Raw genomic sequence first — 57,671 nt, forward strand, 5'->3', positions numbered from 1 at the left:
TGCCTATTGTTCATAAAACACTGGAACGGCTACACGAAGCATTAAGTGGCAATCTTCATCCTGAGGTAATCCTTCATTCAGATCAGGGCTTTCACTATACACATCCAGACTTTCAACTTTCCTTAAAAGACTTACATATCAAGCAGTCTATGTCCCGAAAGGGAAACTGTTTAGACAATGCATCCATGGAATCTTTCTTTGGTCATATGAAGGATGAAGTCGATATTAAAAGCTGTCAAACTTTTAACGACCTTAAAGAAACCATTTATAATTATATTGAATACTATAACTGTCATCGCTATCAATGGGGATTAAAAAAAATGACCCCGATTCAATATCGGGATCATCTCATTGTGGCTTAATTTAGGCTTTTTTCTATAATGTCCTATTTCTAGGTACCAGTTCAGAATACCAAAAATCATGCTTTTTTATCCAAATGCTTTTCACTGCAATAAAATTTTATAATAATTTATTAATTTTAATACGTCATAATAAATCATCATAGCAACAAGAAGAACTCGGAGCAAAGATCAATAAAAGATCCGCACTTCAAGTTCTTTTAAAAGAAGCCCTTTATTGTTAACATTCATCTGCTATAAGGAAAACACCCAAAGAATTTTCTTTGGGCGCATGCTACTAACCAATTTTCAATTCACATTCTTTATTTCCAGAAATCAACGTAGCAATCATAGAACATAAGTCAATAATATCAAAAGGTTTGGTAATATATGCATAGGCTCCTAACTCCTTGGCGATATTAACCAATTCTAATTCACCATATGCAGTCATCATAATTACTTTATTTGCTTGATTTAATCGTTTGAGCTCACGTAATGTTTCTATTCCGTCCATCCCTGGCATCTTCATGTCCATCAAAATCAAGACAGGTTTGAGATCTTTCACTTTTTGTATGCCTTCATAGCCATTAGCTGCGGTATGAACTGCATACCCTTCTTCGCTTAGAACTTCCATCAGTAATCTTCTAATGCCTGGCTGATCATCAATAACCAATACTGTGTGTTTGATATTAGACATTCTTAGCCTCTCCTTATTTACTTTATATCCGTTTATGTTCTATGTTATATATTTATTCGCACAAATCCAAAAATATCCTCCTATATAATGGGAAAAATTACTTTTTGTCACTTTTTTTTGAATATTTTTTCATTTAAGGAACGAATTTGCGTTATAAACTTGGCGGCAAGTTCATTATGATATATTTTTACAGTATATACAGCTGTTTTATCATCTACTGTAAATAATATATCATTAAAAGGAGTCGGCAGACCCCAAGTACTATAGATAGTCTTTCCATTCTTTAAAATACTGATTCGATAGGCACTATCGCGTAAATACAGCGGATATTTCATACTTACGCTATGAATATGATTTTCATCAACCGGAATATCTCTTCCTAAAATTCGAATATTATACTCAGCCACACCGAAATTATCGGATCGTCTTGCACCATATATCGCCAATAACTGAGGTGTATAATAATCCAAATAATCTGCAACCAATTCACTAGCAGTCCCAAATGTTAATAATCCTTTATTGACATAAGATTCTTTTAAATAGGCTAAATGATCATCTAAAGCCTTAAATTGACCGCCCTCAAGACTTTGCCAATCTCCCTGCCCCATAATAAACATAGCATGTGTGAAACCCACAATAGCGTGTACTCCCGGTTTTATATTGGAGTCGCCCTCAGTAAAATATTTCATGCCCTGATCTGCTTTACCATTCATGACGGCTGCACTTTGACTATCATATGCAATGGGTTCTTTTGGCGTGGGACGAAACTCAACTACACCTGTCTTTTGAAGCTCCTTAGCAGGAATATTTATATCATCATCTGCGGCAAGATAAATTTCTTTTCCGTATTCACCAGAAGTGATGCCGCCTGCATTTCCATCAGCATCACTCGATCCCCATAAACCAACTTTCTTATATGCATTCGTACTCATCGCTTCATCAGTACTGCCATTGCCAAAATCAAAAGAACCAGCCCGAGCGGTTAATAGTTGCCCTTGGGAAGAATTGGAGGACAATTGATCTAAGATTGCCTGATACTGATATAAGATACCAGTTCGGCTGTTGTAATCACTAAAATTTCCTTCATGTTCTATCGAATGAGCCCAGCCATGTTTTAAATGATTGGCCCAGAAGCCGTCATCTGCATCATTATAAGACAGTGTATTGCCAGGCAGATACGGATCATAATCGGAATGCATATGAATTCCATATTCATGCCCCTTTGCTGCTTCTTGAATAACAGAATTTGTGATTGCAGCAATTACTTTAGACCAGTCTTCCAAGGCTGACTGCCCTGCAGCCCATTGAGCTGCTTTAACAGCCGGCCAAGCAATATAATGGGTCCACTTTGCCCCATGCTTTTCGGCTATTTCATTGATTCTTTCCGCTTTAAAAACCATTTGTCCCAAAAATTCTTGTGGATCGAGCCACCCATTAGCATTCCCCCACGCTTTAGCATAACCAGCACCATCAATGGGTTCTAAATCCTCAGTCATTACATAAAATACTTTTCCCGGCCTTGTATCTGCTACTGCAACTTGGATTTTTGAAGATAGCAGCACGTCATTTACACGAAAGCCAATGGACCAAGGTTTATTTAAGTTTACGCTGTCAGGTCTTTGCGCTTGAACTTGCCAGCTCACGTGCTGCTTTTCCCATGGAGCTAATCGCTCAATCGTCTTTGTCATCTGCTCTACTGCAACCAGACCGTAGCCAAAAGGCTCCTGTAGACGCACGGACACATTTTCTAGAAGCTCTTGACTTCTATTTTCCACATCCGCTTCAATTGTAACCATCTCTCCCTGCTTGACTGCATATTGCAGCGTACGAGGAGTCACAGCTACTGCTTTTGCATGATCGTAACCAGTAGTAAGCTGAGAAATAAGAACATGCTGTCCCTCACTTACTTGTACACTGACACGATAGGCTGCTGCCTCGGGGAAAGCAGCTAGCACTTGGGCAAAATAATGATTTTCCTCAATCCAGCCACCTTGATAATTCGTATAATACCGCCTATCCTGCCACTTATCGTGAGCAGTATCAGGCGACAGCTTTCCTGTAAAAATAGAACCTGTTTCTCCAAGAAGATTCCCTTTATTATCAAAGGCAGAAAATACAATCCGCCCTCCACCTTGCGTTGACAAAAATTTTAGTCTTAGATTCGCAAAAATTGCTGCATCAGCTTTCGCTTCCACAAAGTATACTATTTTTCCTTGATTTCCAGCTGCCAACTCCAGCATTGTCCCTTGCCCTTGAGCTGTCATCACTCGGTAAGAGTTTCCTGCACCTTCTTGCTGTAATTGCTGAGAAAGTCCCCACTTCATGCTTTCCTCCGGCCCAGCTATGCTAAGAGCAGCAGTTGGTGCTGGTCTCTGGCTAGCGCATCCTCCAAGCAGGAATGCCAGAACGAGTACTAGAATTGTACTTTTTCCTCTCATTTTATCCTACCCTTTTCTATCTATATATCAAAATTAATCTCTGCATGCCAAATGCCAGGAATGAAGTCTCTCACATTTCATTCCTGACAACTTTATACCAATTTACAACCACATAGGCATTTGCGTCATCGCACTGCCAATAAAAGTAAAAGCAATTGCACCTACCACTAAGATGGCTAATACAGGGGCTATTATGACCAACATCGCTTTTGCCGTGGAAAATTCATACACTTCTTTAATCGCTGTTATTGTCAAGAAAAATGTCCAAGCAAAAATTATCAAAGCAGCGGCCGCCATCATTATACTTTTCAAACTAGCTGGCAATAATGCAGCAATTACCCATAATGGAACGATCAATATTTGTGGAAACTGGGCAAATCCCAGTGTAATAAATAACCCTAATCCTGTGCCTCTGCCACCAAGAAATTCAGCAATCAAATGCCATACAGCAGCTCCCATAAACCACATGAGCATGCTGCTAATAATTTTAAAGCCGATGATGAAGGGAACCATAGCAGACATGCCAACATCCTGCAGACCAAAATACAAGGCCCATAAGGGTATCACAAGGCTAAGAAAAAAGACAATGACTCCTTGTGATATATTTTTCTGCTCGGCAATCATCTTCATTGCTATTTTAGGTTGAAATAGCACATCATACAAAGCATCGAAGACATTCCCCATTTATTTCACCTGCCATTTTTCTGGCGTCGCTTCCAATGGAACACCTAGATTCATCTGATTTGAAGCCTTTTGAAGTAAAAATTGTTCTAACAGCGTACTAATTTTTTCGCTGGGTCCAAATAACATGTTCCAAGGAGATGTTTTGCCAAATTCTTTTATGGTTGGCTTTCCTTCAATACCTGCCAATTGGCTGGCACCGTCAATCGCATCATACATATTCCCCAATTCATCTACCAATCCAAGCTGCTTGGCCTGATTTCCTGTATAAATACGTCCATCGGCCAGTTTTTTCACTTGCTCTTTATCCATTTTGCGTCCTTGTGCTACTACGTCTACAAATTGGTTATAGATATCATCCACCATAACTTGAATAATCTCTCGTTCTTCATCTGTCATTTGCCGCTCAGGAGACAATATATCCTTGTGGGGTCCACTTTTAATTTTCTCTTGATAGATACCAACTTTTTTGTATAATTCCTCCCAATTGGCATAAGGCATGTAGACTCCAATACTCCCTGTCATCGTAGTTGGATTTGCATAAATTTTATCCGTACATGCTGCCAGCCAATATCCTCCTGAAGCCGCAACATCTCCCATCGAAGTTACTACTACTTTACCTTGAGCCCGCAGCTTCTTTAATTCTTCTCCTACTTCTTGAGAAGCTGCCGCACTACCGCCTGGACTATTGATTCGCAAAACCACGGCCTTTACCGATCCATCATCTCTAGCCTGATGAATTTGTTTAATAATTTGATCGGTACCGCCTTGTTCCATCAGCACACTGCTTTGGCCTCGCCCGCCGATAATAACACCATCTACATAGATGATAGCAATCTTATCTGCTTGGCTGACTTTCCCTTTATTCTTAGCACCGAATCCTTGAAAAGCCAACCCAATTAACGAAAGTGCGATCACAACTCCAATCACAATGATTACTGATTTTTTATACATAGACAAACCTCCTTATTATACGAAACCAACAACAAACCTACCTATGCAAAAAGCAACTGCCGGAAATAAGTCCAACAGTTGCTTTTTTACTACTTGCCGTTCAGCGCAGCCTTAATAAATTCTCTGAATAATGGATGGGGGTTGGTCGGACGTGATTTAAGTTCTGGATGAAATTGAGTACCAACAAACCATGGATGATCTTTAACTTCTATAATTTCTATTAATCGACCATTTGGCAAAGTACCACCGATCACAAGACCAGCCTGAGTGAGCTGCTCACGGTAGGCATTATTAAATTCCCAGCGATGACGATGACGTTCATAAATGATCTCATCTTGATAAGCCTGACAGGTTAACGTATCTTCCGACACCTTACATGGATAAACCCCTAAACGCATAGTACCGCCTTTTTCTTCTACGGCTACTTGTTCAGACATGAGATCGATTACCGGATACTTTGTTTCAGGATTAAATTCTGTACTGTGAGCACCTTTCAAATTACATACATGACGGGCAAATTCAACAACAGCACATTGCATACCTAAGCACAAACCAAAAAATGGTACTTTGTTTTCCCGAGCATACTGAATGGCTTTGATCTTGCCTTCCACGCCTCGATCACCAAAACCTCCTGGCACCAAAATACCATCAACATCTGCAAAACACTTTTGAAGATCTACAGATGCATCCTCAATTTCTTCCGCATTTACCCAATGAATTTGAATAGCAGTGTCATTGGCAATACCTGCATGTCTTAACGCTTCTGCCACACTCAAATATGCATCAGGCAAAGCCACGTACTTACCGACAATTGCAATTTTTACTGATTTTGAAGGATTAATGATTTTATGAACCATTTTGCGCCAATCTGCCATATCGGCATCACCAGCATCAATTTTCAATTTTTCTAAGACAATACGATCAAGGCCTTCCTCTTGCATCATCAAAGGCACTTCATATATGCTCGCTGCCGTTTTATTTTGTATTACAGCATCAGAATCAATATCACAGAAAAGAGCTAACTTGTCGCGCATATCAGATGAAATATCATATTCCGTACGGCAAACAATAATGTCAGGAGTAATACCAATACCTCTCAATTCTTTTACGCTATGCTGGGTCGGCTTGGTTTTAAGCTCTCCCGCAGCGGCAATATAAGGAAGCAAGGTTACGTGAAGATATAGGACATCATTGCGCCCTACTTCTTTTTTCACTTGGCGGATCGCTTCTAAAAAGGGAAGACTTTCAATATCCCCGACAGTACCGCCAATTTCAGTAATTACCACATCCGCATTATCTTCTTTGCCCACACGATACACACGCTCTTTTATTTCATTGGTAATATGAGGGATGACCTGTACCGTACTCCCCAAATAATCACCTTTACGTTCTTTATTAATAACAGACAAATATATTTTTCCTGCTGTTACATTGGAGCTTTTACTTAAATTAATATCAATAAAACGCTCATAATGCCCTAAATCCAGATCAGTTTCGGCTCCATCATCGGTAACAAATACTTCACCATGCTGATAAGGACTCATGGTACCTGGATCAATATTTATGTATGGATCAAACTTCTGGATCGTTACCTTTAACCCGCGATTCTTTAACAACCGCCCCAACGAAGCAGCAGTAATACCTTTACCAAGTGAAGAGACAACCCCCCCGGTAACAAATATATATTTTGTCATAGTCCTATTTCCTCCTAAAAATGCCTTTAACAGTATCTGTCATTTAGTACGCTACATTTAGTTCAAGTACGCCAATCATTTTATACTTTACTAAAGGGCAGTGTCAAGTACTTATTCTCGTTCACCAGGCTCTGCCGCAGACGCAACATATTCTTGCTGAATTTCCTCAAAAAGTTTTTCACGGCGGGAAGAAAAAGAACTCGGTACACTATCAGCATCATCGCCAACAGAATGAGCACTCAGCTGTTGCGGCGACCATTCAACAAGACCCCACATGCCTTTTCCCATATGAACGAAACGACTATCCATATTGATTTGTGTATGTACTTCCGACATAGCATGAGCTAAGGAATGAATCCTGCGACCTTTCAGTTCTAATACTTCTGTAATTAACTCTCTAAAATACATAGAGTGCCCTGTTTTTTGCAAAATTTTATAAGCTAATTCTACTTCTGAAACTTGTTTCATCATATCTGTCATATTATTTTATTCCTTCCGCACGCAGCGTTTAATTTCTCTTACTTCTTAAGCACTAGCTTGAAATCATTTTTGCTGGTAATGATTCACCATATTTAGGAAAATTCCTTTTTTTAGGTATGAATTTTTCAGAAAATCCCTACATTTTTTCTGGTACACTAATCCCCAGAATACCTAATGCATGCCTAATGGTTGTTTGCACAGCTTTTGCCAGCGCCATGCGCGCCAATTGCAAATCCTGTTCAACCCCTTTAATGCGGCATTGGTTATAAAAAGTGTGAAACTGCCCTGCCAAATCATGAGCATAGCGGGCAATGCGATGAGGTGCTCGTTCCTTCGCAGCATCTGCGATTTCTTCTTGATATTCACCCAGCTTCTTAATTAAATCCACCTCACATTCGCTGGTAAGCAGACTTAATTTCACAGCATCAAGATCTTCGAGTAAAATCCCATCTTCTGCAGCTTGACGAAAAATACTGGCGATGCGCGCATAAGCATATTGTATATAATACACGGGATTCTCATTAGATTTTGACTTTGCTAAATCAAGATCAAAATCTAATTGACTATCAAGAGACCGCATAATGAAGAAAAATCTCGCAGCATCTGTACCAACTTCTTCTATCAATTCTGACAATGTTACACTTTGCCCTGTACGTTTTGACATTTTTACCAATTGGCCGCTTCTATATAAGCTTACCATTTGTACAATCAAAACTTCTAGTTGTTCAGGGGAATACCCCAAGGAACCAATGGCTGCTTTCACACGGCAAATATACCCATGATGGTCAGCACCCCAAATATTAATTAATTGATCAAATCCTCTTTCCAGCTTATTTCGATGATACGCAATATCGGCAGCTAAATAAGTAGGAATTCCATTGTCACGAATCACTACCCGGTCCTTATCATCTCCATAGGCTGTGGATTTTAACCAAAGAGCTCCTTCTTGTTCATAGATCGATCCATTGTTTTTGAGTACCTGACAGGTCTCCTGCAGCGCACCGCTTTGATGTAATGTACACTCGCTAAACCAAACGTCAAATTGCACATTAAATGCAGCAAGATCCTCTTTTAACGCAGCTAGTTTTTCCTGAAGAGCAATTTCTTTAAAAACTGCCAATCGCTCAGAAACAGGCATAGAAAGGTAACTGTCTCCAGCCTTATCAAGGATACGCTGAGCCGTATCAATAATATCTTGTCCGTGATAGCCATCTTCAGGAAACTCTATCTTTTGGCCAAGAAGTTCTAAGTAACGGGCATGGACTGATGCTGCCAAGTTATCGATTTGATTGCCCGCATCATTGATATAATATTCACTAGCCACGTCATAGCCTGCTGCTTTTAATAGATTTACCAAAGCACTTCCTACGGCAGCACCGCGACCGTGACCTACGTGAAGAGGTCCAGTAGGATTGGCACTAACATATTCCACCTGTACACGCTCTTTTGCGTCCGTTTTGCTATTGCCATAATTTTCACCTTGAGACAATATATCATTTAACATGGTATATAACCAGTCAGATTTTAAATAAAAATTAATAAATCCCGGTCCTGCAATCACAGCTTTTTCCAACCATGTTTCTTGCATCCGAGCAACAATTGCTTCAGCAATCACTCTAGGATTGGTTTTCGCAGCTCTGGCAGCCTGCATCGAAAAGTTCGTAGCAAAATCTCCAAACTCTTTTTTAGGTGGTACTTCTAAGATCACCTGCGGCAACTCATGAATGGCAAATACACCCTCAGCAACGGCTGCCTGAGCTGCTTGATAAATTGCTTTATGTAATAACTCTTTAATATCCACTTATACTTTCCTCCTGTATACTGATCGACAAGGTATTGGCACTTTGCCATTGTCCGTTTATTTCTAATTCATACTCAATCGCAACGGTTCCAGTTGCACTGGTTAAATCTATCCTTAAGCTGTTTGTCTGAATGTTCATTTGCATAGTACCATAAGGTGTATGGTACGCGCTACAGCTTTTTTGGCCTAAAAGAAATTCTTGTTTATGATCTACGCTGCCCGTCCGGACCAATGCCACATGCCTATCATGCACTTTCAACATTGTAGTAACGCCATCAAGACCAGAAATTTCACTATCCTTATATACGATATATCGAATGTTATTTTTTTCATAATAACGACCTTTGGTAGTGCATTCAATATAGGATTCTTCACCTTTTTCATCTTTTTGAGTACCGACGATTGTAATTACAATATCTATCATATTATCTCCTCTATCAACCTGAAATATATTATAGCGTACTCAGCAAATATTGCAAGAAAAGGAAGAAAAATTTGTACATAAAAAAACATAACGCCTCATGCCTGTGCATAGCAGACAAGCGGCGCATAACAGATCATTCATTATTTATAATATATGAAAAATTTCCAAAAATATATATTTATTTCATTTATTTTTGATCTCAATCCTCAGTTACTGATTCTTATTATTAAATGCTGCTACCAAATCAGCGGATGAGGTCTGAACATCTTGAATCACTTTAATTATATCTTGCATCGTCCCGGCTTGTTTATTGGATATTAGCGCGGACTGATTGATGCCATCGATTACTTTTTGTATCGATTCTTGAATTTCTTGTAATATCTTATTAATATTTTCTGTAGCATCTGCACTATTTTGTGCTAAATTCTGCATTTCTTGTGCAACTACTGCAAAACCTCTGCCATAATTTCCAGCTCTTGCCGCCTCAATGGAAGCATTCAGGCTCAACAACTTAGTTTGAGTAGCAATTTTACGACTCATGTCAAGAATTTTACCTGTATCTTTAACGCGTCTTACAGAATCATGCGATACATTCACGACACTTTCCGTATTGGCAGCCAATTCTTGGGAAGAAGCAGAAATTCCCTCTATTGCAGCAACTGCCTGACTTACATTTTGCGAAACTGCATGGGCTACCTCTTGAACGATTTCAATTTGTTTAGCCTGTTTTAATCGTGTACTTAATAAGGCTACTACGACCTTAGCAATGGGGCGAACATAATCTAATTGACCTGCAATAGCAAAAGTACCTACTCTTTGCCCATCTACTTCAATTGGATAATTCTGTCCTTCTTTTAGGGTTGGGTTCTTTGCCACATCAGCTGTTGTTACTACATATTCATCTAAGTGGCCACTCAAAATATTTTGTGAACCAAGATGTTTGGTGTTTAGACGCTTACCGCCATCTGAATCTCCTACAATCACAGCGTCTTGGTTACAGACAATAATATGATAACCAGTATTTTGATAGATAAATCGCGCCAACGAGCCTGCCATTTCTGTAGTAATTGCATACTCTGCCATATTCGCCATCTCCCTTTTGCTGTCGGACTCCATTTGCTCTCAACCTTTTAGTATCCGATTCTTATGCTATATATAAGTTCAATAGCAATACAGTAAATCCTGCAAGAATATAACAATAACACCAATACTTTTATTCCATAATCCAACCTTTTATTAATTTTTCTTCTCTTGGCGTATTCAGTAATATCTTTTAAAAAAAACCGTAGCGCCGCAGTCTTATCTTTATACAAAGAGAAAACCACGGCGCCTATATGGATGAGGCGTCAAATGACTGCCTCTCCACTACTAGTATATGCAAAATCATCTTAAAAAATTACTTCGTGCTCTTACTGCCAGAGCTTTGTTACCTCAGTACCTACATAATAGGTTTTCACAATATCCTCTGCTTTCTTTCCTTCCTGAGCAAAGGTATAAGCCCCCCACTGGCATAATCCTACACCATTGCCCCAACCCATTCCTTTAAAAGTAAAGTTTTCTCCATCATAATTCATCTCTGTAATTAATGTAGACTTTAGACGATCATAACCAACTTTTTTTCGAAAATCAGAACCATATATTTTTTTATCTCCTGCACCAATATATAGAATCCGACCTGAAGGACCTTTTTCCAAGATCCGAATATCTTTCGGGTTACCAGAATAACCAACAGCGGCAGCAACCTCTGCCCCTGGTATTTTAACCGCCCAGGACTGCTCTTTCTCTGGTGCATATTGAAAACATCGGTCTGTTATTGGTTGAAAATATGGTGTTGAAGTAGGTATCTCTTCTGGAAAGCTCTCTTCCTTTGTTGCGGCAATTTGCCCGTTGCAAGAGCTGTAGATCGCATTAATCAACCCTCCCGCATATGTCAGTACTTCTCCTCTGGTACGGCGCACCGCTTCTCTAACATTGTCATTTACCAACTCCGGTGCATAAGCTTGCAGCTCTTCTTTAGCCGTACTTACGTCAGCATGATGCAGCCTCATAATTGTACCGGCTTCCATCGCATGAAGAGTTAACGTGCGTGAAGTAATCGCTTGAGCTGCCAAAGCCTCAAGCGGCCAATCGTTATGCATTTCTCTTGCGACAACACCTTCTAAATACTTTTCTAACAACATTCTATCGATATAGCCTTTATCTGCAATCCATACTGTAATCGTAGGTTCATTTTTGTATTTATTGGTATCCAATGTTTCTACTCCAGGAATAGGCTGAACCGATTCTGGCTCCGGTACTTCTGAACTAGGTGACTCCACGACCTCAGGATCTGGTTTGGGAGCAGGCGACTGCAAAAAAGAACAAGCTCCTGCCACTGTCAGAATTCCAATTAAAAGCGTCAAAATTATATATTTATATTTTTTAGCCATTACTCCACCTCAATCATAGTATGGAGTAATAGTTGCCACACTATACTTAAAATACAACAAACAGCAGATGCAAAAAACGAGCCTCCATAAAATGGAGACTCGTAGTCTTATTTGGCAACATAAGGGACAACAAGTGGTCCTAATGGCAGTACAGCAACACGTGCATCAGAGCCATACTTTTCGATTAACTTTGCTAATGTTTGTTCTATGTTTTCAACAGATTGCAGCATGCAGTCTGCCACTGTTTCTTTATCTAAAGTCGAATATAAATAACAATCCGCTTTTACCTGGATCATTGCCAACGCCTGGGCTTCCCACTGATCAAACATAGAGAAGGATGGTTCATTAATCATATCCAACAGCGCTTGAGGAGTATTGCGCATTTTTAAAATTGGACCAAAATTTCCATGGCTTGGCAGTCCATCTGAACATTCTGCAACGCTGATAATACTGCCCCCCTCTTTTACTATTTGCGCACCAGCACTCATACCTTTAACTGTTTGGTACAGATTCTGATCTAACGGATAGCCTGCATTAGTTGTAATGACGATATCAAAAGGATGATCTACTGCCACCATCGCATGATGTTTTACAAATTCGCAGCCTACTCGATGAGCTTGAATTACATCTCCTGCAAAAACATTCGTTATTTCTTTATCTCCATTTAATGTCACATTTAACATAAACTGCGGCTTAGCCATTAAACAATTTTGAGTAGCTGCATCTTGGACACCATTGCCTTCAATTACGCCCCAAGTACTTTTAGGATTACCGATCATCTCAGCATTATGAAAGTCCTGAATCGTTTTTATGCCGACAATTCCTGGATTTATACCTTTTGGTCCACCAGAAAATCCAGCAAAAAAGTGTGGCTCGATAAATCCTGTAACAATTTTAAAATCAGCTTCTACATAGGTTTTATTTAAATACACTTCAGATCCATAACTATTTCGACCAACGTGTACTAATTCATTATCATCAAAGGCTTCATGATTGATAACTCGAATGGTATCAACTACTTCCTGACCTAACATGCTAATTAATTCTTCTCTCGTATTGTGACGATGACTCCCTAACCCATTAATCACCACAAAATTTTCTTTAGGAACATGAGACAGCTCTTCAATGATCCATGGAACTAATTTGTGGTTAGGAGTTGGTCTAGTTATATCAGAAATTACAATAGCAACCGTATCTGATGCTTTTACCATTTCCTTTAAAGGAGGAGTGCCAGTAGGATGGCGCAGAGCCTGAACAACAGCCCCCTTCTCATCTGCCAAGCTTTCTATATGCGGCGGTTCTACTATTACTGCGTTATCAGGAACTTCAATACTAATATTTCCTTTGCCATATGCTAATTGTACTTTTTTCATAGAATCATCTCCTTATTTCTCTTTGCTACCTACTTGTACAAATAGTTGCAATCTTCCTGCTTTTTTAATTATAAATTTTTATACTACTTTTAATTCCTTTTTACTATAATACCCTGAAAAAGAACCTAGTAGTCCGCCAAAACTAAAGCTATGGGATGAATTGCGCGAGATTTTTCGTCCAGCAAGACGGAGGCAAAAAGTCCCTGCCACTTACAATCTCTTTGACTGTAAGCAGCAGGGACTTTTGATATAGTAAGTACGGCTACGATTTAGATGGGCCTCACTGTCGACCTAAATCATAGTCGTACTTACTATAGTTTTAATCCTACGTTATATTTTTCTATCATCTTTATCGGCTGGTAAGATTCTTTTGCTTTTCGTAAACCTTCAATTCCCATATCTTCCTCCCGATTAATGTAGATTGCCTCTGAGAACGTATGGGAACAGAATTCCTGATTGATAATACTATATACACCATTGATTCCCATGCGGCCTTTTTCCACGTGAATCACTGCGGTATTGTCATTACCCATTTCTCCATAACTAAAAGCTACCATTTTACCATCAATAAAAATGGCTCCTCCTTGAAAGCCAAGAACCGTAAAGTTGTTCATCGCTTCTACAATTGCATTTCTTTCACAGTCCAGATCATCACCTTTTACACAGCCTCGTTCATCACACCACTCCTGCATAAACTCAATACAGTCTTTCGTCATTTCTTCCGTCATAGGTATATACTCATAATCACTGTATTTTTTTCTAAAACTATTTACATGATTTTTCTTAGTATGAAATTTACGCCCTTTTAGTTCAATTAAGTCTTTGGCTAAATACACATAATCAAAATTATCACGTACAGCTTTAGATGTAAAGTAACCTGGCTTTGCCTCCTCCAGCCACTCTATCATAAAAGCTTCTACTCCTTGCAGCGAAAAAGTAAAATTATTCTCTTTCGCATGCTCTATCATTTTGTCCAATACCTCTGGTAGGCCTTCCTTTGGACCAAAAGGTGGTAAAAAGAATGTTACCCCTTCCCAGCAAGCTTTCACACATAGATAATTACCTTCAACCGTCCACTGTATCTTATAGGCTTTACGCCACATAAATAAATTAGTGAAATTATAGTGGGCATTTTCATATCGCCGCTCACGAAAGAATCGATCAAATAGCGGCTTATCTTCTAGGGTAAGCTGTTGAAACTTAATATTAAACCCTCCTCAAACACAACTTTATTCTTCATTATACATGATTAGAAGAAAAAATATAATGGTATTGGTATAAAAAGCATCTGCTATTTCGACAGGAATCCTCCTGTTTAAAGACGAACTAAGCATTAAGGATAAAAAGTATCGGCTCCTCTGCAATCTACGAAAGAAGTCGGAACTATAACAAAAATAATTTTCAGGAGATAATTACATGTTAACTGCCGCCCTAAATATATTAAAACAGCACTATGGTTATACCACCTTTCGCCCTGGTCAGCAGAAAATCATCACCAGCCTATTAAATAATAAGGATACCTTAGCCATTATGCCTACTGGTGCTGGAAAATCCTTGTGTTTCCAAATTCCTGCCCTCTTACTGCCAGGTGTTACCTTAGTTGTCTCACCCTTGATTTCCTTAATGAAAGACCAAGTTGACGCATTAAACGGCGTGGGAATTCCTGCCACCTTTATTAATAGTTCCCTCACCCTCTCCCAGGTCAATGAACGTATTTATAATGCAAAATGCGGTCGCTACAAAATCATCTACATCGCTCCAGAACGTTTAGAATCAGAAAGCTTTCAAGCTGCTATCAAGGTCCTTACCATCTCTTTATTAGCTATTGATGAAGCCCACTGTGTTTCACAATGGGGGCATGATTTTCGCCCAAGCTATCGGGCTGTGGGGACTTTTATCACTTCACTGCCCAACCGTCCCATTATTGGTGCCTTTACAGCCACAGCCACAACGGATGTAACCCAAGACATTATTACTTTATTAACCCTAAGAAAGCCAGATATTTACATGACTGGTTTTGATCGTGAAAACCTCTCCTTTACTGTTATTCGTGGCGAAAACAAACAAGACTTTACCCTTAAATATATTACCACCAACAAAGAACAGTCCGGGATTATTTATGCAGCAACTCGTAAAGAAGTAGATAATCTTTATAGCTTATTATATAAAAAAGGCTACTCTGTAGGCAAGTATCATGCTGGGCTCCCCGATAAAGAACGCCAGCACTATCAAGAACAATTCATCTATGACAATATCAGCATTATGGTTGCTACCAATGCCTTTGGCATGGGGATTGATAAGTCCAATGTACGCTATGTGATTCATTACAATATGCCCAAAAATATGGAAGCCTATTACCAAGAAGCGGGCCGTGCTGGACGAGACGGAGAACCAAGCGAATGTATCTTGCTGTTTGGTGCTCAAGATCCACTGTTGCAACGATATCTGATCGAACAAACAACCTTTGATACCGATCGAAAGACCAATGAGATTAGCAAGCTGCAAACCATGGTCGATTATTGCCACACCCCAGAGTGCCTGCGAAAATTTATCTTAAGTTATTTTGGTGAGACAAGTGATCTGACCGAATGCGACAATTGCAGCAATTGTAAGGATGATAATGAACTTACTGATATTACATTGGATGCCCAAAAGATCTTCTCCTGCGTCATGCGGGTTAAAGAACGTTATGGCACGACCTTAATTGCCAGCGTATTAAAAGGGTCTAAGGATAAAAAAGTCCTACAGCTGGGTTTTGATAGCTTATCCACTTATGGCTTACTAAAAAACTATACCTTACCAGAAATACGAGATGCCATTAATCGGTTAATTGCTACCGACTATCTAATGTTAACAGACAGTGAATATCCGGTAGTGAAACTGGCACCTAAAGGAGTCGCAGTATTAAAAAATCAAACAAAAGTATGGCAGAAAGTACCAAAACGTACACAGAAAATTACAGTAGACAATTCTCTCTTTAGTTTACTGCGCAGCTTACGTAAAACCATTGCTGACAGAGAACAAATCCCGCCCTATCTTGTATTTGCCGACAGCACCTTAAAGGAAATGAGCGAGTTTTGCCCAACTACCTACGATGCTCTATTGACCATAAAAGGGGTAGGAGAAAGCAAGCGAAAACGTTATGGTGACGAGTTCCTCGAAGTCTTACAACAATATGCATTAGCAAATCAGATTCAATCCTCTAACCCTTCCAAGGAAAATAAAGAAGTATCTGTAAAAGTCCAAGAAAGTCCCAGTCATGTTGTCAGTCTTGAACTATACCAAAAAGGACATTCTCTGGAAGAAATCAGCCAAATGCGTAAACTAAAATCCCTTACAATACAAGATCACTTGGTACGCTGCTACCAAGAGGGACATCCTGTAAACTGGGATGCTCTGATCCCGCCTCAATATGAAAAATTAATTCTAAGTAAGATAGCTGAAATAGGTGCTGAAAAACTAAAACCTCTCAAAGACGCCCTGCCAACCGACATCGACTACTCTGCCATTAAGGCAGTCTTATGCAAATATAATGTAGGACAATAAAGAAGGCTGACGCTTCGTTTTTAAACCTATAAAACGATCGAACCACAAAGAACACAAAGGTGTAGAATGCATACATCTTTGTGTTCTTTGCAATTTATTAACATTTTATGTTTTATTTATGATTCTCAATCTCTTCAGCTAGCTCATTTAGATATGTCCAGCGCTCAAACAAGTCTTCCAATTTTTTTTCAAGCTGCTGCTGCAGCTCTGTCAGCTCTTGCAGCAAAGTGAAATTACTGCCTGAAGTATTGATGCGCTTATTTACAATTTGAATTTCATTTTCTACGCTAGCAATTACAGCATCAATTTCTTCATACTCTTTTTGCTCTTTAAACGTAAACTTCCGAGAACGTTCTTTTGGTCTTTCACTTTGCGGCTGCTCACTGCTCGTATCTTTTCCCTGATTCTGACTCTGCTTTTCCGCTTCATTTTCTAATGCCAAGGCACTTTGGTAATCTGAATACCCCCCTACATATTGCCGAATGTTCCCATCCTTTTCAAATGCAAAGACTTTTTCTACCACTCGATCCAAGAAATATCGATCATGAGAAACGGCAATGACTGCTCCCGGAAAGTCATCCAAATAATCTTCTAATATGGTCAGAGTCTGAATATCCAAATCATTGGTAGGTTCATCCAATAACAGCACATTCGGCGATCCCATTAAAATACGGAGCAGGTACAAGCGGCGCTTCTCTCCCCCAGACAATTTACGAATCGGTGTCCACTGCATCTCAGGAGAAAAGAGAAACCGTTCCAACATCTGAGAAGCAGTAATTACTCCCCCATCAGCAGAAGGTATAAAATTGGCCTCTTCTTTTATATACTCAATTACCCGTAAATCTTCATTCATATCTGTATTTTCTTGAGAGAAATAACCGATTTTAACGGTCTGCCCGATTTCAATCACACCACTATCGGGATTTAACTTTTGGGTTATCAAGTTCAATAAGGTTGATTTTCCGCTGCCATTGGGCCCTACAATTCCCATTCTGTCGTTTCGAAGCACAATATAACTAAAGTTTTGGATAACAATCCGTTCTCCAAAAGATTTACATACATTTGTTATTTCAATAATCTTCCGTCCTAAACGACTGGCGCCTGCTGTAATTTCCACTCGATCCTGGCTTAAATCAACCTTCTCATCTGATAGCTTCTCAAATCGTTCAATCCGAGCCTTTTGCTTGGTGGTACGAGCTCTGGCTCCTCTTCTCATCCATGCCAGTTCATTACGCAATAAATTCAGGCGTTTATTTTCACTTGCTTCCTGATCTGCTTCCCGCTGCATTTTCAGCTCCAAGAACAAACTATAATTTCCCGAGTAACTATATAGATTTCCTTTATCTAGCTCAATAATACGATTCACTACACGATCTAAAAAATAACGATCATGAGTAATCATCAGTAATGCGCCTTTGCGTTTATGTAAGTACTCCTCTAACCATGCAACTGTATCATTATCAATATGATTGGTAGGCTCATCTAAAATCAAGAGATCAGCAGGATGAATCAGAGCACTCGCCAAGGCAATCCGCTTACGCTGCCCGCCAGATAAAGTACCTACCTTTGCTGAAAAGTCGGTTATACCTAATTGCGTTAAAATGATTTTGGCTTCACTTTCAAGCTGCCAGCCATTCATGCCATCCATTTGCTGGCTGAGTGCAATGAACTGTTTTTGCAAATCTTCATCTCCCGGATTTTCTCCGGCAGCCAGCAGCACCTGTTCGAATTCCCGCAGCAATTTCATAATCGGCGAATATCCCTGAAACACCTGATCCAGAACCGTATCAGACGGTTTAAAAGGAGGATTTTGAGCTAGATATTGTACTTCTATGGTGTTCCCAATCATCACCTTTCCATCATCCGCTTCTTCCAATCCAGCGATGACTTTTAAGAAAGTGGATTTTCCTGTCCCATTCACACCAATCAAGCCAATTTTATCATTTTCATCAACACCAAAAGAAATATCACTAAATAAATTCTTCATGCCATAACTTTTGGATAACTTTTCAATCGAAACTATATTCATACTGATACCTCTCACCAACAAAATCTTACTATCTCTATTATACCTAATGGTGGCAAGTATGCAAAATCAAATGGTGAGTTTGCTACAGTACTCTCTGCAATAATACGCCTACATTCTCATATTCATTACGTTAGTCAATCCTCATATCTTAATCCCCATGATCTCATCTCGAAAGATACGTTCATCCATCATTTTAAGATTAGGCGAAAGAATTGGTTTGAAATCCATCAACGACAAAATATCTTTATCAATATCTACCCCTGGTGCAATTTCCGTCAGCATTACGCCTTGTGCTGTCAGCTCAAACACTGCACGCTCAGTAACGTACATGACAGATTGTTGTGTTTTTTGAGCATATACACCACTAAATGTAATTTGCTCAACACAGCTAAGGAATTTCTTAGCCCTACCTTCATTAATAATTTGCAATTTTCCATCGGCAACTTTAACCTTCAGCCCACCAGCGGTGAAAGAACCACAAAATACAACACGTTTTGTATTTTGGGTGATATTAATAAAACCACCACAACCCGCTACCCGGCCTTTAAATTTACTGACATTAATATTTCCGTATTGATCGGTCTCTGCTAACCCAAGAAATGCTAAATCCAGACCGCCGCCGTCATAAAAGTCAAATTGATATGGCTGATCTAAAATAGCCTCTGCATTCATGGAAGCACCAAATCCCAAGCCGCCTGCAGGCAGGCCACCGACAGGACCAGACTCTACAGTAAGCGTCATAGTATCACCAATACCTTCTTCATTTGCTACCATAGCAATGCCTTCAGGAACACCGATTCCCAGATTTACCGCAGCATTAGGAATCAGTTCCATAGCTCCTCGACGGGCAATTACTTTACGCTCATCAAGAGCCATAGGACTTGTTGCCGAAAGCGATGCACGCCTCTCCCCGGAATATGCAGGATTGTAATTGCATGGTTCCGAATAGATTTGCACGTGATCGTCTGGACTTTCAGCAACGACAATGTAATCAACATTGATACCAGGAACTTTTACATTCATGGGATGCATGCTGCCATTTTCAACAATACGTTCCACTTGTACAATCACAATACCACCTGAATTTTTAACAGCTTGAGCAATCGATATAAGCTCTAACGATACTGCCTCACGTTCAATCGTAATATTCCCTCTCTTATCTGAACTGGTACCACGGAGCAATGCTACATCAACGGAGAAAGGCTTATACCAAAGCCACTCTTCTCCCCCTAATTCAATTACTTCGACCAAATCTTCCTTCGTGACAGTATTGATTTTACCGCCTTCCACCCGGGGATCTACAAAAGTATTTAAGCCTACCTTTGCAATAACACCTGGTTTTCGTCCAGCAACATTACGAAACCAATGGGTAAGAGTGCCTTGGGGGAAATTATAGGCTTCAATTTTATTCTCTACGGCAAGCTTACCGAGTTTTGGTGCCAAATTCCAGTGTCCGCCAATTACCCGTTTTACTAGCCCTTCATAACCAAAGTGATTTGCGCCTCGATCTTTTCCATCCCCCTGCCCGGCACAGTACATTAGCGTAAGATCAATTGGAAGTTTTTCTTTTAAAAATCTTTCTTCAATTGCTCCAGTCAATGCATCTGGATTACCGCAGCCTACAAAGCCGCTTGTTACGATAGTAGCACCGCTTGCAACCAATTTGGCAGCTTCTTGAGCACTAATAAATTTAGCCATATCCTTCACCTCATAACGTGTCTTTCGGCACAAATTTTAATTAATATAAGCCCGTCATTAAGTGGAAAAAGACCACTATAAATGCGACACTCGTTTTCATTAAGGTTAATGCAAAAATATCTTTGTATGCCTGTTTATGCGTCAATCCACAGACAACCAATAACGTAATGATGGCACCATTATGCGGAAGAGTATCCATACCGCCTGACGCCATCGCTGCAACTCTATGCAGGATTTCAGGAGACATACCGATGGTTTGAGCCCATGCCAGCCAATCTTTTGACATTAAGTCTAATGCAATAGACATGCCTCCCGATGCTGATCCGGTAACACCCGCAAGAGTAGTAACTGTTACTGCTTCAGAAACTAAAGGTGTCCCCCCAATTTTTATACTCATTAATGCACTTGAAATGTCCTTAAAACCTGGTAATGTTGCAATAACGTTCCCGTAACCTACCTCAGAAGCAGTGTTCATAATAGCAAGTAATGAACCGATAGCGCCGGCATTCATGGCTTTTGCCAAGCTGCCTCCTTTTGGTATCGATTTATATCCTAATCCCATGGCAAGTAAAATGCCGATGACCAAAGCAATAATGAGTGACCAAATGCTAATCACATTTTTAATATTGGCTGCCACCATTGGTAATTTCATTGCTTGAAATGGTTCAAGCATCACTGGATTCCAGGCAAAGAAGTTAATCATAGCAAAATTAATAGCAAGAACTGCCAAAAGAGGAATCACTCCAACATACCAAGAAGGCAGTTTCATTTCTGCGCTCATTGACAAGTCAGGTTCATGAATCGTATGATTGCCATATCCTTCACCAGCAGTGACAGCCGCTTTATATCGGTGGTTTAAATAGAAAAGTCCCGATCCAATTAAAATCGTACCGCCAAAAATGCCGCATATAGGAGCTGCATAGATTGTCGTGCCAAAAAAGCTAGTAGGTATAATATTTTGGATTTGAGGAGTGCCAGGAAAAGAATCCATTGTCGCAGTAAATGCACCAAGAACAATCGCTGCAGGGATAAGCCGTTTTGGTATATTCGCTTCTCTAAATAGTGCGGCAGCAAAAGGATACACTGCAAATACCACTACAAACATACTTACACCGCCATACGTTAAAACTGCTCCAGCTAATGTAACAGCAAGAATAGCACGTTCTCTGCCTAATCCTTTTATAATTGCATGAGCAATACCTTGAGCTAGTCTAGTGTCCTCCATAATTTTGCCGAAGATAGCCCCCAAGAGAAATACAGGAAAAAAAGACTTTATATAGGTCACACCTTTTGCCATAAAAAGTTCAGTATAAGCTGGCATAATCGGCAGACTAGACATACTCGCAGCAAGCAAGGCAAATATCGGAGCAAATATAATGACGGAATACCCACGGTAAGCAAAGCAAATTAACAAAACCAGACTTGCTATAATACTGATCACTTCCATAGCATCAACCTCCAACACTTTTTTACCTGATACCGCAATGCGGCCTAGTAATTGGAATCGCCGATCGCCCCCCTCCCTTAGTACGAATGCAGCCTTCACTTTTGTATTAGATTGCAAGATGTATGCCAAAGTGAAAATAATAACAAGCATAGACAAATAACAGCCTTTACTAGAAAGGCTGCATTGATATTGTCTGAAAATACAGACAATACTGTATGGTTTTCAAACACAACAATACAACTCATGGAAACTCCGCTTTGTAATGTTACATAGTAACATCAGCGCCAAGTTAACCATGAGTTGGAAATAGTCTATAGCCTCAGTAAACAGATTATCTTTTAACATTTTTTCCAGGAGAGTTATATCCAATCCCATATTTTTTTAATTTTTCGTAAAAAACAGACCGATTTACGTGCAACAATAGAGCAGCTTTACTTTTATTCCCACCAGTATCCTCTAGGGCTTTTAATATTGCATTTTTTTCAGCCTCGTATCGTATTTCAACTAATTCAGCCCTAGTTGACTCCTTTTCACTTAGCTGGGGTTTCAGTATTTTTTTCATGATAGGGGCTAAATGTTCCGGTAAAATAGAGATTCCGTCTTCCATGATGTTGACAGATCTCTCCAAAATATTCTCCAACTCACGAATGTTGCCTGGCCAAGAATAGGCTTTAAGCACCTTCATAGCCTCTGGCGAGATACAGTCAACAAAACGTTCTAATTTCAAACTGATCTTTCTGAGCAATACCTCGCACAATAAAGGTATATCCTCTTTATGATCCCTCAGTGGCGGAATCTGTATGGAAACAATATTTAAACGATAGTACAGATCTTGCCGAAAATGCCCACTAACTGTCAGCACTTCCAAATCTTTATTTGTGGCAGTAATCACTCTTATATCCAGCTTAATCGTCTTAGTTCCGCCAATTCTTTCAATTTCCCATTCTTGCAGTACACGCAGTAATTTTACTTGCATACCAAGAGGCATATCACCAACTTCATCCAAGAAGAGCGTTCCTCCGTTGGCCAATTCCATCTTCCCTGGCTTACCACCTTTTCTTGCTCCGGAAAAAGCGCCTTCTTCATAGCCAAACAACTCTGACTCCAGCAGGTTTTCTGGTATTGCCGCACAATTCACTTTAATAAATGGTCCTTGACAGCGGGAACCGCCATTATGAATGGCATGCGCAAAGAGCTCCTTACCTGTGCCGCTTTCTCCCAAAATCAGTACAGTTGAACCGCCTTTAGCCGTTTTTTGAGCAATATGCTTGACTTCTTCAATCGTTTTACTTTCCCCAATAATATCTTCAAAGGTATACTTACCGCCTAACGTCTTACGCAATCTTTCTTTATAATATTCCAGCTCATACTGGAGATGGCTGATTTCATTAGCCAGTCGCTTCAAATCCTTGATATCTTTAAATACGACGTGCCCGACAGCACAGATCACTTCGTCATTTTTCACAATGGGAATCCGTGAAACAATACAGTTATTCCCATTCATTTTCTGTATTACATTCATTTCCCCTTTTCTATTTTCGATAACCTCATGCAATTGGGTATTGGGAATGACATCCGTTACTTTTCTACCGATCACTTCATGGGGCTTTTTATCCAGAACAGCATAATACGCCGGATTCATCATGGTAATAATCCCTTCCTTATCCACCACCACAATCCCTTCTTCAATGCTTTCCAAGACATATTGCAGCGTACATTTCAGCTTTGTTACCTCTTCCAGTTCAGCAGCAACTTTACTAAGCTCAGTAATTCCCTGAAAGACCGCAATTGCACCGATGATCCTTCTTTCTTTCCATATTGGTGTCCAATTCATCAAGACATGAGTCGCACCGATTTGAAACTGTTGGTTCAGTTCAGCAGTACCCGTTTCCATTACCCGTATTAATCGATTATCCGGAAGAATCTCATCCGCTATACATCCAATAGCCGCCTTACTTTTAAAACCAATCATCATCTCTGCCCATTGATTCATAAAGATTATAATTCCTTTTTGATCCACTACGACGATTCCATTGTTTATCGAATTCAAAGTTGCTTGAAAGTCTTCAATCATGAGCTGCATATTCACACTCCTCTCACCTTTTTCAATTGTCATCCTGCTTTTTTAATATTATGACAATAATTGAAACTCGTAGGGCTTATTTAACATGCAATTTATGTATACGTAAATTTTTTCACAATAAATAATAATACCATACACGGAAAGGTTTGAAACCATTATAGCAAATTCAACGCAACTGTTCTACGCAGTTCATGGTTCTATCTACAATGAAATAAAATTGTATACCAATACATAACCCCCTCTAATCCGATATAATATCTAGGATCAGAGGGGGTTATCCAGCATTAAACTTTTAGTATCCCAATAGCATTCAAGAAGACTACAATGAGCAATACAGGAGTTATATAGCGAATCAGTAAAAAGTATACATTCACCAATCCAGCAATTTTTAGCTTTCCATGATTGGATAATTCAGTGACTACCTCTTCACGTTTTATCGAATACCCCATTAACAAAGCAATTAACAAGCCACCTAGCGGCATAAGGACATTAGAAGAAATATAGTCAAATAAATCGAAAAATCCAAGACCAAAAAAAGTAATATGCCCTAGTACACTGCCCTTGTCAACTGACAAAGTCGCTAAAATTCCTACCACAAACATAATTACTGCAGTCAGAATCGCTGCACCCTTTCGAGACATCCCCTTCTCTTCAGATAAATACGCTACCGGCACTTCTACTAAAGATAACATTGCAGTCGTTGCTGCAATAGCCGTTAAAAAGAAAAAAGCAATTAGTAATAAGTTACCAAAAGGCATTTGCGAAAAGACCAAAGGAATAGTCATAAACAGCAATCCTGGACCAGCCGTAGGCTCCATACCAAAAGAAAATACCGTTGGGAATATCGCTAAACCTGCTAACATGGATACTAATGTATCAGATAAAGCCACTTTCACTGCCATGCTAAACATATTGTTCTCTTCTGTAAAATAACTGCTATAGGTCATCATTGTACCCATACCAAGGGATAATTTAAAGAAGGCCAGTCCTAAGGCTGCTAATATAGCTGCTCCTGACAATTGTCCAAAATTAACATGAAATAGAAATTGAATCCCCTCTGCAGCTCCCGGAAGAGTCAAAGCACGAATATCACAAATAAGAATCAGAATAAATAATAATGGCATTAATGTCTTGGTAATCTTTTCAATCCCTTTTTTGACACCCATTGTTAAAATACCGGCTACTACGGCTAATACTATGAACTGCCATAAAATAGGTGATAACGGCCCCATAATCACATCACCAAATTGAGCCTTAGCAACCTCCATAGTAACGCCAACGAAATCTCCAGCGATTGCTTTAAATAAATAATAATATACCCATCCAGCTACACAGCTGTAAAAAAACATAATCAGACAAGATGACACAACGCCCATAATCCCAATGTTCTTCCAAGGCGTTCCAGGCTTTAACTCTTCCAAGGCACCTACAGCATTCTTCCTGGTTTTCCGTCCAATGTAAAACTCACTGAGCATGATTGGCAAGCCAACAAATAAAATACAGCAAAAATAGACTAATAAAAAAGCACCGCCGCCATTTTGTCCTGTTAAGTACGGAAACTTCCAAATATTACCTAACCCTACTGCTGATCCTAATGTTGCAAAAAATACTGCTATCCCTGAAGAAAATGTTTCTCTTTTTTTAACTACACCCATGACTTCACTCCTATTTTTTATTTCTTCTAAACATTAGTACTTTCGTTATGACTTGTAAGTTTACAAAACAAGAAAATTTCACACTCATTTCGATTGTTTTTGTAATATTCACACATTACAAACGACACTATTGCTAAGTCTCTTTGTGTAGTTATCTACGAGCATAACAGTATATATAATAGCATACATTTTTCATTTTGAAACTTACTTTTATTTTAGGTTTTTCACACTACTTTAAAGCATTTCTTCCCCTTAGAAGCCTATGCTTTCCATATAAATACAAAAGGGTTAACATATCCCTCTTCTTCACAAAGAATATGTTAACCCAAATGAGCAGTTTCCCACCGCCCTTTCTTATTCACTCATTTGTTTAGATCCTCTAACCCCTCGAACTGCATGTTGTAATACTTCGCATAAAGTCCATTTTGCAGCAGCAGCGTTTCATGATTTCCCCGTTCTTGGATACTTCGATCATTAATCACAATAATTTCATCCGCATTGCGTATCGTGCTTAATCTGTGAGCAATAACAATGGTCGTTCGATCCTTGGAAAGCTGCTCTAATGATGCTTGAATATGACGCTCGCTCTCATTATCTAAGGCAGAGGTCGCCTCATCCAAAATCAAAATTTTAGGATTCTTTAAAAAGACACGTGCAATCGCCAAGCGCTGTTTCTGTCCGCCAGAAAGACGAACTCCTCTTTCTCCTACATATGTGTCGTATCCATTATCAAGGCTCATAATAAAATCGTGAATGTTCGCACTCTCGGCTGCTTTAATGATCTCTTCCTCAGAAGCCCCTGGCTTGCCATAAGAAATATTATCACGCACACTGCCAGCAAACATATACACATCCTGTTGAACAATTCCAATATTACTTCGCAGAGACTTTAGCGTTACATCTCGAACATCCTTACCGTCAATACTCACAGAACCCTCTGTCACATCATAAAAGCGGGGCAGCAGCGAGCAGAGGGTTGTCTTACCTCCTCCAGATGGACCTACTAAAGCTACTGTTCTTCCAGCTTCTATGAATATTGTTACCTTTTCCAGTACTTCTGTGGTTTTATCATAATAAAAAGAAACATCCTTGAATGCAATCTCTCCCCGTACATTCGTAAGAGGTATCGCATCCTCTTTATCTACAATTTCCGGCTCGGTTTGCAGCACTTCAACGAAGCGTTTAAATCCAGCATAACCTTTTTGAAACTGTTCTGTAAAATTAATCAGTACATCAAGAGGATTAATAAATATGCCAATATATAGAGCATATACAGCCAAATCTGTGAGCTGCATCGTACCATTGGCAATAAAGATGCCCCCAAAGACCAGCACTGTCACGTACAGCATCCCTTCAAAAAAATTGTTTCCTGCATGAAAACTTCCCATTATTTTGTAGCCAGTTTCTTTCGAATCTAAAAACTCAACATTGCTGCTTTTAAACTTTTCGCTTTCGATCTCCTCATTCGCAAAGGATTTGACTACACGAATACCCGAAAGACTATCTTGTACCCGAGAGTTCACATTGGCAATCTTCCTCCTGTTATCCATAAAAATAGCTTTCAACTTTCGGTTTTGATAAACGCTGAAAGTTACCATGATCATGGTGACACATAACAAAATCAGTGTCATTTTCACATGAATCAGCATTAGCAGAGCAAAAGAACCGATAATCTTTAATATGGAAATAAATAAGTTTTCCGGTCCATGATGTGCCAGTTCTGAGATATCAAACAAATCAGAAACCAGCTTGGACATCATTTCCCCTGTATTGTTTTTATCATAGTAAGAAAACGGTAACCGCTGCAAATGGTCAAATAAATCCTGTCGCATATCGCTCTCCATACGAGCTCCCATTACATGCCCCCATGAGGTGATATAATATTGGCAGCCATAGCGAATGAGGTACATTATAATTAAACCTCCACCAATGTAACCAATACTATGCAAAATCTCAGCTGAGCTTCTCGTAAATAGACCCTTGGTAAGAAGATTTAAAATTTGCGGAAATGCAAGATCAATCACGGACATCGTTAATGCGCAGACCATATCCGTGTAGAATAATAACTGATAGGGCTTATAATATTGAATAAACTTCTTTAAAATGAACATTTGAAATCTCCTTTAGTCGATGAGGCTGCAATCAAATTGCTATTAGCCCGTTATGCTTCTCTATATAGTATACCATTTTTTAAATTACTCTTTCCAATGAATCCATCCATAAACGTACGATATTATAAACAACTCACCCCTAGGCAGGAGTAGTTTAAGTGATTCATAAACTACTCCTGCCTAGGGGTGAGACTTCTTTCTCTTAGAATTCTAATATTTTACCTACCGGAATTAGACTCGAAACTTCGCAACACCTTCTTGCAAGGTACTAGCCAAAGAGGCTAAACTGTGACTGGCAGAAGCAATTTCCTGCATGGATGCCGATTGCTCTTCCGTAGCAGCGGAAATAGTCTGGGTTTCTGCGGCATTTTCTTTACTTGCAATTTCAATCTCATGAATAGAATTCACCAATGTCTGGCTGCCATCAACAATTTGTTGAATCGCCTCTGATATATCTTTAATCTGCTGCGAAAATTGAATAATGGACTCTACTATAAACGTAAACATCTCTCCAGCAGAGTTTATAACGACAATTCCATCCTTTACTCGTTCCAAACCAGATTGAGATGCAGCAACAGCTTGCTCCATATTAATCTGATTCTTCTCAATCACAGCTCCAATCTGCTGTGTGGCTTGGTTGGATTGCTCTGCCAGTTTTCGAACCTCTTCTGCCACCACGGCAAAACCTCGACCATGCTCCCCTGCCCTAGCAGCTTCAATCGCAGCATTTAATGCCAATAAATTCGTTTGGCTGGCTATTGTGGAAATCAGATTCACCATTTCACTAATTTCTTGTGATCCAGTAGCAAGCTCTGTAATTGCATTTTGTACCTCTGTCGACCCCTGGCTAATATCGTGCATTTGAACAATTGCTTGCTCTACAGACTCTTTTCCTTTTTTAGCTTCTTGGGATGCATGTATGGCAATCTCAGATACGCCTTGAGTTGTTGATAATATTTGTTCTGTATTGGTTGACATTTCTCGTGCTACCGCAGCAATACGGTCCGCTGAATTTGCCTGTTTTTCCGTTCCATGCGCAATATCAGTAATAGAGCCTGCTATTTGATTGGCAGCATCTGCAGAATGATTTGCACTGGCAGTTAGCTCTTCACTGGAAGCAGCTACATGTTCCGCCTGCGATTTTACATTGGTAACCAAAACACGTAAATTCCCCCGCATGTCTTGAAATCCTTTTGCTAATTGGCCAATTTCATCATGAGAAAAAACTTGAATTTCCTGCTCGCTAAGATCTCCATCCGTTAATATTAAACATTCATCTCGAATGATCTGAATGGGTTTTGCAAAACGTTTACTCAAAAAGATGATAAATAAAATTGCGATAATAATACTTATGATTGAAATAATAATCATCATATGCGCCAATGTGGTAATTTCTTTATTAACTTCTGTCTCTGGAGCGGCCACTGTCATAATCCATTTGGATCCATCTGGCAATGGAACAGGTGTAAAAACTCCCATCTGTGTAGTACTATCAACAAAACTATACGATCCTTCCATCGGCTTACCGGTTTCATTTACGATCTTAAACAACAAAATCAAGCGATCATCTAATTCTTTTATCGGCAAATCAAGCTGGGGGTTAATTTGTTTGTCAGTTAACTTTAGTTTTCCGATCATTTCTGGATTTTTAGGATGTGCAATAACAGTTCCTAAGTGATCTGTCAAAAATCCATAACCCGTCTCTTTAAACTTTATTCCCCCCACTAACTCTGTAAGTCTGTCTAGTGAATATGTTCCCCCTAGAACGCCTGTCATTTGTCCATTATTAAAAACAGGTATAGCCAAAACAACGGATAGCTGCCCTGTTGTACGGGATACTAAGGGATCTGAAATAACAGGTTTCTGGCTAGCAAGTATCTTTTGAAAATAATCCCGGTCATTATATTGACCTGTAGAATTGTCGGAACGAATCCCCGAACCATCTAATGAAATAAAAAATATTGTATCAAAATAACCTATGCGCTTTTGTGTTTCTGCCATCGCTTGAATAATTTCTGCTTTATTCGTACCATTCTTAATTCGCTGGATATTCGCAAGATCATCTAAACGAATTATTTTTTCCTGTAAGTCAAATTGTATTTTGTTTGCATAATCCGTTCCAATTGAAATTGCAGTTTCATTCACACTATGAATTAGAAATTTATTAGATAAATAATAACTAACACTTGATAATATTCCAAAAGATAAAATAAATAAGGGGAGTAACATGATTAAAAATCGAGTCTGAATGCTGGTTACTTTCATAAGATGAGCCTCACTTTATATATGATATTTCATTTCTCAAGTCTTGCTGCATTACCTAGTCAGTACACCTAGAAATTCCCGCCATTATGCGTCTGCTACATACCTTGATCAATCCTCCATTCATTTACAACGATGAATGCAATAGATAAAAAATAGTTAGATTTTTGGGGTTGTTATGTATACAAGAAATGATTGCAAAAAGTTTATAAAAAAAGTTGGTAATGTAACATAATAGAATTGTGTTACAACCACTAATATAAATACGCTTTTTTCTAGATAAATCCTTTTTTTCTTACAGTTTTTATAATAATTTACAATTTTTTTAAAGAAAATGGAGAATGTTGTAGTCAATAAAATCAATTCATTTATTTTAAAGTGTAGAATTGCCATTCGCCAAGGAGAATAATCAAGATTTTTTCCTCTGCATTAAAAAGCAATTTACTAATATTGCTAATATTTATTAGATTTACATAAAAGTTGGTAATGTAACACAATTCTATTGTGTTACATCTATAGGTTGCAGCCTATCCTTCTAGGAAATGGCTCTAGTTCCCTTCTTAGAAAACAAAGAGTAACTAGTAAAATGTCTTAACATAATTAGAAATTTTAAAAATAAAAGAAGCTATTCTTTTCTTTTAAAAGCAATGAACTATGAAGGTAGTAAATAAAAATTTTGACTACCTTCATAGTTCATTGTTTTTTATTAATGCCTATTTTTCTTTTTTATCAAGCATTAAGACCAATAGCTATTTCTATCGGACAATTATCTACAATCATTTCAACAGCAATATATGTACTATTACACACTGCAACTTTCCCATTCCCTTGAAGAAATGAGGGGGGATTGATTTTTACAGTAAATCCAATTTGATTTAAAGAGGTTGATGCATGGGAAACAATCATATTGACTAATTCGCAAATTGCACTTTCAGCCATCTCATCAATTGCATTCTCCCCTACTCGATTCAACATCACTGAAGAAATGGTATTAGCAGTCTGTTCTGTCATATTAAAAATAATATTTCCATGACTTTGACCACTCATGCCAACTTGTACGCTAATGCCTAGACTATCAACAACTTGTTCTTTCGTAAAGATCTTACCTCTGACAATGTTCGTAAATCCGACTTTAGGCACCACGCCTATAAAAGCACTTAAAAAAGGGTTAATAAATTTAGCATCCAAACCACTGTCCTCCCATTATGTAGTACATTTATTTTAAATTTCTCAACTTTATAAATAGCCCTATACTATTTACAAGCAAATAGATTAACCTAAAGACTAAGAATAGACGGACAAATATTCATCCTTACTGGTAGAATAACTCATTTGAAAAATTATTGCCTCTTCTAAAAGGTATAGATATGCAAAATAGGTCAAAGAAATATCAAAAAATAACCGTTTTTACCCATTATTAGGACATTCAGACCGCTATTTTTCAACTCCCTTGCGTAAAAATAGTTATATTCTTGGCACTACTATCGTACAATACATTATGCGAATAGAACTATTTTTATTAAAATCCGAATTGATAAGGAGGATTCTAAATGCTTAGTGCTGTCTGTGGTTGTTTGACAAATTCACCAAATACTACGAATACATGCATAGGTCATATCCCTAAGAGTTCTATTTATCTTAGCCGCACATTAAAAGGCCTAACTCCTGATGGGAGATATATACATCTAATAAAAAACGGCAGAGTCACATACCATCCTGGTTATTACACAATAGACGGAAGATTATTACAACCTCACACATAAAAGGGCTGCCGCGCCAAACAAATAATGCATCCGTTCATATAAACGATGACACGACACTGCTCGTTTTTTGATCGCACTCTCATATTCAACAAAAACAGTAATATGAGATAAACGAATTAATGTCTGTTTCTTTCTAAAGAAATCAAAACTGCTTTCAAACCGAGATGGCTTGAAAGCAGTTTTGATTTCTTCACGCACATTTTTTATGTATAAAAGATCGATTATTTGATTTCATTTAACGTTCTTACCCGCACCGACTGCATCATTTGGCGAGCCACCATCCGCCATTCCTTATATTCCCGATAGGGGCAGCTAAATGTCCCCATCATAAGATTCTTGTTGATTTCAACGAAAAACATGAGGTTAAAGAGAGATTCGTCTAGGGTGGGACTTTTGAATTCAAAAAAGCCGATGGATTTTTCCTCAATCATTTCTACGCCTTCTTCGTAGAATAGATACGAAGGGTTCAACCTTTTTAGAATGTTCTTAACACCATCTTTGACTTCCCGTATATGATCATCCCCAATATTATTTTGAATTAGGTTTAAAGTCACAGTGATACTACCCGTATCTTCGGTCTTGATGATTTGCGGACGATCACTGGATGGATATTTTATCTTTGCCAAATCTGGTGCCATGTCAAGAAAAGCCGAAGGAAGGCGCATTTTTAATTTATCTTCAAAGAATGTTAATTCCTGAAACTCATAATATCTGCCATGAATGGTTATACTCTCATAGATATTCTGGCTAGTAATTCTTTCATCTACATATTCCTTGGTCATGAACTCTGCCTCCTAACTTATATTTTATTTATGAATAGCTTGTTAGCTTACAGATCAAGCATAATTTCTGTTGTTCTAGGTTCAACACTCACGTAATCTAGATTAAGAAACAGAATAGTTGTAGCAACGGTGTAGAATGCAGCAATGATATCGATCAGGGTATCGGTAATGATACTGATACTGCCAGGCAAAGAGGTGGATAAATAACCGATTCCAAAGCCAATTCCTCCATTGATTAAGGCAAGGGCAAACACGATGCCAAAGGTTTTCCACCAGCGTCCTTTGACTAATGACTTACTGTAATTAAGAGCTGTTTTTCCACCTAGTTCACGTAAGGCAACAATTTGTATAATAAAAATATAATATATAGACCAGATTACGCCAGGTATAATCAATAAGAACGTCAGTCCCAAAATGATAATTCCGCCTAGAATACTGGTTGTTAAGCAACTGCTCCATCGAGAGAAAGCTTTATTTAAGGCTGCTCCCCAGCTAATCGGCAGATTATCATTGTTTTGAATCGCATGATCAGCAATTACGGCAATTCCCATCATTGCAATCACACCGAATAATCCTTCCAAGATCTTTATTACATTCATAAAGTCCCGAAAACTATTCATGTATCCTGCCACCATATACAGAATGATATTGATAGGAATATACACAATCAGTGTAATCATGACAATGGCTTTGAATTGCTGAGAATAGATTAGCCATCCTTTAGATACTACATCACTAAAATTAAACTCTCTTTCCTGTATCGCTTTTAACATACAGACACCTCTTTTGGCTTATTTGAATCCGCCAATACTCTCCCATCTTGCGTTTCTTGCCAAGTGAAAGCCATATCTATATTGATGGATGTCATCACAGAATTATTCTTCCATCGTTCCCGATGCTTCGTTGTCTTTTTTATTTTTCTTTCTAAAATATTTCATAACCAATACTCCTAGTGTTCCCACCCCTATTACAATGAGCTTAATAAACTTAGCACCAAAAGCAGCAATCATCGCAAGTAAACCTAATTTCTTAGCTGCCACACCGGTAATTAAGGCTGCCAAACCGTACTCAGCAATATGATCGGTTACAGAATTAAATTCTTCATACCGTTTTCCAGGAACAAATTCTGTAGCTGCCAGCAAGTTTTGTGCTACTGATTTCTCTGCTCCAATATTTTTTAAATCCGTAACTAAAGTAAGGGTCACATATCCTTCCCGACCAAGAGCATAGGTATTGTAATTGATTGTTCTTTCTCTTTCCCCTCTTGCTTTGAGCTCTATCGACCATACAAGATAGTGACGACTGGCATCATATTGAGGTTTTTCTACCCACCCTATCACAGTCATTTCAGAAAGTCCTTTTTCTTTTCGCTCTTTATTATTTTCTTTCGTTCCTTCTTTAAGGCTGGTTAATAGTTCTTCTGCATCCCATGCTTTAGCATCATCATCTTTGATATAACCAGACTTTGTATAGTCAATGGTTACAATCCACTCCTCATTTTCTTTATCCGATATGATGAACCCAACCATTTCAGGGCAGTCTCCGTTTCCCATACTCTTCATAACTCGACTAGCCTCAGGTTGGGGAACAAATGCATAGTGCTCAGGGATCTGGATCTGGGCTTGATCGAGCAAGCCGATCTTCGCAGGTCCTACAATCTGAACCTGCTGAGCTGCTTCCCATGCAGCTTTCTGTTCTTGCTTAGAATTACTGTTTTGCGCCTCTACAACTACGCTAGTAAAGTTTAGTAAACAAATAATAATAAAAATACTACCTATATATTTCCTCACGTCATTACTCCTCTTCAGCCTTTTTGGTAGAATCACTTTTCCTCCCTCTTTGAAAATTCCCCCTTATTCCCAATATATTCCTTACCAGATTCAACCATTACCGTTAGGATAATACATTTCAAGAATCATTTCCTCTGCTAAAAGGTATATATTTTAACAAATTTTATTAAATATATATATTTTTTTACATAATTGTAATTAAAATAGTAAAAAGACTACAATTTTTGACAAATCCTTCTGGACATCATCAAAAATTGTAGTCTTTTAATTTTCTTTTTCTATTTTATTTAAAGTATCCAATTCCAGCGGCAAATAGCTGTTGATCTTTGCTGCCAGGGACATTTTTCACTACCTGATTGCCAATTCGTTCCGAATGACCCATTTTTCCTAATATTCTTCCGTCCGGACTGGTAATTCCTTCTACTGCTTCTACAGATCCGTTAGGATTATAACGGATATCATAGGTAGGCTGTCCTGCTTCATCTACATACTGGGTAGCAATCTGTCCCTTTAGCCTCAAGCTGTTTAGCACTGCACTGCTGGCAACGAAACGACCTTCACCATGAGATACGGGAATGGTATGAACTTCACCTAATTCTATGTTATTAAACCAGGGTGAAAGTTTCGACACAAGTTTGGTGTTTGCCATACAAGAGATATGTCTGCCGATTTGATTATAGGTCAACGTAGGGCATTCCGGTGATAAATCAACAATGTCCCCATAAGGCACTAACCCTAATTTAATAAGAGCCTGGAAACCATTGCAGATTCCCAGCATAAGTCCGTCTTTTTGAGATAAAAATTCCCGCAGGGCTTCTTTGATTTTGGGATTTCTAAACATGGTGGCAATATATTTACCTGATCCATCTGGCTCATCTCCAGCGCTGAAGCCACCTGGCAGCATAATAATTTGAGATTGATCAATAGACTTGACCATTTCTTCTATAGACTCTTCTATTGCTGCAGGAGTAAGATTGCGAATGACCATTGTATCGACAATACCACCTGCCATTTCAAATGCTTTGGCAGAATCATATTCGCAATTCGTTCCAGGGAAGACCGGAATAAAGATACGAGGTTTGGCAAAAGAATATTTTGCCTTCTTCGGATTACTGGAAAACAGCTCTTGCTTTGGTTTTTCCTTACTGGTTTCTGTCTGTGTGGCAAAAACCTTAGTTAAAGGCTTTTCCCAGGCAGCTTGTGCCTTTTCAAGATCAATAGAATAACCGTTAATATCAATATTTACTTGTTCCTTGGTATGACCTAATACAGAATAATTCATCTCACCTAAAACATCTTTTACAGAAATATCAGAGGGGATCTCCAATATCAAAGAACCATAATCCGCAGCAAATAAATCTTGGGATGATATAGGAGATGTAAAGGTCATACCGATTTTATTTCCAAAGCTCATCTTACTAATCGCAGCTGCTAAACCGCCCGTTTTAATTGTATGAGCAGCCAGCACATAACCAGCTTTTATCAATTGAGTAATGTTAGCATAATTCTGACACACCACAGGAAAATCAGGCAATTCATATGCATCACGAACTAACGGTATTCGTATGACCTGACTTCCGATCTTTTTAAACTCAGGAGAAATCACCTGATCCGCTTGAACCACATTAACGGCGAAAGCCACTAAAGTGGGAGGCACCGTCAACTCTTTAAAGGTCCCAGACATACTATCCTTGCCACCGATAGCAGGGATCGAAAACTGCTCTTGCGCATGAAGAGCACCTAAGAGAGCACTAAAAGGTTTTCCCCATTTTACAGCATCTTGACCTAATCTTTCGAAATACTCTTGCAAGGTCAGACGGACGGTGTGATATTCACCACCCATAGCTACAATTTTTGCAACTGCTTCTACAACTGCATATACGGCACCGTGGAATGGACTCCAGGTAGATAGCTGCGGATCATATCCATAGGTCATTAACGTAGCTGTATTCGTATTTCCTTTTAGGACAGGAATTTTACTTGCCATCCCTTCTGCCGGTGTGGTTTGAAACTTACCGCCAAAAGGCATCAATACAGTACTTGCACCAATTGTACTGTCAAACATTTCAACAAGACCTTTTTGGCTGCATACATTGAGATCACGTAAATTATCAAGCCAAGCTACCTCTAGATTATCGATTTCACTTGCTTTAGCAGCAAAATAATTTTCAGCTTCTATTGGTGCAGTAACCTGTACATCTACTTTTTGTTTAACACCATTTGTATTTAAAAATTCTCGGCTAATATCAACAATAGGAATTCCCCGCCATAACATGACAAGCCGCCCAGTATCCGTTACTTTTGCTACTACCGCCGCTTCCAGATTTTCAGCTGCCACATAGGACATGAATTCTTCTAGATGATGAGGTGCTATTACCACAGCCATACGTTCCTGTGATTCGGAAATCGCCAGTTCAGTACCATCCAGACCTGCATATTTTTTCGGCATCGCATCTAAATCAATAACCAGGCTATCTGTCAACTCTCCAATAGCAACAGATGCTCCACCTGCCCCAAAATCATTACAACGTTTTATCATCTGACTTGCTTTGGGATTTCTAAAGAGCCTTTGTATTTTCCGTTCCGTAGGCGGATTTCCTTTTTGTACTTCTGCACTACAGGTTGCCAGGGATTCTTCCGTATGCTCTTTCGAGGATCCTGTTGCCCCGCCGCAGCCATCCCGGCCAGTTTTTCCACCCAATACAACTACGATATCATCCGCTACTGGCCGTTCACGCACTACATTTTCTTTTGGAGCAGCAGCGATCACTGCGCCAATTTCCATTCTTTTTGCAATGAAACCTTCATGATAAATTTCCGCTACCTGACCTGTGGCTAAGCCAATTTGATTACCATAAGAGCTATACCCTGCTGCTGCTCCCAAGGTTATTTTACGCTGAGGTAATTTTCCGGCTAACGTATCTTCTACCTTTGTGCGCGGATCACCACTCCCTGTAACACGCATAGCTTGATACACATACGATCTTCCTGATAATGGATCACGAATAGCTCCGCCTAAACAAGTTGCCGCACCACCAAATGGCTCAATTTCCGTTGGATGATTGTGGGTTTCATTCTTAAACATAACCAGCCATTCTTCTGTGCTGCCATCCACATCCACGGGAACAACAATGCTGCAGGCATTAATTTCTTCCGAGTCATCTAGATCCGTGAGTTTGCCTTGCAAGCGCAATTCCTTCATTCCCATAACAGCGATATCCATTAAACAGATATCTTTTTGCCGATCTTGATATACAAGAGACCGGGCCTTACGATACTGATCATATGCTTTAGCAATCGGCACTGAAAAATGACCTGTCCCTATATTTACATTTTCAATTGTAGTGAAAAAAGTTGTGTGACGGCAATGATCTGACCAATAGGTATCCAACACTCTGATTTCTGTGATGGTCGGGTTGCGTTTTTCTACATCACGAAAATATTGTTGGCAAAATGCAATATCCCCTAGTCCCATGGCCAGTCCCATATCTTTTAATAGCAATTCTAGTTCTTCTGCTGATTGGGTAATAAAACCGGGAATCGTCTTTACATCAGCAGGTTTTTCCACTGTTAGTTCAAGACTACGAGGTTTTTCTAAAGAAGCTTCCCGCGCTTCTACCGGATTAATACTATATTCTTTTATTTTCTTAAACTCATCTTCTGTAATATTGCCTTGTAATACAATTACTTTGGCAGTACGAATGGATAAGGTTTCTGTTTTAGTTAATATTTGCACACATTGCGCCGCCCAATGCGCTCGCTGATCATATTGACCTGGCAGATATTCTACTGCAAATATTTTATTTTCTGGATCTACGGCAAGTATTTCATCATAAACATCATCAACAGTTGGTTCGGAGAAAATACTCCGTTTTGCTTCTGCAAACTCTTCCTGACTAATTCCCGATATATCATAACGATTGACAAGGCGTACATGTTTTAAGCCTGTAATGCCAAGATTCTGGGTAAGATCAGCATACATCCCCTTAGCCTCTACCGCAAAATCCTGTTTCTTTTCTACGAAAATTCGTTTGACTTCATATGGCATATTTCTACCTCCTAGTATCGTCTTGCTAATGTTATTGTAATATATTATCATTAATTATAATAATTAATAGTATTAATAAAACTCATAAGGAGTATTTATATATGGACGTTAATTTTGAGTTGTATAAAGTGTTTTTTTATGTTGCCAAATATTTAAGCTTCTCAGCAGCTGCCAATGAATTATATATCTCCCAGTCAGCTGTCAGCCAAGCTATAAAACAATTAGAGGAAAAGTTGAATACAAAACTTTTTTTTCGCAGTACCAAACACGTGCAATTATCAGAAGCAGGTACTCTTTTATTTACCCATGTAGAGCAAGCCTTTCACTTTTTAAAGACAGGCGAACGCAGCATCAATGAATTGCATTCTTTAGATCAAGGAGAGCTGAAAATAGGTGCCAGCGATACCATTTGCAAATACTACTTGCTTCCTTATTTTAAACAATTTAACCTTCTATATCCTAAAATCAAGCTCAATATTACCAATCGCCCATCACCTGTTTGTGTAGATTTATTGAAAAAAGGCTTGGTGGATATTAGTGTGGTTAATCTTGCCGCTGAAAAACTGTATCCGGGTATGACCATCAGCAAATGTAAACTGCTGCATGATGTCTTTGTCGCCAGTCCTGCTTTTGCTCATCTGCAAAGTCTCCGTCTGGTTCTGAAAGACATTGCCGCTTTACCTATTCTCACATTAGAGAAGAATACAACCACAAGAACCTTCTTGGATTCTATGTTCTCCCAGCACAATCTTCCTTTTGAGCCTGAAATTCAATTGGGCAGTGTAGACTTAATGATTGAACTGACAAAAATAGGACTGGGAATTTCATTTATCAGCAAAGAATATATACAAAAAGAACTGGCCGACAATCAGTTATTTACCCTCCCCCTCACCACTGATATACCTCCGCGGGAGTTAGGGATTATGACTCATGATTATCTGCCAGTTCCACTTGCAGCACAGAAATTTATTGAATTGTTATAGTGAAATAGCAACCACTAAAGATTTGCACCTTGAATAGGTCACGATAAAGTTTCTTTAATGGATCATAGATAACTTCACTTCACCTTAGGAATATTACGGCCAGCATAGATTTCTGACATTTCTTTCTTCAAACGCTGTTTGATTTTTTTCTTCTCCCCAGGCAAAAGTTCCCCTTTGGCTGTGCCAAATAGATAATTATCCAAATCAAATTCTTTTAAAATCATTTTTGTATGAAAGATATTTTCCTGATAGATATTCACATCAAGCATCTGATATAACTCACGAGTATCGTGTGCAATGTAATTTTGAATTGAATTAATTTTATGGTCGATATAAAACTTTTTCCCGGTAACATCGCGGGTAAATCCTCTTACTCGATAATCAATAATTGCAATATCAGAGCTGAAGCTGTTAATTAGATAATTCAAAGCTTTTAGTGGTGAAATCTCTCCACAGGTAGAAACATCGATATCAGCACGAAATGTACTAATCCCCTTATCAGGGTGACTTTCCGGATAGGTATGCACAGTAATATGACTTTTATCTAAATGAGCTACCACAGCATCGGACTTAATTTCCTGGAGATCAATCAGCTCTGGTGCCTCAACTGCCATTTTTCCTTCTGAAATCAGCATGGTTACACTAGAACCTTGGGGGTCATAGTCTTGCTTTGCAATGTTTAAAATGTTCGCACCAATCATACTTGCCACTTCTGTTAATATATTTGTCAGTCGTTCTGCATTGTATTCTTCATCAATGTATTCAATGTAGGCTTGACGATGTTCCGGACTTTTCGCATAACATATATCATACATGTTAAAGCTAAGTGTCTTTGTCAGGTTGTTAAAACCATATAATTTTAATTTTTTAATTGACTTTATTTCCATATTTATTCTCCTTACTTGTTGTACAATTTCAAAGTCATGCCCTGAATCAGTACGGTATCATCGTCTGCTAGGAGCTTTATTTCTTTGACACTTACCATGCTAAAAAATACTCAGTTGAGATAGAGTTCCCCTCACCTAATCTCAGTTCCACTTATCCGTCAAACTTAGCCCCTCTTAACTCCCATCTACTTAAAAGAGGAGTCGTAGAGCGGCTTATTCATCAAATTAAATGTACTTCTAGTACTAAATAATAGCCTACTTTTTTAACGCTGTAAATAGTATTTTTTTGAATCTGTCTACACTGAAAAAATAAAGGCAGAAGGATGCTTCTCTCCTATCCTTAGTATAGTATTTTGTTAATAAAGTATTCTTAATTACTAAAAAAAGACTCTAGCGACTATTTTAGTCTGCTAGAGTTCTTTTTTCAAAGACGATTCGAATTTAATTATTACAAAGCAGATACGGCTATCTTCAGCACTACTTTTTTTACTTTTGTCGCCGAATGCAGCGTGCAGTTGGGTCGATGAACATCATTAGGAAAAAGAATAGTATATATCCCAGGTTTTAACAGTAATTCTACCTCTTGCTGTACTCCTTGATAAAAAATCAAATCTCTTAATGCCAGTTCATCCTGAAGAACCTCATACTCTGGAGATAACGGACAACATCCAATCATTTCTTCTCCTGAAACCACATACTGTATATCAATATACTTCTGATGAGCCTCTGGTCTTCTTTTCTCCTTCGGCTCTGTTTCATATTCTGAAACAGATGCAAATATAGTATCGCCTTCGATATCATGTCGGCCAACTGGCAAACTAGACAAATCAGTATTGATTAAATACAGCAAACCTTTTTGCAAGGCAGGAGACAAAGCAGCTTTTTCCTGTTCAAAATTTTTTAACTGTCCATAAATCATGTTAGCATCCTCCTTTTAATTTATTTATATTCTTTATGTATTCTGGATTGATGACGGTCTTTCCTCTCTTACTGATTTTTTTTAGAAAAGCACTGAAAATTTAGTAAAATAGGCCCATTATAGCATAAAAACAAGAGGCAGTTTTACATTACCTCTTGTAACTGTTTTTTCTTAGTTAGCAATTTCTCCATGAATTTCTTTGCCGCGAATTTCTTTAACTTTATTATTTTCACCCACCATCACTACAGTAGGAGTAAATTCTCTTGCTTCCTCTTGAGTCATCATCGCATAGGAGATAATAATCACCTTATCATCAGGCTGTACTAAACGAGCTGCGGCTCCATTCAAACAAATAATACCCGAATCTTTCTCTCCAACGATCACATATGTCTCAAACCGATTACCATTATTATTATTTACAATTTGCACTTTTTCATTAGGCTGAATTCCTGAAGCGGTTAATAAGCTTTCATCGATGGTGATACTTCCCATATAATTAAGATTTGCCTCCGTCACCGTGGCACAATGAAGTTTTGCCTTTAAGCATGTAATAAACATAGAATTATCCCTCCAATATGATATTATCAATTAAACGAGTCTTGCCAATACGCACGGCTAAAGCTAAAAGAGCTTTCCCAATCATCTTGTCCATAGTTTCTAATAATGGGTAGCTGTATATCTCTACATAATCAATTTGCGCCATTTCTTCCAATTGGATGTTCGCTACCACCTGCTGTCTGATGTCTTCTACCTTTACATCACCCCTAGCAACAAGCTGCTTGGCTAGCTGCAAACTGCGAAACAGCACTAATGCCGCGCTGCGCTCTTCAGCAGATAAAAAAGCATTACGAGAACTCATGGCGAGCCCATCTTTTTCCCGCACAATTGGTACAATCTCGATAACTACATTTATATTTAAATCAGAAACCATACGCTTCAGCACTAAGACCTGCTGCGCATCTTTTTGACCAAAGAAAGCTATGTCAGGCTGAATAATATTAAATAACTTAGTCACAACTGTAGCGACTCCACGAAAATGACCTGGCCGAGATAAACCGCATAGTTTTTGGGTAATACCATCAATTTCTATAAAACTGCTGTATCCCTTAGGATACATCTCCTGAGCTTGAGGATGAAAAATGACATCCACTCCAGCAGTACCTGCTTGTACACTATCACCACTTAAATCTCTCGGATATTTTGCATAATCTTCATTAGGGCCAAATTGAGTAGGATTCACAAAAATACTCACCACAACGATATCACTTTGTTTTTTTGCTTGACGCATTAATGTAAGATGTCCTTCGTGCAAAGAACCCATAGTCGGTACTAATCCGACTGACAAACCCTTTGCTTTTGCCTGTTTAATGAAAATCTTCATTTCCTCTATGGTTTCAATAATTCTCATGATTGTATCTCCTTTCTTCCTAAGCCGTCTTACTACCTCATCTCATTAAAAATTCTGCTGCTATAGAGTGCTTTAACGTAGATGATGTACTAGTATAATTTTTCTAAAATTCCATCAGATATTTTAAAACTATGTTCCGCCGAAGGAAATATTTTGCCTGTCACTTCTTTTTTATAGTCAGCTACTGCTTGCGCTATTGCTACATGCAAGGTAGCATATTGTTTTACAAATTTGGGAGTAAATCCAGGATATAAACCGAGCAGATCATTTATGACCAATACCTGCCCATCACAGTCCGCACCAGCGCCGATGCCAATGGTTGGTATATTGAGCTGCTGCGTTACTTTTTGCGCCAGTAAAGCCGGTACGCATTCTAGAACAACAGCAAAAGCACCGTTTTCTTCTAGAATCTTAGCATCATTAAGCAATTTTTGAGCCCCTATTTCCTCTTTTCCCTGTACTTTAAAACCACCCAGACTATGAACTGACTGAGGTGTTAACCCCAAATGTCCCACTACAGGAATCCCAGCCGCCACTATTTTTTTTACAGCTCCAGCAATTTCACTGCCGCCTTCGAGTTTAACAGCCTGAGCCCCTGTTTCTTTCATAATCCTTCCTGCGTTGGCTACCGCCTGCTCCGCGGAAACCTGATAAGACATAAAGGGCATATCTACAACTACCATTGCTTTTTTTGCCCCCCGGCATACTGCTTTACCATGATGGATCATATCCTCCATGGTAACTGGCAGAGTTGAATCATATCCCAATATCACATTTCCTAAGGAATCACCTACTAAAAGCATATCAATATGGGCATCATCAAGAAACTTTGCCGTAGAAAAATCATATGCTGTTAGCATGGTAATGGCTTTTCCCTCTATTTTTCGTTGCTGAATCACTGTCGTTGTAATCTTTTCATTGCTACTCATAATTATTTCCCCCTATTATCAATTCCTAGTATTTCTTCTATGCCCGCAGCTTGCTCCTGACTAACCGTACCTTTCTGTAAGGCAATCCCCAAAGTATACATTCCAAGCTCACTATATAAGCTTTTGTCTGCTTCATTTTCAAATGTCTCCAAGTGCGCCTTTACCGTAATGCCATCCCCACGACTAATAGGACCAGTCAGCCCTTGAACCGTTCCCATTTCCTTTATATTCTGCAGAGTTCCCTCCAGCAGCGGCAGCAATGCAGCTAACGCTTCTTCAGAAGATAAACCAAATTTTCCATACAGTCGACTTGCCCAATGCATCAAGGAAACCGTGTAGTTCGATACAATGCAAGCAGCCCCGTGATAAAGAGGCTTATCTGCATCTACAATATGAAAACTGGTTCCTCCTAAATCATTCACAATTTTTTCGGCTTGCTGTATAACCTCCATCTGTCCGCTTAAAGCAAAATAGATACCTTCTAATCTTTCACTCGTTTGTTCTTTATTGGCAAAGGATTGCAGGGGATGCATACAGCCAATCCATGCTCCTTGCTCCTTTGCAGGCATGAGCACTTCCGCTGGCAGACATCCTGAGGTATGAAGTACCATTTGCCCTCTTTTAAAACCATTTTCGCTGGCTATTTGGGCTGCCACCTCCCCGATGTGCCGATCAGGTGTTGTAATGAATAGTATATCTGTATCATGCATTAATTCGACTGCTCTTATCTTCGCGTCTATTCCCAATTCCCCAGCCAGCTGACTTGCTGATGTTAGAGTACGGCCAACAATTCCAGTTAAAGAATACCCCCTGTCAAATAATCCTCGTGCTAATACACTACCTACTTTTCCAGCTCCTACAATACCTACTCTCGGCTTTTGTACATCCATAATTCCTCCATTTACCTAATAGTATTGCTTCGTTATAGCCGTAAAAGAATGACATCACTACAGCCTAGTTTAGTGAGTACAGATTTTAATGCTCATTCTTTGAAATCCTAAATAAAACTTTTCAAGTGGCAGCTCAAGAAAAAACACAAAAAAGCCTTTCGGAGCTTGTCCGAAAGGCATACTTTTCCCATGCAACCTCCCGTCTCAGTCCATTAAAAGATCTAAGCGGCTATAATTCGATATGAAACTGTGGAATACTATAGCAACAAGTTCTTGTTTACAGTATGGTTCATAGCTGATACCACCTAAAGAACACTTCGCTATTTTAACTACAAAACGATAATATCATAATCCATAATAAAAAGACAAGAGTTTTATATAGCAAATCATTGCTTTTATCTTATATGATGATGTTTAATATATAACTGAAAGTCTCTGAATTAAGATATACAAACGATCAAACCTACTATAAAATATATTTAGGAGGTGCTCTTATGAATGAAATAACAGGAGAACAAAAACTCTTGGCTATTTTAGCCCATATATCCTATTTTCTAGGAGGATTGGGGTTTATTATCGCACCATTAGTCATCTTCTTATTAAAAAAAGACGACTCCTTTGTCTATCATCATGCCAAACAGGCTCTCGTTGCCCATTTGAGCATACTGGTTGCGTCCTTCATTGTTAGTTCCTTATGCATATTGGTGATTGGTGTCTTTCTGCTTCCTATCGTAGGTCTTTTGTGGCTCATTCTGCTCATAACATCTATTATTGCAGCAAGTAAAGCCTTTTATGGTGAAACCTATCAATACCCTTTTATCCAAAAACTGATGAATACGTTTTAGTATTAAACGTTGTGCCTTTGATTTTACATTAGGAGGAACTATATGCGTTATAAAATTTATCAATATCTTTCTGTTGGCATTGGCTGCCTGGTAAGCGCTGTTGCAATCAATAGTTTTCTTGTACCTCATCACTTGCTAAGCGGCGGAGTAAGCGGGTTAGCCATAATCTTTTATTATCTAGTGGGCTGGCCTATTGGTTTGCAAATCTTTGCAATGAATCTCCCTCTCTTCTATGCCGCTTATCGGCTCATTGGAAAGGAATATTTTTTAAAAACCATTTATGGAGCTGTTCTTTTTTCCTTCTTCGTAGATGCAACAGGCTATTTGTCCAATTTTATGGTCGTGGACGATCCCATTCTTTCTGCCATTACGGGCGGAATTGTAACAGGTATTGGCTCAGGTCTTATCTTTAAGGCCAATGGCAGCGGCGGAGGGCTTGATGTCGTTTCCAGCATTCTCAAAAAATATTATTCTCTTAATGTAGGTATTGCCTCTTTTTCGGTAAATTGTGTGATTATGGTGATTGCCGCTCTTCTCTTCGGCATTAAACTAGCCATACTAACCCTTATCTCCATGTTTATTGCAGCTAATATTACGGATAATGTCGTGGAAGGATTTAACCGTAAAAAAACCGTGCATATCGTCTCTTATAAAACCGATGAGATTATTAAAGTCATCTTAAAAGAGGTAGGACGAGGCGCAACCATCCTTCATGGTGAAGGTGCTTTTACCCGCCAAGAAAAACAAATGATTTTTGTTGTTGTAAGTTTGACCCAAATTGGTCAGATTAAACTTCTCATCCAAGATGTAGATCCCAATGCCTTTATGATTGTCCAAGATGCTGTAGAAGTTCTAGGAAGAGGTTTCACACTGCCTGGAACAAAACAGCTATAAAAGCGAATTGATGACGCCGAGGTTATCCAAGGGATATGAAAAGGCTGCTCTGTACTGACAGAGCAGCCTTTTCGTATCCTTATTTTGTGATGTAACCCATGCTTATCTCTCGCACAGCACAGGGAAAAGCTTCTTGTAAATCATCAATGTAAGTAGAGACATCACAATTCCTTTTATCAAATTAAAAGGTGCAATCCCTAAAGCAATGAAGGATTTCAAATCAATAATCTTGGGATTTGCGATTGTTCCTAAATTAATAATTTGTTCTAAGGGGAAATGCAGGACAGCTTGATATAAGGGTAATAGAATAAAATAATTCAGCAAAGACGCAGAAACCATCATAGAGAAGGTTCCAACGAGAAGAGAAATCACGGCACTCTGAAGACTCGTATGGCGCCGATATAAATAGCTTGCTGGCAGAATAAAAGCAATTCCCACCAAAAAATTAGCAACTTCGCCAATTCCCATTGTCTGTGTATTCGCAGCATGCAAAACATTTTTTATTAATTCAATAGCAACACCCGCCATAGGCCCAAGTACAAAAGCACCAATAATCACAGGCAGTTCACTAGCGTCTAATTTTAAAAAACTCGGCATCATCGGCAACGGCACTTCAAAAAACATCAAAATTACAGCAATCGCTGATAATATTCCAATTTTAGTAATATATCGCGTATTGGCAGAAATCATATCAAATCCCCCTATTAAAGTAATCCCTATCAACTTATATTTTCTCATCACAGAGCACAAAAAAATTCCCGAAATCTCTTCGGGAATTTTAATTACTACACGCAAACACATCTTTCATGTCGGCTTACTAAGCCCATACACTGATGTATCTCCAGAAAGTTAAACTTTCTATTAAATACATAATGCGCTGCTTTCTCTTCTTACATCCAGACTATACTGTCGGCTTTGGAATTACACCAAATCTGCCTTGCGGCTCGTGGGCTTGCAGAATCTGCTTACCACCGGTCGGGAATTGAACCCTGCCCTGAAGATATTTCAATTTATTTAATTTTAGCCCCAGAGATAATCATTATCACCGAGTGATGATGATGGGTTCATTGTAGCAAATTTTCGGCACCTTTGCAAGGATAATAAACTGAGAAAAATACTGCGGTTCTTAAAGAATCCCCCCATTAAACCGCAAGATACGTTAAATACTTCTCTTTGTTTTGTAGTATTACGAGAATTAGTGAAGCATTCTCTTAAGAAACAGGGCATTGCTTCACTAACCCGAATGGCATATCACTAGCATTCTAAGAAAATGCCTTACAACATTACTTAATAAAATCCCACAGCAGCATCATATTTAATCCGGAAACAATAAGACCGATCCCCCATAACACGATTTGCTGCAAACCAGTATTTGCATATTTCCCCATAACCTTTGTTGAAGATGTCAAATAAATCTGCAAGAATATTGTCCAAGGCAATTGAATACTAAGGAACATTTGAGAATATACCAGCCCTTGAAATGGACTTTCTATGAAGAAGATAGCCACGACTGCCAGCCCGTAAGTTATCGCTACCCCCATCCATGAATGACGGTCTTTAATATCATATGGTTCTCTAAAGATACCTGCAAAGATACTACCACCAGCCATGCCTGCAGTAACAGTAGAAGAAATGCCTGCGAATAAAAGGGCAATTGCAAAAACAACAGCTGCAGCATTCCCCAATAAAGGACGCAGCATAATTTCTGCTTGCTCTAATTCATCAACAGATACCTGATTGCTAAAAAATACGGCAGCAGCAACCAATATCATAGCACTATTAATGGCCCAGCCAATACACATAGAAAATAAAGTATCTGCAAACTCATACTTTAACTGCCGCTTTATCACAGCATCATCTTCCAAATTCCATTGCCGGCTTTGAATGACTTCAGAATGCAGAAATAAATTGTGAGGCATGACCACTGCTCCAAGCACACTCATTACCACCAGCATAGCTCCATCAGGAATAACAGGTGTTACCCATCCAATAGCAGCTTCAGACCATTCAATATTAACCAAGCTTAGTTCAAATAGGAACGCTACACCAATGATTGAAACAAAGCCCATAATCCATTTTTCTAACCGTTTATAAGAATTCGCCCATAACATCCAGCCGCAGCCAATACCTGTTAATAAGGCTCCAAGTTTTAGAGGAATATGAAACAGCATATGCAGAGCAATCGCAGCACCCAATATTTCAGCCATACCAGTGGCCACTGCTGCCGTTATTGCCGAAAGCAATACCGTTCTTGATACTAAGGGACGCAGATATTCAGTAGCTGCTTCCGATAAGCATCGCCCTGTAACAATTCCTAAATGAGCTACATTATGCTGCAAGATGATCAGCATAATGGTAGATAAAGTTACCATCCATAGCAGTTTATAACCATAATCTGCTCCTGCAGCTAAATTGGCCGCCCAATTCCCAGGATCGATAAATCCAACAGTTACCAGTATACCAGGTCCAATGTATCGCAAAATCTCCCTGGCCCTTAGATTCAGCCCATGCTCTTCCTGAAAAAAGCCCTTCACTCCTTTGAGCATAAACAGATTCTCCTTTATATTGTAATTACGCAAATGTACTGTTTTCTTTTATTATTTATTCTTTATTCTTTAATTTATCCCTCTTTAAAATATAGAAAAACGATTATTATAGAATATAATATTTTAATTAATATAAGCTTCATGATAATTAAAAATTCGACAAAATCTCCGAAGGAAAAATATACCTCTCTGTCGAACATAGCAAACATTTCCATCGTTTCAAATAAATTTAAAATCTATCTTTATTTGGGAGGTATAAGTTTATATGAAAAGTCATTTAAAACAAAAAGAATCTTTTCTTTCTAACCCCATAAACCTAAGGCCATATGAAGATAAGTTTAAATCTCTAGCTGATAACTCCCCTGATATAATTATCCGCTTTGATAGATACTTAAAATTTATTTATGCGAATCCTGCTTTAAAAACTGCTACAGGTATTTTACCTGACCAGATCGTTGGTACAAAGTTACGTGACTTTTCACTTTCACCTCATGATTATCAATTTTGGAAAAGTAAAATTTCCAAAGTTTTTGAAACAAAAAAGAGCGTAACCTTTCAGTCTAAATTTAGAACCTTTCACAATGACCCTTTTTATTATCATGCTCATTTGGTGCCTGAGCTTAGTTCTAGCGGTTCCATTCAATCTGTATTATGCACGTTGCGCAATATTACAGATTTAAAACATGCAGAACAAGATCTGAGAAGACACCAGGAACGAACGCAAAACTTACTCAATGCTATTCCTGATACGTTATTTATTTTAGATAAAGATGGGACAATCCTTGATTATCAAGCCTCTCAAAACCTTTTTACCCGCATTTCTACTACCTCTTTTAAAAATAAAAATATTGCGGATCTGCTTCCTCACGCAGCACCCCAAATTATGTATTACTTTGGAAAAGCTTTGACTCATAACAACATGCAATTCTTTCAGTTTCAAGATACAGTCAACACAAAGGTTTATTATTATGAAGGACGAATTACTGCGAACAATAAAAATGATTTTTTCTTAATTATTCGCGATATTAGTTCCTTAAAACAAATGCAGCAGCATTTAACACGCTTTGATCGTCTGCACCTAGTTGGCGAAATGGCTGTCAGCATAGGTCATGAAATCCGAAATCCGATGACAACTGTCCGTGGCTTTTTGCAAATGTTCTTTCAAAAAGATATCTTTCAAAACTATAAAGATCTTTTGGATCTTATGATAACAGAGATTGACCACGCTAACACGATTATGAGCGAATTTATTTCGTTGGCCAAAAATAAGGCTCTAACATTAGAACCACAAAATTTAAATACGCTTATTCGCTCTCTCCATCCTTTAATACAGGCTGATGCAATGATTACAAATAAAATAATCTCTCTCCACTTAGAGCCTATTCCTGATTTTCCGATTGATGATAAGGAAATTAGTCAACTCATACTCCATCTTGCCCGTAATGGCCTGGAAGCTATGCCGCCCCGCTCCATATTATACATTTATACCTTCCTTGAGGCCGGAAAGGTGGTTTTAGCGATTAAAGATCAGGGTTCAGGCATAGCACCTGAGCATGAAGAGAAATTAGTAACTCCTTTTTTTAGTACCAAAGAAAATCAACTGGGTCTAGGACTGGCAATTAGCTATAATATTGCCGCTAGGCATAATGCAGAAATCATGTTCGATACAAGCCCTTTAGGCACTACATTTTATGTAAGATTTAACATGCCGCCATGTGAATGATCTATCGTAATTTTACCAGATTAATATCTTAATAATTTCTATTGACAAGACCTTAAGAAAACGATAAAATTTGTTCCATAAGAATCACTTACATTTCATAAAAGCAGATACAGAACTGGCGGATCGTGGAATAACCACAAGGGACTGTATTTTGAATTAGCCGACCGCCTGGGCATAACTTATTTAGTTGTGTTCAGGCGGTTTTTTTTATTTAGTATATGATTTATATCATAGGCAAAACATGATAATAAGGATATAATAAAGTTAATTGATAACAATTATCAATACTAGGGAGGAATCATAATATGAAACAAGCATGGAAAGAATTTAAACCGGGTAAATGGCAAACCTCAATTAATGTACGCGATTTTATTCAAAATAACTATGCCCCCTATGAAGGCAATAGTGATTTTTTAGCTCCCGTAACGCCTCGCACTAAGAAGCTATGGGATAAGTGCAGCTTATTACTGTCTCAAGAGCGAGAAAAGCAAGGTGTATTAGATGTTGATCCTAATGTTGTTTCCACTATCACTTCTCACCAGCCAGGGTATATTGAAAAAGAATTAGAGATTATTGTTGGCTTGCAAACAGATGCTCCTCTTAAGAGAAGTGTTATTGCTAACGGAGGCGTTCGAATGGCTGAACAAGCTTGCGAGGCCTATGGATATAAACTGAACCCTGCTATAAGTGATATTTATCATAATCATGTGACCACACATAATACTGCTGTATTTAATATGTACACTGATGAAATGAAAAAAGCCCGCAAATTAGGGATTATTACAGGTCTGCCAGACGGCTATGGTCGAGGACGTATTATTGGCGATTATCGCCGCATAGCACTCTATGGAGTTAATCATTTATTAGAAGCTAAAAGAAATGACTTGCAAGGTCTTGCCAATCAACCAATGGATGAAAAAACGCTGTGTTTGCGTGAAGAAGTCTCAGCACAAATTGCAGCTCTTAACGATATAATACTTATGGGAAACTCTTATGGTTTTGACATTAGCCGGCCGGCTGAAAATGCGCAAGAAGCCGTTCAGTGGTTATATCTCGGCTACCTCGCCTCCATTAAAGAACAAAATGGTGCTGCTATGTCTATTGGTCGTGTATCCACCTTCCTTGATATCTATCTTGCCAGAGATTTATCCAATAATACACTGACAGAAAGTGCTGCTCAAGAACTGATTGATCAAATGGTCATTAAGCTACGATTAGCCCGTCATTTGCGTACACCTGATTATAACGAGTTATTTGCTGGTGATCCATTATGGGTCACTGAAGCAATTGGAGGTACAGGACTGGATGGCCGCACTTTAGTAACCCGTACCTCTTATCGAATCTTACACACTTTATATAATTTAGGTCCTGCTCCTGAACCGAATTTAACTATTTTATGGTCGGTAGATCTGCCAGCTGCTTTTAAAAAATTCTGCGCAAAAGTTTCTTTAGACACCAGTGCAATTCAATATGAAAATGATGACATTATGAGACCTGTATATGGCGATGATTATGCAATTGCCTGCTGCGTATCAGCAATGCGTGTTGGTGAACAGATGCAGCTTTTTGGCGCCAGAGCCAATTTAGCAAAAGCCTTGCTATTAGCAATTAACGGCGGCCGGGATGAAAATAGCGGTGAACAATTGGCACCTGTTATGCCGATCCCAACCGGAGAGTATTTGGATTACGAGATTGTTAGGAATAACTTATCAAAAGTTCTTAGCTGGCTGACTGGCTTGTATGTAAACACGATGAATCTGATTCACTTTAGCCATGATAAATATGCTTACGAACGCGCGCAAATGGCGCTGCACGATACCGATGTAAAACGCATCATGGCTTTTGGCGTAGCTGGCTTATCAGTAGCTACCGATTCTTTAAGCGCCATCCGCTATGGAAAGGTAAAGCCGCTGCGTGATGAAACAGGCCTTGCCAAAGACTTTGTTATTGATGGAGAGTTTCCATTCTACGGCAACGATGATGACCAGGTTGATACCTTGGCTATAGAATTAAGCCAAGAATTTAGCCAAAAGTTAAAAGAACACGCCGCTTATCGTGATGCAGAACATACACTATCTATACTTACTATTACCTCTAATGTTATGTATGGCAAAAAGACAGGCGCAACTCCTGACGGACGTAAAGCAGGTCAAGCTTTTGCCCCGGGTGCCAACCCAATGCACGGTCGAGATAAAAAAGGTGCACTCGCCGCTATGCAGTCTATCTGCAAACTATCTTATGATGATTGTCGTGATGGAATTTCATATACCTTCTCTATTCTTCCTGCTACCTTAGGAAAAACAGCAGAAGCCAGAATACAGAATTTAGCAGGCATATTGGACGGCTATGCAGCAAGCCAAGGACATCACATTAATGTAAATGCCTTAGATCGCAGCATTTTGGAAGATGCAAGAAAGCATCCTGAAAAATACCCTCAGCTTACCATTCGAGTATCAGGTTATGCCGTTAACTTCATTAAGCTCACTCCTGCTCAACAAGCAGAAGTAATTGAACGCACATTTTACGAGTCATTGTAAGAAAATATTAAAATACAATTAAAAAGATAATCCGAACCACAAAGACACTCACAACACAAAGATATTTCACAAAGGGTCTATCAAAATAGTCTTTTGTAGTCCTCTTTGTGTACGACAGAGCCTTTGTGGTTCAATTATTTTTTAGCGCTAGGAGATGTTCACTATGCAAGGGTATTATCATTCTATAGAACACTTTGGGACTGTTGATGGACAAGGTATTCGTTATGTACTATTTTTGTCCGGCTGTCAATTGCGTTGCCGCTTCTGTCACAATCCTGATACTTGGCAGCAAAACTGCCAAACCATTACCACAGAAAAAATTTTAAAAGACCTGCTACATTATCGACACTTTTATGATGCTTCCAACGGAGGAATTACAGCAAGCGGTGGTGAACCATTGCTTCAGTCTCAATTTCTTGCCGAGCTGTTCCTTGCCTGTCAAAGCCATAATATCCATACTACCATTGATACTGCTGGATATTATGATCCAAAGCACCTCACTACTGTTTTACCCTACACCAATGCAGCATTATTTAGCATAAAGGCTGTAGATCCCCAAAAGCACCGTTGGTTGGCAGGGTTTGATAATCAGCAGATTCTTGAAAATTTAAACTATGTAGCCCAGTCAATTCCCATGACGTTACGCTATGTAATCATCCCGGGGCTCACCAATTCATTAGAAGATTTACAGGCACTTGCTGGTCTTGTTCATACTCTGCCGGCTTTAGTCCCAATTGAAGTACTGCCCTATCACTCTTTAGGACGGCACAAATGGAAAACACTGAATATGAAATATACCTTAGATGATATTCCTGATGCTACTACCCAAGATATAGCAACTGCCTCTAATATCCTAAAATCGGAAGGTATTACTATCGTATAAGAACACTGACGGGCAAAATAGAAGCGAACCGCAGATTTGCAGAGAACACATAGAAAAGATAGATGGGATTTTTTTTGCACTCTCTGTTCCTCTGCGATTCCGTCATTCTTTTTTTTTGTTTGTGTGTGTTCCATCTAAGGGTGAATGCTTGGCGGCAACTTAGTTATATCAAAGTTTTGAGCAACGTCAAAACTGCGATTGTACCTCCAGTCCATATGATCCATTTAGAAACATTCCATCTCCCTGCTGCTGCCTCTACTTGATCATCTATAATTGTCCCTACTTCTTTTATTTTCACTTCTGCATCTTTGATGAGCTGTTCTACGTCCTTACTGCTTTTTTCAAAATCATTTCTCATATTTTTCATCTTGTCACCCCTTTTCTATAAGATTAATAAAACAAGTTACTTACCATACTATATGCATTATGTATAGTAGATGTTCTTATTGTAAAGCTCAGGAAAAAAATACATAAAGCAGTCTTTAAACAATTACAGGATTGATTCGCTATGCTCACAATGAATGATAGCTAGATACTCTAAAGAACGCTACGCGTCCTTACAAATTTACAAAACAAATTGAACCACAAAGATGCAATGCTGCAACATAGGCATTGCGTCTTTGTGGTTCATGAAATCTTACATATCTCTATTAATTTATTTCATTTTTCCCACTTTCCGAATAATCTCAACTACAGTCTCAGCCGATTTCATTAAAGATGCTACTGGCAGAAATTCATATTTACCATGAAAATTATGTCCGCCAGTAAATAAATTGGGGCAAGGTAAGCCCATAAAAGATAAGCGGGCCCCGTCTGTACCACCTCGAATTGGGTTTATATTCGGCTTTACACCGACTGTTTCCATAGCTTCACATGCTAAATCAATAATATATTTAACAGGCTCAATTTTCTCTCTCATATTATAATAAGAGTCCTTAATCTCGATTGTCGCAGTCCCTGCACCGTATTTCACATTTAAGAGTGCTACCATTGATTTCAGCAGCGATTTACGGTTTTCAAATTTTTGCCGGTCATGATCTCGTATCAATAAATGTAAGGAAGCCGCCTCTACAGCACCGCTAAGTTTATGGGCATGAAAAAAGCCTTCATAACCATCAGTATATTCTGGACTCTGCCCTGCTGGCAGCATCTGCTGATATTCAGCAGCTATCGATAGTGCATTGACCATTTTCCCTTTAGCAGTCCCAGGATGAACACTTCTGCCTTGGATAAAGACGGTTGCATTGGCAGCGTTAAAATTCTCATATTCGATCGCTCCAAGCTCCCCACCATCAACGGTATAAGCAAATTCTGCGCCAAAAGCTGCTACGTCAAATAAATCAGCTCCCCGCCCAATCTCTTCATCAGGTGTAAAGCCAATGCGGACCTTGCCATGAGGAATTTCCGGATGACTTAATAAATACTCTACAGCACTGACAATAGCACACATACCAGCCTTATCATCAGCTCCTAATAATGTCAATCCGTCCGTAACCAATAATTCTTGTCCAATATAGTTCGCAAGTTCAGGAAAATCTTTTGGAGAAAGCAGGATCGACTTCTCGGTATGAAGTACAATGTCTCCTCCATCATAATTTTGCACCAAACGAGGTTTGACTGGACCGCCAGCCATATCGGGACTCGTATCTACATGAGCAATGAAGCCAACTACTGAAGCCTCTTGACAGCCATTGGCTAATAATGTGGCTGTTACATATCCATTTTGATCCACCTGCACTTCAACTAACCCCAAATTCCTTAACTCTTCTGCCACATGTTGAGATAAATCCATCTGTCCCCTTGTACTGGGACACTGAGTGTTCTCTCCATCGGATTGGGTATTAAAACCAGCATACTTAATAAATCGTTGGACTACCTTCTCTTTATTTGATTCCATTTCATACGCCTTCCCTTCTATAATTATACTTCCATTAAAATAATGTTTTTTTATGGCATCCATCACCCAATGACTATTCTTTTATTCTATTAGTGGCAGAGACTGTCAATCTATATATAGTTTTCAATGCATTATATATTCAAAATTTCTTACAAGCAATTTTCTGCCTCGCCAGCTAAATGCCCTATCTTTGTATCTTCTGCTAAACTCTTTGTTTGATATGCTTATCAATTCTTCATAACGTAGTTGCTGCACAAGATTCTCCTGAAATTCCCTTATATTAGAAAAGACGATTTTAGAATTATGAGGACACACATCTTGGCAGCTATCACAGCCAAAAACTAGATTCGTCTTTTTTATAATTTGGATTTCTTCTACTGTCAATTCCCCTTTTTTTTGCGTCAAATACGATTTACATCGTCTTGGATCAATAGCAAAGTTCCCTAAGATAATCTCTCCCGGACATGCTTTACTGCATTGACCACATTGCATACAAGTACGCTGTAATGGTTTATCAACTTTAAAAGGATAATTGGTAAGAATATAACCGATTGCTATATAGGAACCATATTTCTCAGTAATTATATGACTATTTATTCCATAAAACCCAAGTCCAGCTAAATATGCTAAATACCGATCAACTAAAGGTCCATTATCAACAAAAGCCTTATATTCAAATGCTGGCATCTGTTTCTTTAAATAGATTCCTATTGTCTCTAATTTGTCTTTTATAATGCTATGATAATCCAGTCCATATGTATATTTAGCAATATTTGCTTCTGCCTGTTCTCCAGCATAATAAGGAAATATGCATACAATAATTGACTGTACATTTTCCATTGTTGTTTTAGGATCAGTTCTTTTTTTAAGATCTTTTTCCTCAAATTCCGTAAACTGCCCTTTATCAATACGTTCTTTTAAAATTCTTTCTAATTCCCAATAAGGTCCAATGCCTGCTATGCCCATGCATTCAATATGAATTGAGTTGCAAAAATTTCTTAAAGTCTCTTTCATCTGGTGCATCTCCATTTGCTGATTACAATATCGTCTTCTCTATTATAATACTAAAAGGACTTTCATATTTGCTTTTTATTTATGTATTACATTAAAAATGGATCTCCAGCGAAAACTGTAGATCCATTTAATGAAAAAATGCTGGAAGAAATTATGTCTGTTCGGAAAATCGATAGGCATTTTTCCCTGATGCTTTGGCTTGATACATCGCATTATCTGCCTTTTTGACCAAGCTGTCAACATCCTCTCCATCCGTAGGATAAAAACTGATTCCAATGCTGCTGGAAATGGTCACGGTATATCCTAATAACTCAAAGGTCTGATTTAATTGCTTCTTTATTTTTGCAGCAACGATTTCAACGTCTGCACTTTTTGTTACTTCTGGCAGAATCAAGGTGAATTCATCACCACCCATCCGAGCAACAATATCACTTTCCCTTACGCATTCTTTTAAGCGCTCAGCAACTGCCTTTAGCAGCAAATCGCCTTTGTCATGCCCTAAGTTATCATTTACATGTTTAAAACCGTCAAGATCAACGTACATCACAGCCATCATATGGTGATAACGTTTCGCCAAGGCAAGGCATTGATTGATCTTTTCATAAAATAATATACGATTGGGCAACCCAGTCAAACCATCGTGATAGGCATGAAATCGAATCTTTTCCTCATATTTCATACGCTCTGATAAATCCCTAAAGATCCCACAGTACATGGTGGTCTTACCTAATTCATTCTTAACGGCATCAATTACTACCCATTCAGAATAATGTTCACCATTTTTCCGTTTATT

The 57,671-nt window shown here is 38.7% G+C and carries 45 protein-coding genes and 2 riboswitches (1 of these 47 running past the window's edge); of the genes, 8 read left to right on the forward strand and 37 right to left on the reverse strand.

What is annotated here, in order from left to right; all coding sequences use genetic code 11:
* Positions 1-362: IS3 family transposase (locus tag BMZ99_RS10765; protein WP_139214760.1), on the forward strand; the 362-nt coding region annotated here is incomplete at its 5' end.
* 274 nt (positions 363-636) lie between these two features.
* Here BMZ99_RS10765 and BMZ99_RS10770 read toward each other — a convergent pair.
* The 12 genes from BMZ99_RS10770 to BMZ99_RS10825 form a co-directional block, all read right to left on the reverse strand.
* On the reverse strand, positions 637-1,035 hold the full coding sequence (locus BMZ99_RS10770) for a response regulator (protein WP_090936588.1): 399 nt from the start codon (positions 1,033-1,035) through the stop codon (positions 637-639).
* Positions 1,036-1,142: 107 nt separating this feature from the next.
* Entirely contained in the window at positions 1,143-3,473 is a 2,331-nt protein-coding gene (locus tag BMZ99_RS10775) for a hypothetical protein (protein ID WP_090936590.1), read from the reverse strand.
* A gap of 102 nt (positions 3,474-3,575) precedes the next feature.
* The gene (locus BMZ99_RS10780; RefSeq protein WP_090936592.1) at positions 3,576-4,157 is read right to left on the reverse strand and encodes a Yip1 family protein; all 582 of its coding nucleotides are present in this window, start codon (positions 4,155-4,157) and stop codon (positions 3,576-3,578) included.
* Positions 4,158-5,108 (reverse strand): signal peptide peptidase SppA, encoded by a 951-nt coding sequence (gene sppA, locus BMZ99_RS10785; protein ID WP_090936594.1) that lies wholly within the window; start codon positions 5,106-5,108, stop codon positions 4,158-4,160.
* A gap of 89 nt (positions 5,109-5,197) precedes the next feature.
* Positions 5,198-6,802 (reverse strand): CTP synthase, encoded by a 1,605-nt coding sequence (locus BMZ99_RS10790; RefSeq protein ID WP_090936596.1) that lies wholly within the window; start codon positions 6,800-6,802, stop codon positions 5,198-5,200.
* Positions 6,803-6,913: 111 nt separating this feature from the next.
* Positions 6,914-7,273, reverse strand: coding sequence for a DNA-directed RNA polymerase subunit delta (rpoE, locus tag BMZ99_RS10795; RefSeq protein WP_245754918.1), 360 nt, complete (start codon positions 7,271-7,273; stop codon positions 6,914-6,916).
* 145 nt (positions 7,274-7,418) lie between these two features.
* On the reverse strand, positions 7,419-9,083 hold the full coding sequence (gene argS / locus BMZ99_RS10800; protein WP_090936599.1) for an arginine--tRNA ligase: 1,665 nt from the start codon (positions 9,081-9,083) through the stop codon (positions 7,419-7,421).
* Positions 9,073-9,507, reverse strand: a complete 435-nt coding sequence (locus BMZ99_RS10805) for a DUF1934 domain-containing protein (RefSeq protein WP_090936600.1) — start codon at positions 9,505-9,507, stop codon at positions 9,073-9,075. Before BMZ99_RS10805 ends, argS begins: the two co-directional genes overlap by 11 nt.
* 210 nt (positions 9,508-9,717) lie before the next feature.
* The gene (locus BMZ99_RS27360) at positions 9,718-10,590 is read right to left on the reverse strand and encodes a methyl-accepting chemotaxis protein (protein WP_090936602.1); all 873 of its coding nucleotides are present in this window, start codon (positions 10,588-10,590) and stop codon (positions 9,718-9,720) included.
* 326 nt (positions 10,591-10,916) lie between these two features.
* Positions 10,917-11,936: a SpoIID/LytB domain-containing protein gene (locus tag BMZ99_RS10815; RefSeq protein WP_090936604.1), complete on the reverse strand. Its 1,020-nt coding sequence runs from the start codon at positions 11,934-11,936 to the stop codon at positions 10,917-10,919.
* 107 nt (positions 11,937-12,043) lie between these two features.
* A complete protein-coding gene (gene larA / locus BMZ99_RS10820; protein ID WP_090936606.1) occupies positions 12,044-13,309 on the reverse strand; it encodes a nickel-dependent lactate racemase in 1,266 nt (421 codons plus the stop codon).
* 311 nt (positions 13,310-13,620) lie between these two features.
* Positions 13,621-14,514, reverse strand: coding sequence for a DUF2156 domain-containing protein (locus BMZ99_RS10825; protein ID WP_090936618.1), 894 nt, complete (start codon positions 14,512-14,514; stop codon positions 13,621-13,623).
* Positions 14,515-14,725: 211 nt separating this feature from the next.
* Here BMZ99_RS10825 and recQ point away from each other — a divergent pair, with 211 nt between their 5' ends.
* Positions 14,726-16,855, forward strand: coding sequence for a DNA helicase RecQ (recQ, locus tag BMZ99_RS10830; RefSeq protein ID WP_090936620.1), 2,130 nt, complete (start codon positions 14,726-14,728; stop codon positions 16,853-16,855).
* A gap of 112 nt (positions 16,856-16,967) precedes the next feature.
* Here recQ and BMZ99_RS10835 read toward each other — a convergent pair whose 3' ends face one another.
* The 13 genes from BMZ99_RS10835 to BMZ99_RS10895 form a co-directional block, all read right to left on the reverse strand.
* Complete coding sequence (locus BMZ99_RS10835) at positions 16,968-18,884, reverse strand: ABC-F family ATP-binding cassette domain-containing protein (RefSeq protein WP_090936623.1); 1,917 nt, start codon at positions 18,882-18,884, stop codon at positions 16,968-16,970.
* A 141-nt stretch (positions 18,885-19,025) separates the two neighbouring features.
* A complete protein-coding gene (locus BMZ99_RS10840) occupies positions 19,026-20,582 on the reverse strand; it encodes an acyl CoA:acetate/3-ketoacid CoA transferase (RefSeq protein ID WP_090936626.1) in 1,557 nt (518 codons plus the stop codon).
* Between the two features lie 40 nt (positions 20,583-20,622).
* On the reverse strand, positions 20,623-22,029 hold the full coding sequence (locus BMZ99_RS10845; protein ID WP_090936818.1) for a GntP family permease: 1,407 nt from the start codon (positions 22,027-22,029) through the stop codon (positions 20,623-20,625).
* Positions 22,030-22,360: 331 nt separating this feature from the next.
* A complete protein-coding gene (locus BMZ99_RS10850; protein ID WP_245754920.1) occupies positions 22,361-24,145 on the reverse strand; it encodes a sigma 54-interacting transcriptional regulator in 1,785 nt (594 codons plus the stop codon).
* A gap of 251 nt (positions 24,146-24,396) precedes the next feature.
* Positions 24,397-25,767 carry a sodium-dependent transporter gene (locus BMZ99_RS10855; protein WP_090936631.1) on the reverse strand — a complete coding sequence of 457 codons (1,371 nt, stop codon included), beginning with the start codon at positions 25,765-25,767 and terminating at the stop codon, positions 24,397-24,399.
* A gap of 362 nt (positions 25,768-26,129) precedes the next feature.
* Positions 26,130-27,878 carry an ABC transporter ATP-binding protein gene (locus BMZ99_RS10860; RefSeq protein WP_090936633.1) on the reverse strand — a complete coding sequence of 583 codons (1,749 nt, stop codon included), beginning with the start codon at positions 27,876-27,878 and terminating at the stop codon, positions 26,130-26,132.
* Positions 27,879-28,109: 231 nt separating this feature from the next.
* Positions 28,110-30,143, reverse strand: a complete 2,034-nt coding sequence (locus BMZ99_RS10865; protein ID WP_090936635.1) for a methyl-accepting chemotaxis protein — start codon at positions 30,141-30,143, stop codon at positions 28,110-28,112.
* A gap of 726 nt (positions 30,144-30,869) precedes the next feature.
* Positions 30,870-31,328 (reverse strand): chemotaxis protein CheX, encoded by a 459-nt coding sequence (locus tag BMZ99_RS10870; RefSeq protein WP_090936637.1) that lies wholly within the window; start codon positions 31,326-31,328, stop codon positions 30,870-30,872.
* Positions 31,329-31,885: 557 nt separating this feature from the next.
* On the reverse strand, positions 31,886-32,101 hold the full coding sequence (locus tag BMZ99_RS26305) for a hypothetical protein (RefSeq protein WP_175490530.1): 216 nt from the start codon (positions 32,099-32,101) through the stop codon (positions 31,886-31,888).
* A 23-nt stretch (positions 32,102-32,124) separates the two neighbouring features.
* A complete protein-coding gene (locus BMZ99_RS10880) occupies positions 32,125-32,685 on the reverse strand; it encodes a hypothetical protein (RefSeq protein WP_090936640.1) in 561 nt (186 codons plus the stop codon).
* Positions 32,686-32,732: 47 nt separating this feature from the next.
* Complete coding sequence (locus tag BMZ99_RS10885) at positions 32,733-33,458, reverse strand: hypothetical protein (RefSeq protein ID WP_090936641.1); 726 nt, start codon at positions 33,456-33,458, stop codon at positions 32,733-32,735.
* A 102-nt stretch (positions 33,459-33,560) separates the two neighbouring features.
* Positions 33,561-34,475, reverse strand: coding sequence for a DUF2167 domain-containing protein (locus BMZ99_RS10890; RefSeq protein WP_090936642.1), 915 nt, complete (start codon positions 34,473-34,475; stop codon positions 33,561-33,563).
* A 283-nt stretch (positions 34,476-34,758) separates the two neighbouring features.
* Positions 34,759-38,523 carry a phosphoribosylformylglycinamidine synthase gene (locus BMZ99_RS10895; RefSeq protein WP_090936644.1) on the reverse strand — a complete coding sequence of 1,255 codons (3,765 nt, stop codon included), beginning with the start codon at positions 38,521-38,523 and terminating at the stop codon, positions 34,759-34,761.
* Positions 38,524-38,624: 101 nt separating this feature from the next.
* On the opposite strand from BMZ99_RS10895, the gene BMZ99_RS10900 reads away from it, so the two are divergent.
* Positions 38,625-39,506, forward strand: a complete 882-nt coding sequence (locus tag BMZ99_RS10900) for a LysR family transcriptional regulator (RefSeq protein WP_090936646.1) — start codon at positions 38,625-38,627, stop codon at positions 39,504-39,506.
* A gap of 74 nt (positions 39,507-39,580) precedes the next feature.
* On the opposite strand, the gene speD is transcribed toward BMZ99_RS10900, so the two are convergent.
* From speD to BMZ99_RS10930, 6 genes are all read right to left on the reverse strand, one after another.
* Entirely contained in the window at positions 39,581-40,393 is an 813-nt protein-coding gene (speD, locus tag BMZ99_RS10905; protein WP_090936649.1) for an adenosylmethionine decarboxylase, read from the reverse strand.
* A 448-nt stretch (positions 40,394-40,841) separates the two neighbouring features.
* Positions 40,842-41,312, reverse strand: a complete 471-nt coding sequence (locus tag BMZ99_RS10910; protein WP_090936652.1) for a YhcH/YjgK/YiaL family protein — start codon at positions 41,310-41,312, stop codon at positions 40,842-40,844.
* A gap of 171 nt (positions 41,313-41,483) precedes the next feature.
* Positions 41,484-41,870 (reverse strand): aspartate 1-decarboxylase, encoded by a 387-nt coding sequence (panD, locus tag BMZ99_RS10915; protein WP_090936655.1) that lies wholly within the window; start codon positions 41,868-41,870, stop codon positions 41,484-41,486.
* A gap of 4 nt (positions 41,871-41,874) precedes the next feature.
* Complete coding sequence (gene panC / locus BMZ99_RS10920; RefSeq protein WP_090936658.1) at positions 41,875-42,720, reverse strand: pantoate--beta-alanine ligase; 846 nt, start codon at positions 42,718-42,720, stop codon at positions 41,875-41,877.
* Between the two features lie 89 nt (positions 42,721-42,809).
* On the reverse strand, positions 42,810-43,649 hold the full coding sequence (gene panB, locus BMZ99_RS10925) for a 3-methyl-2-oxobutanoate hydroxymethyltransferase (RefSeq protein ID WP_090936661.1): 840 nt from the start codon (positions 43,647-43,649) through the stop codon (positions 42,810-42,812).
* Positions 43,650-43,651: 2 nt separating this feature from the next.
* Positions 43,652-44,539, reverse strand: coding sequence for a Rossmann-like and DUF2520 domain-containing protein (locus BMZ99_RS10930; protein ID WP_090936664.1), 888 nt, complete (start codon positions 44,537-44,539; stop codon positions 43,652-43,654).
* Between the two features lie 494 nt (positions 44,540-45,033).
* Between BMZ99_RS10930 and BMZ99_RS10935 the strand changes: the two genes are divergently transcribed.
* Positions 45,034-45,384 carry a DUF4870 domain-containing protein gene (locus BMZ99_RS10935; protein WP_090936666.1) on the forward strand — a complete coding sequence of 117 codons (351 nt, stop codon included), beginning with the start codon at positions 45,034-45,036 and terminating at the stop codon, positions 45,382-45,384.
* 42 nt (positions 45,385-45,426) lie between these two features.
* A complete protein-coding gene (locus tag BMZ99_RS10940) occupies positions 45,427-46,278 on the forward strand; it encodes a YitT family protein (protein ID WP_090936669.1) in 852 nt (283 codons plus the stop codon).
* 102 nt (positions 46,279-46,380) lie between these two features.
* Here the strand turns inward: BMZ99_RS10940 and BMZ99_RS10945 are convergent, their stop codons facing one another.
* Entirely contained in the window at positions 46,381-46,968 is a 588-nt protein-coding gene (locus BMZ99_RS10945) for an ECF transporter S component (RefSeq protein ID WP_090936672.1), read from the reverse strand.
* A gap of 190 nt (positions 46,969-47,158) precedes the next feature.
* Positions 47,159-47,284, reverse strand: a riboswitch (FMN riboswitch).
* Positions 47,285-47,561: 277 nt separating this feature from the next.
* Positions 47,562-48,824: an Nramp family divalent metal transporter gene (locus BMZ99_RS10950; RefSeq protein ID WP_090936675.1), complete on the reverse strand. Its 1,263-nt coding sequence runs from the start codon at positions 48,822-48,824 to the stop codon at positions 47,562-47,564.
* 265 nt (positions 48,825-49,089) lie between these two features.
* On the opposite strand from BMZ99_RS10950, the gene BMZ99_RS10955 reads away from it, so the two are divergent.
* The 3 genes from BMZ99_RS10955 to pflA all read left to right on the forward strand — a co-directional run bounded on the left by BMZ99_RS10955 (position 49,090) and on the right by pflA (position 53,967).
* A complete protein-coding gene (locus BMZ99_RS10955) occupies positions 49,090-50,547 on the forward strand; it encodes a PAS domain S-box protein (RefSeq protein ID WP_090936678.1) in 1,458 nt (485 codons plus the stop codon).
* A gap of 101 nt (positions 50,548-50,648) precedes the next feature.
* A riboswitch (ZMP/ZTP riboswitch) is annotated at positions 50,649-50,728 on the forward strand.
* Positions 50,729-50,852: 124 nt separating this feature from the next.
* On the forward strand, positions 50,853-53,084 hold the full coding sequence (pflB, locus tag BMZ99_RS10960) for a formate C-acetyltransferase (protein ID WP_090936683.1): 2,232 nt from the start codon (positions 50,853-50,855) through the stop codon (positions 53,082-53,084).
* Positions 53,085-53,247: 163 nt separating this feature from the next.
* Complete coding sequence (pflA, locus tag BMZ99_RS10965) at positions 53,248-53,967, forward strand: pyruvate formate-lyase-activating protein (RefSeq protein WP_090936686.1); 720 nt, start codon at positions 53,248-53,250, stop codon at positions 53,965-53,967.
* Between the two features lie 163 nt (positions 53,968-54,130).
* Here pflA and BMZ99_RS10970 read toward each other — a convergent pair whose 3' ends face one another.
* From BMZ99_RS10970 to BMZ99_RS10985, 4 genes are all read right to left on the reverse strand, one after another.
* Positions 54,131-54,334: a hypothetical protein gene (locus BMZ99_RS10970; RefSeq protein WP_090936688.1), complete on the reverse strand. Its 204-nt coding sequence runs from the start codon at positions 54,332-54,334 to the stop codon at positions 54,131-54,133.
* Between the two features lie 288 nt (positions 54,335-54,622).
* A complete protein-coding gene (pepT, locus tag BMZ99_RS10975; RefSeq protein WP_090936821.1) occupies positions 54,623-55,864 on the reverse strand; it encodes a peptidase T in 1,242 nt (413 codons plus the stop codon).
* 123 nt (positions 55,865-55,987) lie between these two features.
* The gene (queG, locus tag BMZ99_RS10980) at positions 55,988-56,878 is read right to left on the reverse strand and encodes a tRNA epoxyqueuosine(34) reductase QueG (RefSeq protein ID WP_090936691.1); all 891 of its coding nucleotides are present in this window, start codon (positions 56,876-56,878) and stop codon (positions 55,988-55,990) included.
* 151 nt (positions 56,879-57,029) lie between these two features.
* Positions 57,030-57,671, reverse strand: partial view of a sensor domain-containing diguanylate cyclase gene (locus BMZ99_RS10985; protein WP_245754921.1) — the 3' portion only. It continues 669 nt past the right edge of the window; the window shows 642 of its 1,311 coding nt (coding positions 670-1,311); its start codon lies beyond the right edge, outside the window; its stop codon occupies positions 57,030-57,032.

This window comes from Pelosinus propionicus DSM 13327, from assembly GCF_900114615.1.
GTDB lineage: Bacteria > Bacillota > Negativicutes > DSM-13327 > DSM-13327 > Pelosinus > Pelosinus propionicus.

Excerpts from the sequence above, each read along its gene's own strand:
- BMZ99_RS10770 (WP_090936588.1), bottom strand. The coding sequence starts at position 1,035 with ATGTCTAATATCAAACACACAGTATTGGTTATTGATGATCAGCCAGGC.
- BMZ99_RS10775 (WP_090936590.1), bottom strand. The coding sequence starts at position 3,473 with ATGAGAGGAAAAAGTACAATTCTAGTACTCGTTCTGGCATTCCTGCTT.
- BMZ99_RS10780 (WP_090936592.1), bottom strand. The coding sequence starts at position 4,157 with ATGGGGAATGTCTTCGATGCTTTGTATGATGTGCTATTTCAACCTAAA.
- sppA (WP_090936594.1), bottom strand. The coding sequence starts at position 5,108 with ATGTATAAAAAATCAGTAATCATTGTGATTGGAGTTGTGATCGCACTT.
- BMZ99_RS10790 (WP_090936596.1), bottom strand. The coding sequence starts at position 6,802 with ATGACAAAATATATATTTGTTACCGGGGGGGTTGTCTCTTCACTTGGT.
- rpoE (WP_245754918.1), bottom strand. The coding sequence starts at position 7,273 with ATGATGAAACAAGTTTCAGAAGTAGAATTAGCTTATAAAATTTTGCAA.
- BMZ99_RS10805 (WP_090936600.1), bottom strand. The coding sequence starts at position 9,507 with ATGATAGATATTGTAATTACAATCGTCGGTACTCAAAAAGATGAAAAA.
- BMZ99_RS27360 (WP_090936602.1), bottom strand. The coding sequence starts at position 10,590 with ATGGCAGAGTATGCAATTACTACAGAAATGGCAGGCTCGTTGGCGCGA.
- BMZ99_RS10815 (WP_090936604.1), bottom strand. The coding sequence starts at position 11,936 with ATGGCTAAAAAATATAAATATATAATTTTGACGCTTTTAATTGGAATT.
- larA (WP_090936606.1), bottom strand. The coding sequence starts at position 13,309 with ATGAAAAAAGTACAATTAGCATATGGCAAAGGAAATATTAGTATTGAA.
- recQ (WP_090936620.1), top strand. The coding sequence starts at position 14,726 with ATGTTAACTGCCGCCCTAAATATATTAAAACAGCACTATGGTTATACC.
- BMZ99_RS10835 (WP_090936623.1), bottom strand. The coding sequence starts at position 18,884 with ATGAATATAGTTTCGATTGAAAAGTTATCCAAAAGTTATGGCATGAAG.
- BMZ99_RS10840 (WP_090936626.1), bottom strand. The coding sequence starts at position 20,582 with ATGGCTAAATTTATTAGTGCTCAAGAAGCTGCCAAATTGGTTGCAAGC.
- BMZ99_RS10845 (WP_090936818.1), bottom strand. The coding sequence starts at position 22,029 with ATGGAAGTGATCAGTATTATAGCAAGTCTGGTTTTGTTAATTTGCTTT.
- BMZ99_RS10850 (WP_245754920.1), bottom strand. The coding sequence starts at position 24,145 with ATGACAATTGAAAAAGGTGAGAGGAGTGTGAATATGCAGCTCATGATT.
- BMZ99_RS10855 (WP_090936631.1), bottom strand. The coding sequence starts at position 25,767 with ATGGGTGTAGTTAAAAAAAGAGAAACATTTTCTTCAGGGATAGCAGTA.
- BMZ99_RS10860 (WP_090936633.1), bottom strand. The coding sequence starts at position 27,878 with ATGTTCATTTTAAAGAAGTTTATTCAATATTATAAGCCCTATCAGTTA.
- BMZ99_RS10865 (WP_090936635.1), bottom strand. The coding sequence starts at position 30,143 with ATGAAAGTAACCAGCATTCAGACTCGATTTTTAATCATGTTACTCCCC.
- BMZ99_RS10880 (WP_090936640.1), bottom strand. The coding sequence starts at position 32,685 with ATGACCAAGGAATATGTAGATGAAAGAATTACTAGCCAGAATATCTAT.
- BMZ99_RS10885 (WP_090936641.1), bottom strand. The coding sequence starts at position 33,458 with ATGTTAAAAGCGATACAGGAAAGAGAGTTTAATTTTAGTGATGTAGTA.
- BMZ99_RS10895 (WP_090936644.1), bottom strand. The coding sequence starts at position 38,523 with ATGCCATATGAAGTCAAACGAATTTTCGTAGAAAAGAAACAGGATTTT.
- BMZ99_RS10900 (WP_090936646.1), top strand. The coding sequence starts at position 38,625 with ATGGACGTTAATTTTGAGTTGTATAAAGTGTTTTTTTATGTTGCCAAA.
- speD (WP_090936649.1), bottom strand. The coding sequence starts at position 40,393 with ATGGAAATAAAGTCAATTAAAAAATTAAAATTATATGGTTTTAACAAC.
- BMZ99_RS10910 (WP_090936652.1), bottom strand. The coding sequence starts at position 41,312 with ATGATTTATGGACAGTTAAAAAATTTTGAACAGGAAAAAGCTGCTTTG.
- panD (WP_090936655.1), bottom strand. The coding sequence starts at position 41,870 with ATGTTTATTACATGCTTAAAGGCAAAACTTCATTGTGCCACGGTGACG.
- panC (WP_090936658.1), bottom strand. The coding sequence starts at position 42,720 with ATGAGAATTATTGAAACCATAGAGGAAATGAAGATTTTCATTAAACAG.
- panB (WP_090936661.1), bottom strand. The coding sequence starts at position 43,649 with ATGAGTAGCAATGAAAAGATTACAACGACAGTGATTCAGCAACGAAAA.
- BMZ99_RS10930 (WP_090936664.1), bottom strand. The coding sequence starts at position 44,539 with ATGGATGTACAAAAGCCGAGAGTAGGTATTGTAGGAGCTGGAAAAGTA.
- BMZ99_RS10935 (WP_090936666.1), top strand. The coding sequence starts at position 45,034 with ATGAATGAAATAACAGGAGAACAAAAACTCTTGGCTATTTTAGCCCAT.
- BMZ99_RS10940 (WP_090936669.1), top strand. The coding sequence starts at position 45,427 with ATGCGTTATAAAATTTATCAATATCTTTCTGTTGGCATTGGCTGCCTG.
- BMZ99_RS10945 (WP_090936672.1), bottom strand. The coding sequence starts at position 46,968 with ATGATTTCTGCCAATACGCGATATATTACTAAAATTGGAATATTATCA.
- BMZ99_RS10950 (WP_090936675.1), bottom strand. The coding sequence starts at position 48,824 with ATGCTCAAAGGAGTGAAGGGCTTTTTTCAGGAAGAGCATGGGCTGAAT.
- BMZ99_RS10955 (WP_090936678.1), top strand. The coding sequence starts at position 49,090 with ATGAAAAGTCATTTAAAACAAAAAGAATCTTTTCTTTCTAACCCCATA.
- pflB (WP_090936683.1), top strand. The coding sequence starts at position 50,853 with ATGAAACAAGCATGGAAAGAATTTAAACCGGGTAAATGGCAAACCTCA.
- pflA (WP_090936686.1), top strand. The coding sequence starts at position 53,248 with ATGCAAGGGTATTATCATTCTATAGAACACTTTGGGACTGTTGATGGA.
- BMZ99_RS10970 (WP_090936688.1), bottom strand. The coding sequence starts at position 54,334 with ATGAAAAATATGAGAAATGATTTTGAAAAAAGCAGTAAGGACGTAGAA.
- pepT (WP_090936821.1), bottom strand. The coding sequence starts at position 55,864 with ATGGAATCAAATAAAGAGAAGGTAGTCCAACGATTTATTAAGTATGCT.
- queG (WP_090936691.1), bottom strand. The coding sequence starts at position 56,878 with ATGAAAGAGACTTTAAGAAATTTTTGCAACTCAATTCATATTGAATGC.